Source organism: Sphingomonas corticis (genome assembly GCF_012035195.1).
In the GTDB taxonomy this organism is placed as follows: Bacteria; Pseudomonadota; Alphaproteobacteria; order Sphingomonadales; family Sphingomonadaceae; genus Sphingomonas; species Sphingomonas corticis.
Window position 1 is genome coordinate 55008 of sequence record NZ_JAAVJH010000001.1, and the last position, 54757, is coordinate 109764.

The 54757-nt window shown below is 70.4% G+C and carries 60 protein-coding genes (2 of these 60 only partly in view); 25 read left to right on the top strand and 35 right to left on the bottom strand.

Going from position 1 to position 54757, the window contains the following annotated elements:
• The 6 genes from HBH26_RS00300 to HBH26_RS00325 form a co-directional block, all read right to left on the bottom strand.
• Positions 1-49 carry the 5' portion of a F0F1 ATP synthase subunit C gene (locus HBH26_RS00300; protein WP_168132568.1) on the bottom strand. 179 nt of this gene lie to the left of the window's left edge, so 49 of the gene's 228 nt are visible here — the first part of the coding sequence; it begins with the start codon at positions 47-49; its stop codon lies off the left edge, out of view.
• A gap of 40 nt (positions 50-89) precedes the next feature.
• Complete coding sequence (locus HBH26_RS00305) at positions 90-872, bottom strand: F0F1 ATP synthase subunit A (protein WP_338057192.1); 783 nt, start codon at positions 870-872, stop codon at positions 90-92.
• A 34-nt stretch (positions 873-906) separates the two neighbouring features.
• Positions 907-1221, bottom strand: coding sequence for an AtpZ/AtpI family protein (locus HBH26_RS00310; RefSeq protein ID WP_168132569.1), 315 nt, complete (start codon positions 1219-1221; stop codon positions 907-909).
• Positions 1222-1403: 182 nt separating this feature from the next.
• Positions 1404-1775 carry a YdbL family probable chaperone protein gene (locus HBH26_RS00315; RefSeq protein WP_168132570.1) on the bottom strand — a complete coding sequence of 124 codons (372 nt, stop codon included), beginning with the start codon at positions 1773-1775 and terminating at the stop codon, positions 1404-1406.
• A gap of 2 nt (positions 1776-1777) precedes the next feature.
• Positions 1778-1984: a YnbE family lipoprotein gene (locus HBH26_RS00320; RefSeq protein ID WP_168132571.1), complete on the bottom strand. Its 207-nt coding sequence runs from the start codon at positions 1982-1984 to the stop codon at positions 1778-1780.
• Positions 1981-5094, bottom strand: coding sequence for an intermembrane phospholipid transport YdbH family protein (locus tag HBH26_RS00325; RefSeq protein WP_168132572.1), 3114 nt, complete (start codon positions 5092-5094; stop codon positions 1981-1983). Before HBH26_RS00325 ends, HBH26_RS00320 begins: the two co-directional genes overlap by 4 nt.
• A 76-nt stretch (positions 5095-5170) precedes the next feature.
• Between HBH26_RS00325 and radC the strand changes: the two genes are divergently transcribed.
• Positions 5171-5851 carry a RadC family protein gene (gene radC / locus HBH26_RS00330; RefSeq protein ID WP_168132573.1) on the top strand — a complete coding sequence of 227 codons (681 nt, stop codon included), beginning with the start codon at positions 5171-5173 and terminating at the stop codon, positions 5849-5851.
• A gap of 66 nt (positions 5852-5917) precedes the next feature.
• Here the strand turns inward: radC and HBH26_RS00335 are convergent, their stop codons facing one another.
• The gene (locus tag HBH26_RS00335; RefSeq protein WP_209308246.1) at positions 5918-6589 is read right to left on the bottom strand and encodes an EF-hand domain-containing protein; all 672 of its coding nucleotides are present in this window, start codon (positions 6587-6589) and stop codon (positions 5918-5920) included.
• A gap of 218 nt (positions 6590-6807) precedes the next feature.
• Between HBH26_RS00335 and purB the strand changes: the two genes are divergently transcribed.
• The 6 genes from purB to HBH26_RS00365 all read left to right on the top strand — a co-directional run bounded on the left by purB (position 6808) and on the right by HBH26_RS00365 (position 12820).
• Positions 6808-8121: an adenylosuccinate lyase gene (gene purB, locus HBH26_RS00340; RefSeq protein ID WP_168132574.1), complete on the top strand. Its 1314-nt coding sequence runs from the start codon at positions 6808-6810 to the stop codon at positions 8119-8121.
• Between the two features lie 270 nt (positions 8122-8391).
• The gene (gene mobA / locus HBH26_RS00345) at positions 8392-8946 is read left to right on the top strand and encodes a molybdenum cofactor guanylyltransferase (RefSeq protein WP_168132575.1); all 555 of its coding nucleotides are present in this window, start codon (positions 8392-8394) and stop codon (positions 8944-8946) included.
• A 112-nt stretch (positions 8947-9058) separates the two neighbouring features.
• A complete protein-coding gene (locus tag HBH26_RS00350; protein ID WP_168132576.1) occupies positions 9059-9328 on the top strand; it encodes a DUF6894 family protein in 270 nt (89 codons plus the stop codon).
• Complete coding sequence (locus HBH26_RS00355) at positions 9325-9549, top strand: DUF6894 family protein (RefSeq protein ID WP_168132577.1); 225 nt, start codon at positions 9325-9327, stop codon at positions 9547-9549. The genes HBH26_RS00350 and HBH26_RS00355 overlap by 4 nt, the downstream gene beginning before the upstream one ends.
• Positions 9550-9633: 84 nt before the next feature.
• A complete protein-coding gene (locus HBH26_RS00360; RefSeq protein WP_168132578.1) occupies positions 9634-11406 on the top strand; it encodes an ABC transporter transmembrane domain-containing protein in 1773 nt (590 codons plus the stop codon).
• 256 nt (positions 11407-11662) lie between these two features.
• Positions 11663-12820 (top strand): saccharopine dehydrogenase family protein, encoded by a 1158-nt coding sequence (locus tag HBH26_RS00365; protein ID WP_168132579.1) that lies wholly within the window; start codon positions 11663-11665, stop codon positions 12818-12820.
• A 136-nt stretch (positions 12821-12956) separates the two neighbouring features.
• Here HBH26_RS00365 and HBH26_RS00370 read toward each other — a convergent pair whose 3' ends face one another.
• Positions 12957-13262, bottom strand: coding sequence for a hypothetical protein (locus HBH26_RS00370; protein WP_168132580.1), 306 nt, complete (start codon positions 13260-13262; stop codon positions 12957-12959).
• Positions 13259-15556: a ribonuclease R family protein gene (locus HBH26_RS00375; RefSeq protein ID WP_209308247.1), complete on the bottom strand. Its 2298-nt coding sequence runs from the start codon at positions 15554-15556 to the stop codon at positions 13259-13261. Before HBH26_RS00375 ends, HBH26_RS00370 begins: the two co-directional genes overlap by 4 nt.
• A 32-nt stretch (positions 15557-15588) precedes the next feature.
• Here HBH26_RS00375 and HBH26_RS00380 point away from each other — a divergent pair, with 32 nt between their 5' ends.
• Entirely contained in the window at positions 15589-16596 is a 1008-nt protein-coding gene (locus HBH26_RS00380; protein ID WP_168132582.1) for an amidohydrolase family protein, read from the top strand.
• A gap of 1 nt (position 16597) precedes the next feature.
• Here HBH26_RS00380 and HBH26_RS00385 read toward each other — a convergent pair whose 3' ends face one another.
• Genes HBH26_RS00385 through HBH26_RS00395 form a run of 3 tightly spaced genes read right to left on the bottom strand, consistent with a single transcriptional unit; the run spans position 16598 to position 18863 of the window.
• Positions 16598-17224 (bottom strand): phosphatase PAP2 family protein, encoded by a 627-nt coding sequence (locus tag HBH26_RS00385; protein ID WP_168132583.1) that lies wholly within the window; start codon positions 17222-17224, stop codon positions 16598-16600.
• Complete coding sequence (locus tag HBH26_RS00390; RefSeq protein ID WP_168132584.1) at positions 17221-18033, bottom strand: formate/nitrite transporter family protein; 813 nt, start codon at positions 18031-18033, stop codon at positions 17221-17223. Before HBH26_RS00390 ends, HBH26_RS00385 begins: the two co-directional genes overlap by 4 nt.
• A 35-nt stretch (positions 18034-18068) precedes the next feature.
• Positions 18069-18863 (bottom strand): hypothetical protein, encoded by a 795-nt coding sequence (locus HBH26_RS00395; RefSeq protein WP_168132585.1) that lies wholly within the window; start codon positions 18861-18863, stop codon positions 18069-18071.
• Between the two features lie 51 nt (positions 18864-18914).
• On the opposite strand from HBH26_RS00395, the gene trmB reads away from it, so the two are divergent.
• On the top strand, positions 18915-19595 hold the full coding sequence (gene trmB / locus HBH26_RS00400; protein ID WP_168132586.1) for a tRNA (guanosine(46)-N7)-methyltransferase TrmB: 681 nt from the start codon (positions 18915-18917) through the stop codon (positions 19593-19595).
• A gap of 62 nt (positions 19596-19657) precedes the next feature.
• Positions 19658-20482, top strand: a complete 825-nt coding sequence (locus tag HBH26_RS00405) for an alpha/beta fold hydrolase (protein ID WP_168132587.1) — start codon at positions 19658-19660, stop codon at positions 20480-20482.
• 128 nt (positions 20483-20610) lie between these two features.
• Here the strand turns inward: HBH26_RS00405 and HBH26_RS00410 are convergent, their stop codons facing one another.
• Positions 20611-20853, bottom strand: a complete 243-nt coding sequence (locus HBH26_RS00410; protein WP_168133028.1) for an FtsB family cell division protein — start codon at positions 20851-20853, stop codon at positions 20611-20613.
• A 120-nt stretch (positions 20854-20973) separates the two neighbouring features.
• Positions 20974-22254: a phosphopyruvate hydratase gene (eno, locus tag HBH26_RS00415; RefSeq protein WP_168132588.1), complete on the bottom strand. Its 1281-nt coding sequence runs from the start codon at positions 22252-22254 to the stop codon at positions 20974-20976.
• Between the two features lie 129 nt (positions 22255-22383).
• Here eno and HBH26_RS00420 point away from each other — a divergent pair, with 129 nt between their 5' ends.
• Genes HBH26_RS00420 through HBH26_RS00440 form a run of 5 tightly spaced genes read left to right on the top strand, consistent with a single transcriptional unit; the run spans position 22384 to position 24231 of the window.
• Positions 22384-22905, top strand: a complete 522-nt coding sequence (locus tag HBH26_RS00420; RefSeq protein WP_168132589.1) for a hypothetical protein — start codon at positions 22384-22386, stop codon at positions 22903-22905.
• Positions 22906-22909: 4 nt separating this feature from the next.
• Positions 22910-23263 (top strand): phage holin family protein, encoded by a 354-nt coding sequence (locus HBH26_RS00425; protein ID WP_168132590.1) that lies wholly within the window; start codon positions 22910-22912, stop codon positions 23261-23263.
• Positions 23260-23559: a DUF3618 domain-containing protein gene (locus HBH26_RS00430; protein WP_168132591.1), complete on the top strand. Its 300-nt coding sequence runs from the start codon at positions 23260-23262 to the stop codon at positions 23557-23559. Before HBH26_RS00425 ends, HBH26_RS00430 begins: the two co-directional genes overlap by 4 nt.
• The gene (locus tag HBH26_RS00435) at positions 23534-23947 is read left to right on the top strand and encodes a hypothetical protein (RefSeq protein ID WP_168132592.1); all 414 of its coding nucleotides are present in this window, start codon (positions 23534-23536) and stop codon (positions 23945-23947) included. Before HBH26_RS00430 ends, HBH26_RS00435 begins: the two co-directional genes overlap by 26 nt.
• 50 nt (positions 23948-23997) lie before the next feature.
• Complete coding sequence (locus tag HBH26_RS00440; protein ID WP_168132593.1) at positions 23998-24231, top strand: DUF4170 domain-containing protein; 234 nt, start codon at positions 23998-24000, stop codon at positions 24229-24231.
• Between the two features lie 358 nt (positions 24232-24589).
• Here the strand turns inward: HBH26_RS00440 and greA are convergent, their stop codons facing one another.
• From greA to carA, 4 genes are all read right to left on the bottom strand, one after another.
• Positions 24590-25066 (bottom strand): transcription elongation factor GreA, encoded by a 477-nt coding sequence (greA, locus tag HBH26_RS00445; protein ID WP_168132594.1) that lies wholly within the window; start codon positions 25064-25066, stop codon positions 24590-24592.
• Between the two features lie 81 nt (positions 25067-25147).
• Positions 25148-28480 carry a carbamoyl-phosphate synthase large subunit gene (carB, locus tag HBH26_RS00450; RefSeq protein ID WP_168132595.1) on the bottom strand — a complete coding sequence of 1111 codons (3333 nt, stop codon included), beginning with the start codon at positions 28478-28480 and terminating at the stop codon, positions 25148-25150.
• Positions 28480-28749, bottom strand: a complete 270-nt coding sequence (locus HBH26_RS00455) for a hypothetical protein (RefSeq protein WP_168132596.1) — start codon at positions 28747-28749, stop codon at positions 28480-28482. The genes carB and HBH26_RS00455 overlap by 1 nt, the downstream gene beginning before the upstream one ends.
• Entirely contained in the window at positions 28746-29915 is a 1170-nt protein-coding gene (gene carA / locus HBH26_RS00460; RefSeq protein WP_168132597.1) for a glutamine-hydrolyzing carbamoyl-phosphate synthase small subunit, read from the bottom strand. The genes HBH26_RS00455 and carA overlap by 4 nt, the downstream gene beginning before the upstream one ends.
• A 97-nt stretch (positions 29916-30012) precedes the next feature.
• Here carA and HBH26_RS00465 point away from each other — a divergent pair, with 97 nt between their 5' ends.
• From HBH26_RS00465 to rpoD, 4 genes are read left to right on the top strand one after another with little or no spacing between them, the layout of a single operon-like run.
• On the top strand, positions 30013-30483 hold the full coding sequence (locus tag HBH26_RS00465) for a GatB/YqeY domain-containing protein (protein WP_168132598.1): 471 nt from the start codon (positions 30013-30015) through the stop codon (positions 30481-30483).
• Positions 30484-30528: 45 nt separating this feature from the next.
• Positions 30529-30942: a GIY-YIG nuclease family protein gene (locus tag HBH26_RS00470; protein ID WP_239024488.1), complete on the top strand. Its 414-nt coding sequence runs from the start codon at positions 30529-30531 to the stop codon at positions 30940-30942.
• Positions 30939-32795 carry a DNA primase gene (gene dnaG / locus HBH26_RS00475; RefSeq protein ID WP_168132599.1) on the top strand — a complete coding sequence of 619 codons (1857 nt, stop codon included), beginning with the start codon at positions 30939-30941 and terminating at the stop codon, positions 32793-32795. Before HBH26_RS00470 ends, dnaG begins: the two co-directional genes overlap by 4 nt.
• Before the next feature lie 17 nt (positions 32796-32812).
• Positions 32813-34843 carry an RNA polymerase sigma factor RpoD gene (gene rpoD / locus HBH26_RS00480; protein WP_168132600.1) on the top strand — a complete coding sequence of 677 codons (2031 nt, stop codon included), beginning with the start codon at positions 32813-32815 and terminating at the stop codon, positions 34841-34843.
• A 39-nt stretch (positions 34844-34882) separates the two neighbouring features.
• On the opposite strand, the gene HBH26_RS00485 is transcribed toward rpoD, so the two are convergent.
• Positions 34883-36559: a M28 family peptidase gene (locus tag HBH26_RS00485; protein WP_168132601.1), complete on the bottom strand. Its 1677-nt coding sequence runs from the start codon at positions 36557-36559 to the stop codon at positions 34883-34885.
• Positions 36560-36684: 125 nt separating this feature from the next.
• Here HBH26_RS00485 and HBH26_RS00490 point away from each other — a divergent pair, with 125 nt between their 5' ends.
• The 5 genes from HBH26_RS00490 to HBH26_RS00510 all read left to right on the top strand — a co-directional run bounded on the left by HBH26_RS00490 (position 36685) and on the right by HBH26_RS00510 (position 41061).
• Positions 36685-37341, top strand: coding sequence for a DUF6975 family protein (locus tag HBH26_RS00490; RefSeq protein WP_168132602.1), 657 nt, complete (start codon positions 36685-36687; stop codon positions 37339-37341).
• A 65-nt stretch (positions 37342-37406) separates the two neighbouring features.
• Positions 37407-38261 carry an AAA family ATPase gene (locus HBH26_RS00495; RefSeq protein ID WP_168132603.1) on the top strand — a complete coding sequence of 285 codons (855 nt, stop codon included), beginning with the start codon at positions 37407-37409 and terminating at the stop codon, positions 38259-38261.
• An 80-nt stretch (positions 38262-38341) separates the two neighbouring features.
• Positions 38342-39271, top strand: coding sequence for an AraC family transcriptional regulator (locus tag HBH26_RS00500; protein WP_168132604.1), 930 nt, complete (start codon positions 38342-38344; stop codon positions 39269-39271).
• A gap of 10 nt (positions 39272-39281) precedes the next feature.
• On the top strand, positions 39282-39821 hold the full coding sequence (locus HBH26_RS00505) for a CHAP domain-containing protein (RefSeq protein WP_168132605.1): 540 nt from the start codon (positions 39282-39284) through the stop codon (positions 39819-39821).
• Between the two features lie 61 nt (positions 39822-39882).
• Positions 39883-41061 carry a vWA domain-containing protein gene (locus tag HBH26_RS00510; RefSeq protein ID WP_168132606.1) on the top strand — a complete coding sequence of 393 codons (1179 nt, stop codon included), beginning with the start codon at positions 39883-39885 and terminating at the stop codon, positions 41059-41061.
• Between the two features lie 3 nt (positions 41062-41064).
• Here the strand turns inward: HBH26_RS00510 and HBH26_RS00515 are convergent, their stop codons facing one another.
• Genes HBH26_RS00515 through HBH26_RS00530 form a run of 4 tightly spaced genes read right to left on the bottom strand, consistent with a single transcriptional unit; the run spans position 41065 to position 43575 of the window.
• Entirely contained in the window at positions 41065-41799 is a 735-nt protein-coding gene (locus tag HBH26_RS00515) for a ribonuclease T2 family protein (protein WP_338057194.1), read from the bottom strand.
• On the bottom strand, positions 41796-42242 hold the full coding sequence (locus tag HBH26_RS00520; RefSeq protein ID WP_168132607.1) for a hypothetical protein: 447 nt from the start codon (positions 42240-42242) through the stop codon (positions 41796-41798). Before HBH26_RS00520 ends, HBH26_RS00515 begins: the two co-directional genes overlap by 4 nt.
• Positions 42239-43096 carry a carboxylating nicotinate-nucleotide diphosphorylase gene (gene nadC, locus HBH26_RS00525; protein WP_209308248.1) on the bottom strand — a complete coding sequence of 286 codons (858 nt, stop codon included), beginning with the start codon at positions 43094-43096 and terminating at the stop codon, positions 42239-42241. The genes HBH26_RS00520 and nadC overlap by 4 nt, the downstream gene beginning before the upstream one ends.
• On the bottom strand, positions 43093-43575 hold the full coding sequence (locus HBH26_RS00530; protein WP_338057195.1) for an SH3 domain-containing protein: 483 nt from the start codon (positions 43573-43575) through the stop codon (positions 43093-43095). The genes nadC and HBH26_RS00530 overlap by 4 nt, the downstream gene beginning before the upstream one ends.
• 97 nt (positions 43576-43672) lie before the next feature.
• Here HBH26_RS00530 and HBH26_RS00535 point away from each other — a divergent pair, with 97 nt between their 5' ends.
• The gene (locus HBH26_RS00535) at positions 43673-44668 is read left to right on the top strand and encodes a 2-hydroxyacid dehydrogenase (protein WP_168132609.1); all 996 of its coding nucleotides are present in this window, start codon (positions 43673-43675) and stop codon (positions 44666-44668) included.
• A 6-nt stretch (positions 44669-44674) separates the two neighbouring features.
• Here the strand turns inward: HBH26_RS00535 and HBH26_RS00540 are convergent, their stop codons facing one another.
• From HBH26_RS00540 to HBH26_RS00595, 12 genes are all read right to left on the bottom strand, one after another.
• On the bottom strand, positions 44675-45256 hold the full coding sequence (locus HBH26_RS00540) for a PilZ domain-containing protein (RefSeq protein WP_168132610.1): 582 nt from the start codon (positions 45254-45256) through the stop codon (positions 44675-44677).
• A gap of 34 nt (positions 45257-45290) precedes the next feature.
• Positions 45291-45554, bottom strand: coding sequence for a hypothetical protein (locus tag HBH26_RS00545; protein WP_168132611.1), 264 nt, complete (start codon positions 45552-45554; stop codon positions 45291-45293).
• A gap of 13 nt (positions 45555-45567) precedes the next feature.
• The gene (locus tag HBH26_RS00550; RefSeq protein ID WP_168132612.1) at positions 45568-46590 is read right to left on the bottom strand and encodes a chemotaxis protein CheB; all 1023 of its coding nucleotides are present in this window, start codon (positions 46588-46590) and stop codon (positions 45568-45570) included.
• A 28-nt stretch (positions 46591-46618) separates the two neighbouring features.
• Entirely contained in the window at positions 46619-47053 is a 435-nt protein-coding gene (locus tag HBH26_RS00555; protein WP_168132613.1) for a chemotaxis protein CheW, read from the bottom strand.
• Between the two features lie 20 nt (positions 47054-47073).
• Positions 47074-47451, bottom strand: coding sequence for a response regulator (locus tag HBH26_RS00560; protein ID WP_168132614.1), 378 nt, complete (start codon positions 47449-47451; stop codon positions 47074-47076).
• 11 nt (positions 47452-47462) lie between these two features.
• Positions 47463-48053, bottom strand: coding sequence for a chemotaxis protein CheD (locus tag HBH26_RS00565; protein ID WP_168132615.1), 591 nt, complete (start codon positions 48051-48053; stop codon positions 47463-47465).
• Positions 48050-49075, bottom strand: a complete 1026-nt coding sequence (locus HBH26_RS00570; protein WP_168132616.1) for a protein-glutamate methylesterase/protein-glutamine glutaminase — start codon at positions 49073-49075, stop codon at positions 48050-48052. The genes HBH26_RS00565 and HBH26_RS00570 overlap by 4 nt, the downstream gene beginning before the upstream one ends.
• Positions 49072-49920, bottom strand: a complete 849-nt coding sequence (locus HBH26_RS00575) for a CheR family methyltransferase (RefSeq protein WP_168132617.1) — start codon at positions 49918-49920, stop codon at positions 49072-49074. Before HBH26_RS00575 ends, HBH26_RS00570 begins: the two co-directional genes overlap by 4 nt.
• Complete coding sequence (locus tag HBH26_RS00580; RefSeq protein ID WP_168132618.1) at positions 49917-52013, bottom strand: chemotaxis protein CheA; 2097 nt, start codon at positions 52011-52013, stop codon at positions 49917-49919. Before HBH26_RS00580 ends, HBH26_RS00575 begins: the two co-directional genes overlap by 4 nt.
• 10 nt (positions 52014-52023) lie before the next feature.
• The gene (locus HBH26_RS00585; protein ID WP_168132619.1) at positions 52024-52287 is read right to left on the bottom strand and encodes an STAS domain-containing protein; all 264 of its coding nucleotides are present in this window, start codon (positions 52285-52287) and stop codon (positions 52024-52026) included.
• 68 nt (positions 52288-52355) lie between these two features.
• On the bottom strand, positions 52356-53774 hold the full coding sequence (locus HBH26_RS00590; RefSeq protein WP_168132620.1) for a methyl-accepting chemotaxis protein: 1419 nt from the start codon (positions 53772-53774) through the stop codon (positions 52356-52358).
• A 453-nt stretch (positions 53775-54227) separates the two neighbouring features.
• A protein-coding gene (locus HBH26_RS00595; RefSeq protein WP_168132621.1) for a helix-turn-helix domain-containing protein crosses the window boundary here: on the bottom strand, positions 54228-54757 show its 3' portion. 331 nt of this gene lie beyond the right edge of the window; only the last 530 of its 861 coding nucleotides appear in the window; its start codon lies off the right edge, out of view — the gene reads right to left on this strand; the stop codon is at positions 54228-54230.

The window sequence follows — 54757 nt, forward strand, 5'->3', positions numbered from 1 at the left end:
CGATGGCAGCGAGACCGGCACCGACGAGCTTGGCGGCGGTAGGATCCATAACAAACACTCCAATCAAGTAACGATGGTTGAACGAAAACTCAGTGCAGGTTGACCGCGTCGTTGATGTACAGCGAGGTCAAGAGCGCGAACACATAGGCCTGGATGCCCGCGACCAGCAGCTCCAGCGCGGAAATGCCGATCATGAGGAGGAAGCTGGGCCCGCCCACCAGCACGCCGGTGGCGATCCCCGCGTTGCCGGCGTTGATGACGAAGCCCGCCAGCACCTTCAGCAGCACGTGCCCCGCGGTCATCGCGACGAACAGCCGCAGGCCCAGCGAGAACGGGCGCACCATGAACGAGACCAGCTCGATCACCGGGATCAGCCACATCAGCCACAAGGGCGTGCCGTGCGGCACGAACAGGCTGAAGAAGTGGAGGCCGTGGCGCCAGAAGCCGACGATCAGCACGATCGAGAAGCTCATGATCGCCAGCACGCCGGTGATGGTGAAGTGGCTGGTGAAGGTGAAGGGATGGATGCCGACGACGCCCAGCGGCAGCAGGCCGAGGATGTTGGCGAACAGGATGAACATGAACAGCGAGAAGACGTAGGGAACGTAGCGCTTGCCCTCCGGCCCGACGTTCGCCGACAGCATGTTGTCGATGAAGCGCGTCGCGCTCTCGACCATCATCTGCCCGCGCGCGGGTACCAGCGCGCCCTTCAGCCCCATCGACATGAAGGCGACCAGGGCGACCACGGCCAGCACCATCCAGGCGGCCGAGTTGGTGAAGGCGATCTGGTGCCCGCCCAACGCGAAGCCGTCCCAAATCGTCTGCACCTCGAACTGGTGCATCGGGTCGATCTTGCCGCCGCCTGCCGCCACTTGCTCGCGTCCCTCTAGAACGAAGCCTCCCAAGTCACTTGGGAGGCTGGGAAATCCGGATAATATTCCTGAACGCGACGATGATCCCGAGGAACAGCATCACGAGCAGGCCCCAGGGCGACGTGCCCGCGAACCGGTCGATCACCCAACCGATCAGCGCGCCGCCGATCATTCCCCCCAGCAGCTCGGCCAGGACGCGGTTGCCGAGCCGGTAGCCGGCATCGGTTCCCGCCTTTCCCGCGCCGGTGCGCTGCGCCTCGTCGTGCTGCGCGTCGCGAAGCCGCTGGTCGAGCGACTGGAGACGCGCATCCTCGCCGAGGGGGTCTGGTCCGGGTTCGTTCCCTGCCACGTCCGCGCGTCTCCCCGTCGTTTTCGGGCAGGCGTTCGTCAGGCCAGGTGGCGAGCCCGCCAAGGCGCCGCCCGGTTAGCCGGGGGGTGGGGGGGTGTCAACCGTAGCGAACCGGGGCAGCCCGCTTCCCCCCACCCGGCTGCGCCGGGCAGGCCGCTCGCTCTCCCGCCGCGACAGGAAGGTCAGACGCAGCGCGAGTCGCGCGTCGGCGCGCCGGCGCCGCGGGTCTGCCAGCTGCCGTCGGGCGTGCGATACTTCTCGCCCGCCCGGGTCTGCTGGATCAGGTTGCAGCCGGTGGTGAAGGCGAACTGGTCGATGGCCACCCCCTGCGCCTGCGCGGAGCGGGTGTAGGCGGCCTTGCGCTGGATGTTGATCGCGTTGACCAGCGCGCGCACGTCCGCCCCGCCCGACACGACGCCGAGATACCCGTCGGGCTGTTCGCCCACCTGCCCCGCGGCGCGCGCGGCGGCATAGGCCGGGTCGCGCTGCGCGAGCGCGGGCGCCGCGACGAGCAGCGCGGCGAGCGAGACTGATGCGGCAATCCTGGCAGTCATGTTCAGAAGATCCCCGGGTTCTGCTTGATGAGCGATTTCGCCTCGCCATCCAGCCGATAGACCACTTCCTGCGTCACGTTGATGTTCAACTGGATCACGATCGGCTTGTCCGGTGCCGAGATGTTCACGCACCCCCCCGCCTGCAAGAGGGCAGCGGCGCCGAGCGCGATCATGATCCTTCGTCCCTTCGACACGTCCGTTTCGCTCATGGCACGTTCTCGCTTGCTTTTGGCTGAATGGCGGTGCGGCGCTCCTGCTCCTCCAGCAACTGCTGGAGGTTGCGCTCCACCAGCCGCTGGGGATCGTAGAAGCTGGCGGCCGAATCGATCAGGCCGCGGAACGGCGCGCGGATGCGGATGTCGAAGCGGATCGGCAGCCGCGTCAGCCGGCGCAGGATGATGTTGCTCTTCGCCCCCTGCCCCTGTCGCACGCCGGCGATGCCGACCTCCGTCACCATCTCGCCCGCCAGCGGGCCGTTCATGCTGACGTCGAGGCTGCGATAGCTGAGCGAGCGCAGCGCCTGGAACGCGAAATCGCCCCAGAAGCCGAGCTGCTTTTCCGTGAGCTCGCCGAGGTAGGCGACGCTGCCCCCGCCCGCGCGCGCGACCAGCCGCCCGCCCTCCACGCGGCCGCCGGCCTGGTCGAACACCATCGGCAGCACGCCGTCGAAGGTGCCGGTGGCGTTCAGATTGTCGAAGTCGAACTGCTGCAGGAACTGCCCGGCCTGCATCCCGTCGACGCGGAAGGTGAGCCGCCGCGCGCTGTCCTGCGCGAAGTCCAGCGTGGTCGGATCCAGCGTCAGCGTGCCGCCGGCGAACGGCCAGCGCCCGCTCTCCACCTTCACGCGCGGGCCGGGCAGCACCTGATAGACGATGCGCCCGTCGGTCACCTCCACCCCGGTGTTGATCGAGGCGACGGTGGCGACCTGCCCCGGTGCGCTCTCCAGCGCGAGCAGGTCGGTGAAGCGGATCGTGCCCGACAGGCCGGTGACGGGGCCGAAGGCGGCGGCGAGGTCGGTGCCCTCCGTCGCGAACGTGCCGGTGGAGGTGACGCCGCGCGCGTCCCACTCGATCCGCCCCTCCCCCGTCACCTCGCCCTTCACGTCGGCGATGACGCCGAAGGTAAGCGGGGTGAGCCGGTCGGGCTGGAGCGCGTCGCCGAAGACGAGGCCAGGAACGGCGATGGTCGCCCCGCCGCTGCCGCTCGCCAGCCGGTGGCCGATCGCGACGCGGGCGACGTCGATGCCGCTCACCGGCTCCACCAGCCGCGCGGTCGCGCCGATCCGACCGTCGGCGAGGCCGACGACCGCGTCGCGCGCGGAGAGCGGGTTGAAGCGCGGCTGCGCCGCCGCGTCGGTGACGGTCAGGTCGCCGAGCAGCGCGAGCCTGCCGCCGGCGAACTCCCACCGGCCGGTCGCGTCCGACAGCAGCAGCGGCACGTTGCCGATCTGCCCCGCGCCGCCCGTGATCGTGCCGGCGAGCCCCTCCGCCGTCACCGCGCCGTCGAGGCGCGCGAGATCGAGCCGGGTGACCGCGCCGGGCCGGCCGAGGCGCGCCTGAAGGTCCGCGACGGTGAAGCCGCGCCCCGCCAGCGCGACGGTGGCGCCGCTCGCCGCCAGCGTCACCGGCGTGTCGCCGAGCCGCCCCGACAATCGCGGCGCCGCGATGCGGGCGCCGCCGCGCACGCCGTCGCCGATCTCGACCAGCGCGGCACCGGTGGGACAGGCGGTCAGCCGCGCCGAGTCGAGCGACAGGCCGGACAGCGAGAGCGAGCGGAAGGCAATCGGCGTGCAGGCGGGATTGGCGGCGATCCGTCCGCCCTGCCCGCGCACGTCCAGCGGCACGACGAGCCGGTCTATCCGCCCGCCCGCCAACGGACCGGTGAGCGTCGCCACGGTGTCGACGCGCCACCCGCGGTCGCGCGCGGTGATCTCGACCGGCGCCAGCGCGAGCGCGGCGCCTTCGGCGGCATAGGGGGCGACGCGCGCCGTTGCCCGCAGCGGGCTGTCGAACGCCGGCCGGGACAGGTCGATGGCCGCGCTCGGCAGTCCGCCCCCGGCGATCGACACGCGGCCCGCACCGGCGACACCGGCCGCGCTCGCCATCATGATCGTCCCGCGCAGCGTGGCGCGCGCACCGCTGCGCGCGGCAAGCGTCGCGTCGGCGGCGGCGACGCGCCAGCCGTCCCGCGCGACATCGGCATCGACGTCGGCGCGGCCGGACAAGTTCGCCGCGGCGCGCCTCAGCGCGGTCGACGCGCGGCGGACGAGCGGATCGACCGGGCTGCCCGCCGCCGCATCTTCCCACCGTGGCAGCAGCGCGCGCACGTCCGCCCCGGCGGCCGCGACGCTGCCGGCGTAGCGGATGCCGGCTTCGCCGCGAGTCAGCCGTCCGTCGAGAGTCGCGCTCCCGGCGCTCGCCCCCGCCACGGTCGCTTCTCGCGCGGTGAGGCGCAGCGTCGCCGCTCGCGGATCGGCGATCGCGACCATCCCTTCCACCGCGGTCGCTCGAAGCCCGGCATAGGCGACGGCACCGGTCGACACGCGCGTGCGCAGCGTCGATGCCGGCCAGCGGCCGAGCGCCAGCCGCGCGCTGGCATCGAGCCGAGGAGCAGCCACGCGCGTGCCGGCGCAGGCGAGCGTCGCCGCGCGGAGCGGGCCGTCGAAGGCGAGGCCGTAGCCCCCTTTCCCGTCCGCGCCGATGGAGCGCAGCGCGCCCGACGCGGCGATGCGCGACGCGGCACAGTCGCGCGTGCCCAGCCGCTCCGCCGCGAGCGCGACCGATCCGGCAAACCCGCGGTCGAGCCGCCCTGCTCCGGCCAGGCTGACCCCGGCCACGCCGTAGGGTGTCTCCACGCGCAGCCGAGCGTCGGCAAGCGAGAGGTCTATGGCGGGCAAGGTGAAGCCGCCGCCCGTGGAGGCGGGCAGCAGGCGGTCGATCGCACCGAGCCGCAGGCGCCCGTCACGCCAGCGCGCCCGCGCGCGCACCGATCCGGCGCGCACCGCGACGAGGCGGGGACCGTCGAGGCCGAAGTCGGTCACTGTCTCCACCCAGTCGGCGACGAGATCCGGATCGCGCGGATCGCCCAGCACCACGCCCGTCAGCCGCTGGCGACCGAAGCCGAGGTCGGCGATGCGGTAGCGCGCGGGAACGCCGCGCCTCGCCAGCTCGCGATCGATGACTCCGGTGGCGATCGGCACGCGCGAGAGCCAGGCGACGCCGCCCGCGGCCAGTGCCAGCACCGAGACCGACACGGCGACGCGGCGGGCGGGGCGGCGGCGCGGCTTTCCCGCGTGATCGTCTGCGCTGGCGCCGCTCATTCCGGCACGGTCATAGGCGGCAGGGGGCGCGGGAGGCAATTGCGTCTCGCGGGCCGCAGGCGATAGCCTGTGCGCGATGGCCGACACCGACCCCACCGATCCCGCCGGGCACCGCGCCCGGCTGCGCACCCGCCTGCTCGGCGACGCGGCGGGGCTGCACGACCACGAACTGGTCGAGTATCTGCTGACGCTGTCGATCCGGCGGCAGGACACGAAGGCGCTGGCCAAGACGCTCCTGCACCGCTTCGGCGGGCTGCCCGCGCTGCTGACCGCGGACCCGGCGCTGCTGGCGCAGGCGGGACTGGGCGAGACAACGGTGGCGGCGATCAAGATTGCGCATGCCGCCGCGATCCGGCTGGTCGCGACGCAGGCGCGCGAAGCGCCGGTGCTGGGCAACTGGCAGGCGCTGGCCGACTATCTCCACGCCACGCTGGCGCACGAGCCGGTGGAGGAGTTCCACGTCCTGCACCTCAACACGCGCAACATGCTGGTGCGCGACGAGCGGATGAGCCGCGGCACGATCGACGAGGCGGCGGTGCACGTGCGCGAAGTGGTGCGCCGCGCGCTCGACCTCGGCTCCGCCGCGCTGATCCTGGTGCACAACCACCCGTCCGGCGACCCGACCCCCAGCCGCGCCGACATCGACATCACGCGGGCGATCGTCGCCGCGGGCAAGCCGCTGAACATCAGCGTGCACGACCATGTCATCGTCGGGCGCGCCGGCCAGGTCAGCCTGCGTGCCAAGGGGCTGCTGTAAGGCGCACGACGAAACGGCCGCCGGATCGCTCCGGCGGCCGTCCCTGTCGATCACGACGCGGCGCGCTTACGACGCGGCGCTCGAGCTCCCACCGAGGAACCCCGCAAGTTCCTCCTTGGTGACGCTCTTCGAGCTGTCCTTGTCGGCCTGCTTGAAGGCGGCGTCGTTCCACTTGGCATCCGGCTTCGCCGCCGGATCGGCCTTGGTCTTCAGCGCGTCCATCCACGACGCGAACTCGGTCTTGTTCAGCGAACCCGACTTGTCCTTGTCGTAGCCCGGAAACTCGCTGTCGAGGATCGCGGCGACCTGCGTGCCCTGGTCGGTGGCCGGCGCGGGCTGCGCGGCGGCGGCCGCGTCCGCCTGCGGCGCAGCGGGAGCCGCAGCCTGCGACGGATCGGCGACCGGCGCGGCGGGCGACGGCGCAGCCTGCAGCGCGGCAGTCTGCGGCGGCGTGGTGCTGGCCGGCGGGGTGGTCACCGCCGGATCGGCGGTCGGTGTGGTCGGCTGCGTCGAGGCGTCGGGTGCCGGAACGCCCGTGCTGCCCGTCGTCGCCGACGGATCGGCCGTCGCGTCGACACTGCCCGAATCGTTGGTCATCGTCGTGCTGCCCGTCGTCGCCGTGGAGGACGGCTGCGCAGTGCGATCCTTCTTTGACTTCTTTGCCTTGGTCGAAGTCGGCTGATCCGTCGTGGGCGCCTGGGACATATCCTGCGCAAGCACCGGGGTAGCCAGCGTCATCGCCGAGGCGAGAAGAACATACTTCATCATTTCGTCTCTCCAACCTTGTCGTTATCGAAACACATGAAACGTGACGTGACTGAACTTGATGCCACGTCCCGAAAGGCAGGATATAAATAGGCGCCGGCACCGTAATGTTCCAGACTTTGTGGCGAATTGATGGCTCGGCTCACCCCTGCTAACGCCCGGCCCGTCCCGTCATCCATCAGCAGGCCGCCATGATCCCCCGCTATTCCCGTCCCGACATGTCCGCGATCTGGACGCCCGAATCGCGCTACCGCATCTGGTTCGAGATCGAGGCGCACGCGACCGAGGCCCTGGCGGAACTGGGCGTGGTGCCGAAGAGCGCGGCCGAGGCGCTGTGGCGCTGGTGGGCGACCGACCCGGCGATCGACGTCGCCGCGATCGACGCGATCGAGGCCGTGACCAAGCACGACGTGATCGCCTTCCTCACCTGGGTCGCGGAGCAGGTGGGCGACGAAGCGCGTTTCATGCACCAGGGCATGACCTCCTCCGACGTGCTCGACACCACCCTTTCGGTGCAACTGGCGCGCGCCTCCGACATCCTGCTCGCCGACATCGACGCACTGCTGGCGGTGTTGGAACGGCGCGCGAAGGAGCACAGGCTGACGCCGACGATCGGGCGCAGCCACGGCATCCATGCCGAGCCCGTCACCTTCGGCCTGAAGCTGGCGGAGGCGCACGCGGAGTTCGCGCGGCACCGCAAGCGGCTGGTCGCCGCGCGCGAGGACATCGCCACCTGCGCCATCTCCGGCGCGGTCGGCACCTTCGCCAACGTCGATCCGCGCGTGGAGGCGCATGTCGCCGCGAAGCTGGGGCTGGCTGTCGAACCGGTCTCCACCCAGGTGATCGCGCGCGACCGGCACGCGATGTTCTTCGCCACGCTGGGCGTTATCGCCGGATCGATCGAGCGCGTCGCGACCGAGGTGCGCCACCTGCAGCGCACCGAGGTGCTGGAGGCGGAGGAATATTTCTCGCCCGGGCAGAAGGGATCGTCGGCGATGCCGCACAAGCGCAACCCGGTGCTGACGGAGAACCTGACCGGGCTGGCGCGGATGGTGCGCGGCTACGTCACCCCGGCGCTGGAGAATGTGGCGCTGTGGCACGAGCGCGACATCTCGCACTCGTCGGTGGAGCGCTACATCGGGCCCGACGCCACCATCACGCTCGACTTCGCGCTGGCGCGGCTGACCGGTGTGGTCGACAAGCTGCTGGTCTATCCCGCGCGGATGCAGAAGAACCTGGATCGGATGGGCGGCCTCGTCCACTCGCAGCGCGTGCTGCTCGCGCTGACGCAGGCGGGGGTGAGCCGCGAGGATTCCTACCGGCTGGTTCAGCGTAATGCGATGAAGGTGTGGGAATCGGACGGCGAGCTGTCGCTGCTGGAGCTGCTGAAGGCCGACCCGGAAGTGGGCGCCGCGCTGTCCGCCGCGGAGATCGAGGACAAGTTCGATCTGGGCTACCACTTCAAGCACGTCGACACCATTTTCGAGCGGGTGTTCGAACGTTAACTTCTCGCGAACGATTGCATCGCACGCAAGCAAGATTGTTACGCACGGTTGTTGCGGTGCAACACGGGTGTGGCCATATCGCCACTGCCGGGATGACCCGGCAGGAGACCACACCATGCGCATGTTCGAAGCCGCCGCCAGCACCATGCTGGCCATCGCGGCCCAGGCGCTGGTGGTCGGCGCGGTCGTGACCGCGCTCTGATCCATCGGCGCTCCGCCCTCCCCTCGCGGAGGGCGGTCAGCCGCCCGGATCCATGCTATCTTCCGTCGATGACGAAGATCCTCGGTGCCGTGCTGGCGGGCGGGCGCGCGACCCGCTTCGGCTCGGACAAGGCGCTGGCGCTGCTCGACGGCGCGACGCTGCTCCACCACGCGCTCGCCAGCCTGGCGCCGCACTGTGCCGCGCTCGTCGTATGTGGCCGCGATGCCGCACCGGTGCCGACCATCGCCGATCGGCCCGCGCCGGGGCTGGGCCCGCTCGGCGGACTGGCGGGAGCGCTGCTCCATGCCGAGGCGCACGGCTTCGACGCCGTGCTGACCACCGCGTGCGACACGCCGTTCCTCCCTGCCGACCTGCTCGCCGCGCTGCTGGCGCGCGACGGCGCCTTCGCGGCGGAGGCGCCCACCGTGGGCCGCTGGCCGGCGCGGCTCGCGAGCGGGCTGATCGCGCATCTCGCGGACGGAGGCGATCGCTCGATCCGGCGATGGGCCCGATCGGCCGGGCTGCACGCGGTGATGCCGGGGGTGACGGTGCCCAACGTCAACACGGCGGAGGACCTGACACGCCTGTCGCGTCGGAGCGGAAACGCCGGGACGCCGATCTAGATCAGGAACCTCGACCTTTCGGCCAACATGGCTGACTGATACGCGTCAATGATCGCGAAAGGGGACGCTTGCCCGGGTGGGCGCGGCACATCCATCCCGGCAGAAGGGTCCCATGCCTCGTTACTTCTTCCATGTCATGGACGGGCAGGACTTCCCGGATCACGAGGGCGTCGAGCTTGCCGACCTGCCCGATGCGCGCCGCCACGCGATCCGGGTGGCGGGCAACCTGCTGCTCGACATCTCCGACACTTTCTGGTCGACGGGCGAGTGGACCATTCGCGTCGCCGACGAGCGCGACCTGACGCAGTTCCAGCTGACCTTCTTCGCCACCGAAGCGCCCGTCACGCAGGCGCATGGCCCCAAGCCGAGGATCGATCATTGAGCGACCTTTACTACCTCAACCTGCGCGGCGGTGGGCGGGAGCGGGTGGAAATCCGCGCCGCCGGCGTGGACGAGGCGCGCAACATGGCCGTCCGCTACCTCGGCCAGTATCTCACCGAGCATCCCGCCTTCGCCGACGAAGGGCATTGGCGCCTGTCGGTCGAGGACGTCGCCGGATCGGTGCTGACGACGGTGATCGTCGCCACGGTGACGCCGCGCTGAAACGACGGGGACCGGCCGCGCGCGCACGGGCCTGGACCCCGCGCGGCATTGCCACCCGCCCACGCCCCGCCTAACCCGCCGCGCATGGCCAGCATTCCGGACGTCGCCCCCTCCCGCAGGATCGGCAATCTCGCGATCGTGTGGCGCCACGCGAAGCGCTATCCCGGCCGCATCGCCATCGCCTGGGCCGCGCTGGCGGTGACGTCCGCGGCGACCATCGCCATCCCCTACAGCTTCAAGCGCGTGGTCGACCGCGGCTTCGCCGGCGGCGGCAGCGAGGCGGCGGTGGCTGGCGCGTTCCACTACATGCTGATGATCGTCGTCGTGCTGGCGATCGGCACGGCGGTACGCTTCTACTACGTCTCCTGGCTGGGGGAGCGCGTGGTCGCCGACATCCGCGAGGCGGTGCAGCGCCACCTGCTGGGGCTGGCGCCGCGCTTCTACGAGGAGAACCGACCCTCGGAGATCGCGAGCCGGCTGACCGCGGATACGGCGCAGATCGAGACGGTGGTCGGCTCCACGGTGTCGATCGCGCTGCGCAACGCCTTCACCGCGGTCGGCGGCCTCGTCTACCTCTTCGCCATCTCTCCCAAGCTGGCGGGGATGCTGCTGGTCGGGATCCCGCTCATCATCGCGCCGATCGCGCTCTTGGGCCGCAAGGTGCGCGACTATTCGCGCACGTCGCAGGACCGCATCGCGGACGTCGGATCGATGGTGACGGAGACGCTGGGCGCGATGAAGATCGTGCAGGCGTTCGGGCAGGAACGGCGCGAGGCGTCGCGCTTCGCGCAGGCGGTGGAGGCGACCATGGCGGCGGCGCAGAAGCGCATCGCCCTGCGCGCCGCGATGACCGCCATCGTCATCGGGCTGGTCTTCGGGTCGATCACGATGGTGCTGTGGGAAGGCGCGGAGGACGTGGCCAGCGGCGCGCTGTCCGGCGGCGCCATCGCCGCCTTCGTGCTGACGGGCGGGATCGTCGCCGGCGCGTTCGGCGCGCTGACCGAGGTCTACGGCGACCTGCTGCGCGGTGCGGGCGCGGCCGGGCGCCTGTCCGAACTGCTGGAGGAGCGGGCGGAGATCGCGGCGCCGGCGGCTCCGCTCCCCCTGCCCGAGCCGCCGCAGGGGCGCCTCGCGTTCGAGCACGTCGCCTTCCGTTACCCCACCAGGCCGGAGGTAGCGGCGCTGCAGGACTTCTCGCTCGCCATCGCACCGGGCGAGACGGTGGCGGTGGTCGGCCCGTCGGGTGCGGGCAAGTCGACGCTGTTCCAGCTCCTCCAGCGCTTCTACGACCCCGCCGAGGGGCGGGTGACGATCGACGGCGTCGACCTGACCGCGGCCGACCCCACCGCCGTGCGCGCGCGGCTGGCGATGGTGCCGCAGGAAACGGTGATCTTCGGCACCAGCGCGCGCGACAACCTGCGCTACGGCGCGTGGGAGGCGGACGATGCGGCGATCTGGCGCGCGGCGGAGGCGGCGAACGCGGCGGACTTCCTGCGCGCGCTGCCCGAGGGGCTCGACACGTTCCTGGGCGAGGGCGGCGCTCGCCTGTCGGGCGGGCAGCGGCAGCGCGTCGCCATCGCCCGCGCGCTGCTGCGCGACGCGCCCGTGCTGCTGCTGGACGAGGCGACCAGCGCGCTGGACGCGGAGAGCGAGCGCCTGGTGCAGGACGCGCTGGAGCGGCTGATGGCGAACCGCACCACCATCGTCATCGCGCACCGGCTGGCGACGGTGCGCGCCGCGGATCGCATCGTCGTGATGGACGCCGGGCGCATCGTCGAGGAGGGCACGCATACGACGCTGTCGGCGCGGGGCGGGCTGTATGCGCGGCTGGCGAGCCTGCAGTTTCACGACGCATGATCGAGGTTCGCGCGAAGGCGAGAAGGCGCGAAGAGGAAGTTGCTTCGCGCGGAAGCGCGGAGACGCGGAGAAGAAGATCTCGGCGAAGCCGAGCCTCCCGCCACCTCAGGCTTTGAAGGAGCCGCCGATGGCGGCTCGGCGGATCACCACGAGCGGATCACCTCCGCGTCTCCGCGCCAACCAGCCGTCTTCGCGTCTTCGCGTCTTCGCGAGAACCCTCTACACTCCCGCGCGACACAGGAGAGGAGCCAGCGACATGGCGCAGGATTTCGACATCATCGTCTACGGCGCCACCGGCTTCACCGGGCGGCTGGTGGCGGAGCATCTCGCGAGCGCGCACCCCGGTCGCGGGCGGTGGGCGATGGCGGGGCGGTCGCTCAGCAAGCTGGAGGCGCTGCGCGCCGAGATGGGGATCGGCAACGACGTGCCGCTGCTGACCGCCAATGCCGACGATCCCGCCTCGCTGCGCGCGATGTGCCAGCGCACGAAGGTGGTGATCTCCACTGTCGGTCCGTACCAGCTCTACGGCAGCGACCTGGTCGCCGCCTGCGCCGCGACCGGTACCGCTTATGTCGACCTGTGCGGCGAGCCCGCCTGGATGCGCGAGATGATCGACGCGCACGAGGCGGAGGCGAAGCGGACGGGCGCGCGGATCGTCTTCTCCTGCGGGTTCGATTCGATCCCGTTCGACCTGGGCGTGCTGACGCTGCAGGAAGCGGCGGCGCGGCGCTTCGGCGCGCCGGTGCGGCGCGTGAAAGGGCGCGTGCGGCAGATGAAGGGGGGCTTCTCCGGCGGCACCGCGGCCAGCCTGAAGGCGACGCTGGCGGCGGCGGCGCGCCAGCCGATGCTGGTCAAGCTGCTGGCCGATCCCTTCGCGCTGACCCCGGGGCACAAGGGCCCGGCGCAGCCCAGCGGCCTGATCCCGGAATTCGATCCCACGCTGAACGCCTGGGTCGCGCCGTTCATCATGGCGCCCATCAACACGAAGAACGTCCACCGCACCAATTTCCTGCTGGGCCAGCCGTGGGGCGACATCGTCTACGACGAGATGGTCGTCGCCGGGCTGGGCGATATCGGCAAGGCCGCGGCGGAGGCGCTGGCGAAGCTGAACCCGCTGGCGAGCGACAAGGGACCGAAGCCCGGCGAGGGACCGTCGAGGGAGGAGCGCGAGGCCGGGCATTTCGACGTGCTGTTCGTTGGCCTGACCGAGGACGGCGGCCGCTGCGAGGCGGTGGTGACGGGGAACCGGGATCCCGGCTACGGGTGCACGTCCAAGATGCTGGGCGAGAGCGCGCTGTGCCTGGTCGAGGACGTGGCCGGGGCGGGCGGGATCTGGACCCCCGGCGCGCTGATGGGCGCGGCGCTGCGCACGCGGCTGGAGCGGCACGCGGGGATGAGCTTCACCGCGGCGTGAAGCCGACCGTGCCCAAGGCGCCGGCCGCTCCCCGTTCGTGCTGAGCGAAGTCGAAGCACATGCGTCAGGCACTAGCGCCCTGGGCATGTCCTTCCGACAAGCTCGTGACAAACGGTCGCGAGCCGCGATCGGCCCCTCATCCCGTTGCGGCGAGCGCGCCCGCGGCAGCGAAGCCGGCGAGCGCGACGTAGCCGAGCACGCTCGCCAGCCCTTCCTTGCGGAAATCGAGGAAGCGGCGCTCGTCCAGCCAGTGGCGGCCCTCCGGCGTCTCCTTCACCGCGCCGAAGGCGACCATGCGGTCGAGCAGCTTCGCATCCTCCGCCGGGGCGATCTCGATCGCGGTGTCGCGCGTGATCGCGCCCCGCCGGCGCAGCTCGAGCGCCACCTTGTTGCGCGTGCGCGTGGCCCGGTCGAGCACGCGGTCTTTCAGATCGGGCTTCATCGACGCTTTCCCTGGTGACGGATGTTGGCGGGACGGCCCCGCCGCTTGAGGACGCGCTTCGGATCCCGCCCGCGATCCTCGCGCGGCGCGGCGAAGCGGCCCTCGGGCAGTTCGAAGCGCAGCGCGCCGGAGACCGGATTGGCCTCCGCCAGCCGCAGCTTCAGCCGCTGTCCCGAGGCGTAGACGTCGCCGCTGGCGTCGCCGACCAGCCGCCGCGCGCCTTCGTCGAAGCGGAAATATTCGCCGCCGAGATCGCGCACCGGCATCAAGCCGTCGCCGCCGACCCCCTCCACCGTGGCGAAGAAGCCGAAGTTGGTGACTCCGGTGATCCGCGCCTCCACCACCTCGCCGACGCGTTCGGACAGATAGGCCGCGACGTAGCGGTCGAGCGTGTCGCGCTCCGCCTCCATCGCGCGGCGCTCCAGCGCGCTGATCGCCTCGCCCGCGCGCTCGAAATCCTCGTTGCCGGCCAGACCGCCGGGACCAAGCGCATAGGCGGAAACGAGCGCGCGATGGACCATCAGGTCGGCGTAACGGCGGATCGGCGAGGTGAAGTGGGCGTAGCTGCCGAGCGACAGGCCGAAATGGCCGAGGTTGCCCGGCCCGTAATAGGCCTGGGTCTGCGTGCGCAGCACCTGCTCCATCACCTGCGGGCGGAACTCGGCGTCGCCCACGCGCTCGATGATGCGGTTGAAGGTGGCGGGCTTCACCACCTGGCCGAGCGCGAAGGCGACGTCGTAGGTGGCGAGATAGTCCTTTAGCGCGACGAGCTTCTCCCGACTGGGCGGTTCGTGGATGCGGTACATGACCGGCGCCTTCTTCGCCTCCAGCGCCTTTGCGGCGGCGACGTTGGCGGCGATCATGAAGTCCTCGACCAGCCGGTGCGCATCCAGCCGCTCGCGCGGGGCGACGGAGAGGAGGCGGCCCTTCTCGTCCAGCACGACGCGGCGCTCGGGCAGGTCGAGGTCTAGCGGCTCGCGCCGGTCCCGCGCCGCGGCGAGCGCGCGCCAGCAGGACCAGAGATCGCGCAGCGTCTCGCCCTCGTCGCCGCGGTCGACCGCTGCCTGCGCGTCCTCGTAGGCGATGTTCGCCGCGATGCGCACGACCGCGCGAGAGAAGCGCCACGCCTTCAGCGTGCCGTCCTTCGCGATCGTGAGGTGGCAGGCGAGCGCCGCGCGATCCTCGCCGTGCTTCAGCGAGCAGACGTCGGCAGACAGCACCTCCGGCAGCATCGGCACGACGCGGTCGGGAAAGTAGACCGAATTGCCCCGCGCGCGCGCCTCGCGGTCCAGCGCGCTGCCCGGGCGGACGTAGAAGCTGACGTCGGCGATGGCCACCACCGCCGTCCAGCCGTCGGCATTGGCGGGATCGTCGTCGGGCGCGGCCCAGATCGCGTCGTCGTGGTCGCGCGCATCCGCCGGGTCGATCGCGACGATCGGCAGGTGAGTGAGGTCCTCGCGGCCTTCACCCAGGGGCTGACGCGCCACCCGCTCGGCCTCGTCGAGCGTTTCCTCGGCGAAGCGGTCGGGAATGCCGAACTGGTGGATGGCGATCAGCGAGAAGCTCTTCGGCGCGAAGGGATCGCCCAGTCGCTGCACGACGCGCGCGGTGACGCGCGGGGGGCGGCCCGCCTTCTCGGCCAGCACCAGATCGCCCGCCTGCGCGCCGCCTGCGTCGGACACTGCGTATTCGCGCTTCTCCTTCTTCTCGACGCCCTGCAACCACAGGCGGTCTCCCTCACCGCGCAGCACCCCGATCATCTGCTCCGACGCGGCCTGGAGCGTCTTCATCGGATGCGCGATCCAGCCGCTGCCAAGTGCCGGTGAAGCCGTCCCCCGGACGGCTTCAGATCGTCCGGGGGACGATCGGGCCGGCACTTCTTCCGTCCGCGCCAGGATGCGCTGGCCGACGCCCAGCGCGCCGCGCTTGCGCTCGCGCACGCGGACGCGCGGCGGCGGCGTCTCCGCCTCCCACCGCTCGGGCACCGCCCACACATTGCCGCCCTCGTCCACGTCGGCGACGCGCAGCACCGTCACCTTCGGCAAGCCGCCCATCTTGTGGAAGGCGCGGCCCGGAGCCGAGTCGATCAGCCCCTCGTCGGCCATGTCCTTCAGCAGGGCCTTCAGCGCGATCTTCTCCTGCGCGGTCAGCGCGAAGGCGCGCGCGATCTCGCGCTTGCCCGCGGGCTCGTCGCTGGACGTGATGAAGGACAGGATCTGCTCGCGCGTGGGCAAGCCGGCTGGAGGTCTTTTCGGCACGGCGATGCAGATAGGGACTTGCGGCGGCCGCGTCATCGGTCACGCTCCCGACTCGGGGGGCAAAAACGATGCGATGGATCCTTTTCCTGCTGGCGGCGGCGATGGCCGGGGCCGCCGCGGCACGCGAGCCGGTGATCGACATGCACCTGCACGCCATGAGCGCGGACGATCAGGGGCCGCCACCCCTGTCCGTTTGCACCCCGCTGGATCCGATGCCGCGCTGGGACGGGCACGAGCCGTGGGCGGACGCGCTGGTCGATTATTTCCGCCATCCGCCCTGCCGCGATCCGGTCACTTCCCCGGTGACCGATGACGCGGTGCGCGACAGGACGCTGGCGGAAATGCGGCGCTACAACGTGATCGGCGTGGTGAGCGGACCCACCGATCGATTGCGAGCCTGGAGGGCATTGGCGCCTGGACGGATCCTGTTCGGCATCGACCCGCCCGTAAAGACGCTGGCCGACGCTGCCGCGCTGCGCCGCTTCGCCGAACCGTTGCGGCGCACCGGGGATGCGACCGTGATTGGCGAGATCCCGGCGCAATATCTCGGCATCGGTCCCGACGATCCGCGGCTGGAGGGACTGTGGACGACCGCGGAGGCGCTGGATCTGCCCGTGGCGCTGCACGTCGGACCGGGCCCGCCCGGCGCCGCCTATCTCCCCGGCATGGCGTTCCAGGCGCGGCTATCCGATCCGTTGCTGCTCGAAAGCGTGCTGCTGCGGCATCCCAGGCTGCGGATCTACGTCATGCACGCGGGCTATCCGATGCTCGAACGCATGCTGGCGCTGATGTACGTCCACCCGCAGGTGTACGTCGACACCGGCGTCATCGTCTGGTCGCAACCTCGCGCGGCCTTCTACCGATATCTGAAGGGGATGGTGGACGGCGGCTTCAGCGACCGGATCATGTTCGGCTCCGACCAGATGGTATGGCCCGAGACGATCGGCCGGTCGATCCGCGTGATCGAGGAGGCGCCGTTCCTGACACGCCGGCAGAAACGCGCCATCCTGTACGACAATGCCGCCCGGTTCCTGCGCCTGGACGAAGCCACGATCCGCCGCCACCACGCCAAGTAAATCAGCTGGGATGCGCCGCCGCTTCCTCCTCGGCGCGACGGTCGAGCAGGCGCATGCGCCCGCGGTCGGCCGCCTTCAGCGCGACACCGGCGATCCGTTCGGACAGCCAGCCGACCGCCGCGCCGGCGATCACGTCGGACAGGTAGTGGGCGCCGCGCGGCACCTGCAGCGCGCCCGCGGTGCCGGCGAGCGCGCGCGCCGCCGGGGCGGCGCCGGGCACCTCGTGCGCCACCGCCTGCGCGACCGCGACCGCACCGGCGGTGTGGCCGGAGGGAAAGGCGTTCTTGCTCTTGTCCTTGGTCCCCGTGCCCTTCTTCACGCTGGGACGGTCGCCGGCCGCGTGCGGGCGGGTGCGGTCCACCGCGGCCTTCAGCAGCGTCTTCGCGCCGGTCGCGACCAGGTGGCTCGCCACCATCCGCGCGCCGGTGCGGATCATTGTCGGGCGGCGCAGCAGCGTTCCCGCCGCCAGCGTGCCAAGCGCCAGCAGCATCAGCGGCGGCTCGTCGCTCGCCTTTGCCAGCGGCTCCAGCGCCTTCACCGCCCGGCTGTCGCGCAGCGCGACCAGCGGCGCCAGCGCCCGGTGCTCGGCGTGCGCGGCCTTCTTCGCGCTGCTCTTCTTCTTGCTCATGCCCGATCGCCCTCCGGCTCGCCCTGCACCTGCCCGTGGGCCAGCAGCGTGAACAACCCGGCGCCGCCGATCAGGTTGCCCGCCACCGCCGGCATGATCTCGCCGAACAGCGCGCCGGGCCAGGACAGCAGCCCTTCCCATGCCAGCACCCACGCCTTCGCGGAGCCCGCGACCGAGTGCGCGAAGTCCGCCGCGCCGACGACCCAGGTGATGGCGAAGATGACGAGGAACGCCTGCTCGCGCCCGTTGGGAAGCAGCCAGGCGATGCCCGCGATCAGGAAGCCCGCCGGGATGCCGACCAGGAAGGTGTGCATCGGATCGTGCGCCAGCATCGATTCCGCCACGCCGGTCATGCCCGCCCGCACCTCCGGCGCGACGAGGCCGAGGTGGACCAGCGCGCCGGTGGTCAGCAGCGTGCCCGCCAGGTTCGCCACCAGCACCAGCGACCACAGCCGCACCGTCCGCCGCGCGCCGTCCAGCGACGGCCGGTGCGCGAACGGCAGCATCGCGGTGATCGTGCTCTCCGTGAAGAACTGCATCCGGCCGAGCACGACGATGATGAAGCCGATGGGGTAGCCGAGCGCGACGAGGAGCGGCTTGGCCGGCCCCTCGGGCAGCGCGGCGTGGAGGATCGCCATCGCCACCAGCGAGGCGTTGATGGCGATGCCCGCGGCGAGGCCCGACCACAGCAGCGAGGGCGCGGAGCGGCGCAGTTCGGCCTCGCCCTCCTCGCGCACGGCGCGGTGGACGTCCTTCGCGTCCGCCGCCTTCAGTTCCTCGATATCGTCGTCGGCGGCGCGCTCTTCCATCACCGCCGAACGGACGGGCTCTCGTTTCGCTCCCGCTACGGCTGGAGCGCGGCGGTGTAGGCGCCGAACGGCTCGGCCAGCACGCGTCGGCCGGCCTGCCACACCTCCACCCCGCCGCCCGGCGTGGCAGCGTCGGTGGAGGCGAGGACGCGGTAGACGAAGCCGGCGCGGCGGAACTCGTACACGCGCCGGTCGCCGCTCTGCTCGACCAGCCGGCCGCCGTCGATCGTCGTGGACGCGCGCGTGTCGCGGCCGCCCCACGGCTGCGACAGCGCGGGCAGGTTCGTGTCGTAATCGTAGCTACGATAGCGATAGCCGCTACGCTCGGTCCGCGTCACCTGGATCGAGCGCTTCGCAGTGGCGCCCAGCACGCGCGTCTGCGGCGCGAAGCGGCAGGTGGCGGTGTCGTCGTTCAGCGTCAGCGACGTGACCGTCGGCGTGGTGGCGCCCGGCTCCACCACGCCGGGGCTGACCGAGTGGATGGTCCCGACCTGCGCGCCGGCGGCGTCGAGCAGGGGCATCCACATCTGCGACATGCCCGCCTCCCCCTCGCCAATGCGCAGCTGCGCCGCACGCGCCGGCGCCAGCCCCGGCTTCTCCAGCGCCGTCAGCGTGACGCGGCGCCGCGCGTCCGGTGCGGACATCACCAGCACGCGGTCGCGATCGATCGCATCGCACACGAACAGCGCGGGCGACCAGGCGCCGCCGGTCCGCATCCCCGCGCGCACCATCGACACCGACTGCGGCGGCTGCTGCGCTCCGGCTCCGGCCCCCGCCCCCGTCACTGCCGACCCCGCCAACAGCACGGCACCGATCACCCACGCGCGCATCGCACCAACCTTCCATTCCGTTTCGCGGGCGAAGCCGGTAATCCGCGCGACATGAACGATCCCACAACGATCCGCCGCCTCTACGGCCGGCGCCAGGGCCACGCGCTGCGCGCCGGCCAGGCCGCGCTGGTGGAGGACCTGCTGCCCCGCCTGTCGCTGCCCGAGGAAGGCCCGCTCGACGCCGCGCGGCTGTTCGGCGACGACCGGCCGCTCCAGCTGGAGATCGGCTTCGGCGCGGGCGAGCATCTCGCCGCACAGGCGGCGGCGGCGCCGGGGACGGGGTTCATCGGGTGCGAGCCGTTCCTGAACGGCGTCGTCGGCGCGCTGGGCCACGTGCGCGACCGCGCGCTGACCAACGTCCGCCTGCACATGGGCGACGCGCTGGAGGTGGTGGAGCGGCTGCCCGACGCCTCGCTCGAGCGGGTCTACCTCCTCCATCCCGATCCCTGGCCCAAGGCGCGCCATGCCAAGCGGCGGATGATGAACCACGGCCCGCTCGACCTGATCGCGCGCAAGCTGAAGCCCGGCGGCGAGTTTCGCCTGGGCACCGACGACCCGACGTACTGCCGCTGGTCGATGATGGTGATGGACGCGCGCCGCGACTTCGCGTGGCAGGCCGCCACCCCGGCCGATTTCCTCACCCGACCCGACGACTGGCCGGAGACGCGCTACGAGCGCAAGGCGCGGCGGCAGGGGCACGAAGTCTGGTATTTCCGCTACCTGCGTCGTTGATCCAGGTGGGGAACGGGGCGGATGTCCGCTCGTTGGCCGGGTTCCAATTCACGGAGGCTCCCATGCCCTACATCAAGACGCGCGACGGCACCGACATCTACGTGAAGGACTGGGGCTCGGGCCGGCCGGTCGTTCTGGTCCACGGCTGGCCGCTGTCCGCCGACAGCTGGGACCCGCAAGCGCTGGCGCTGGCGGAGGCGGGGTTCCGCGTCATCGCCTACGATCGGCGCGGCTTCGGCCGGTCGGGCCAGCCGTGGTCGGGATATGACTACGACACGCTGACCGACGACCTGTCCGACGTTATGACGGCGGCGGGCGCGGACCGGGACGCCACGATCATCGGCTTCTCGATGGGCGGCGGCGAGGTGGCGCGGTACATGAGCCGGCACGACGGCAAGGGCCTGGTCTCGGCCGGGCTGATCGGGTCGGTGGTGCCGTATATGCTGAAGACCGACGACAATCCCGATGGCGTGCCGGAGGAGCAGCTCCAGCAGATCGCCGCCGGCATCAAGAAGGACCGCGCGAAGTTCTTCGCCGATTTCTTCAAGGACTTCTTCGGCGTGGGCTACGTCACCAGCCCGGTCAGCCAGGAGACGCTGGACTGGGCGTGGCGGCTGGCGATGCAGGCCGGGCTGAAGCCGACGCTGGCCTGCGCGGAGAGCTTCGGCCACACCGACTTCCGCGGCGACCTGCCCGCATTCCGCGTGCCGACGCTGGTGCTGCACGGGACGGAGGACAAGACCGTGCCGATCGACGCCTCCGGCCGCGCCGCGGCTGCGGGGATCGCGAACGCGCAGCTGGTGGAATATGACGGCGCGCCGCACGGGCTGTTCGCGACGGAGAGCGACCGGCTGACGCGCGACCTGCTGGCGTTCCTGGGGCGGTAGGAACCGCGCCGGAACGACAGACCAGCATCCGTTCGCCCTGTGCGAAGTCGAAGGCACGCGCCGATGGCCGTGCTTCGACTTCGCTCAGCACGGACGGCACTCTTCATCGCATTCGCGAGCCCACCACGTCACTTCAGCGGGACGATCACCTCGTCCGGATGCGCGACGTTCAGTTCCTTGCGCACCAGCTCGTCCACCATGTCCGGATTGGCGTGGCGCGGGTCGAGCAGCGCGACGCGGTTCTTCAAGGTCTCGCGCCGGTGCGACAGCGTGGCGAGCTGCTTGTTGCGGGCCGCGATCTGCCGCTTGTAGTCGCCGAGCGCGAGGATGCCGTTCGAGCCGAGCACCGCATAGGCGCCGAAGAACAGCATGACGCCCACCGCCGCCGCGGGCACGAGCGCGCGGCGGAGCTGGGTGCGGATGCGATGGGGCGGGCGTCGCTTGCTCACGTCGTCGATTCTCGCCCGGCCCCTGCGAAAACGCAAGCGCGATCAGCGCGTGCGCAGTACGTCGCGGCCAGCGTAGCGCGCCACGTCGCCCAGCTCCTCCTCGATGCGGATCAGCTGGTTGTACTTGGCCAGCCGGTCCGAGCGCGCGAGGCTGCCGGTCTTGATCTGTCCGCAGTTCGTCGCGACGGCCAGGTCGGCGATCGTCGCATCCTCCGTCTCGCCCGACCGGTGCGACATGACCGCGGTGTAGCCCGCGCGCTCCGCGACGCGGATCGCCTCCAGCGTCTCCGTCAGCGTGCCGATCTGGTTGACCTTCACCAGCAGCGAGTTGGCGAGGCCGCGCGCGATGCCGTCGCGCAACCGCTTCGGATTGGTGACGAACAGGTCGTCGCCGACCAGCTGCACCTTGCCGCCGACCGCGTCGGTCAGCGCCTTCCACCCGTCGAAATCGTCCTCCGCCATGCCGTCCTCGATCGACAGGATCGGGTAACGCGCGACGAGGTCGGCGAGATAGTCGGCCATCGCGCCGGGATCGAGCGTCAGCCCCTCGCCCGAGATCACGTACTTGCCGTCCTTGAAGAACTCGGTGGCCGCGCAGTCCAGCGCCAGCATGACGTCGTCGCCCGGCGTGTAGCCCGCCTGCTCGATCGAGCGCATGATGAAGTCGAGCGCGTCGGTGGTGCTGGCGAGGTTGGGCGCGAAGCCGCCCTCGTCGCCGACGGCGGTGGCAAGCCCCTGCTCGTGGAGCGCCTTCTTCAGCGTGTGAAAGATCTCCGACCCGCAGCGCACCGCGTCCGCCAGCGTCGGGGCGCCGACGGGCATCACCATGAATTCCTGAAAATCGATCGGATTGTCAGCATGTTCGCCGCCGTTGATGATGTTCATCATCGGCACGGGCAGGACGTGCGCGGCGACACCGCCGACGTAGCGGTAGAGGGGCAGGCCGCGCGCGTCCGCCGCCGCCTTCGCGATCGCCAGGCTGGCGCCGAGGATGGCGTTGGCGCCCAGCCGCCCCTTGTTCTCCGTCCCGTCCAGCGCGATCATGGCACGGTCGATCTCGATCTGGTCTTCGGCATCAAGGCCGACCAGCGCCTCCGCGATCTCGCCGTTGACCGCGTCGACCGCGGTGTCGACGCCCTTCCCACCCCATTTCGCCTTGTCGCCGTCGCGCTTCTCCACCGCCTCGTGCGCGCCGGTCGACGCGCCGCTGGGCACCGCGGCGCGGCCGAAGCTGCCGTCCTCCAGCAGGACGTCGACCTCCACGGTGGGATTGCCCCGGCTGTCGATGATGCGGCGGCCATGAAGGTCGATGATTGCGGTCACGTAACGTTCCCCTTATCGCAGGTAAAGGTAGCGGATCGGCCGCGCCTTACCCTGCGTGCGTCGCTGCTGCAACGCGAGGGAACCGCTGCACGCACCCGCGGTTAGTGGCGCTGACCAAGGAGGACCGACATGGCCGATCAGGATCGAGACTATCCGACGCCGCTGACCGACGGGGACATCACCCCGCCGCCGGCGAACGCCGACTTCCAGCCCGCCGCGCCGCTGAAGGACGCGGGCGTCGAATTCGTGGCGGAGGGCGACGCGCCGGGCGGCATCGCCGGCGCCAAGCAGACGGTATTGGAGAAGACCTCCGACGCGCGCAGCCAGGCGACCGACAAGGCGCGCCTCTACGCCGAGGACGGCAAGGCGAAGGCCACCAGCGCGCTGGTGCAGCTGTCGCAGATGCTGACCGACGCCGCGGGCCAGGTGGACGAGAAGCTGGGCGAGCAATACGGCCAGTACGCCCGCGCCGCCGCCGACCGGGTGAGCGGCTATTCCACCGCGCTGGACGGCAAGAGCGTGGACGAGCTGGTCGAGGACGCGCGCGAGCTGGTGAAGAAGAGCCCCGCGGTCGCGATCGGCGCCGCGGCGGCGATCGGCTTCGTCATCGCGCGGGTGCTGACCGCCGGCGTCGACCAGCGCAACGCCTGACGCGATGGACCTGCACGATCCTGTCCTGCACCCGCGCGTCGAGGACGACAGCATTCCGGCGCTCGTCGCCCGCCTGACCGGCGACGCGCGGGAGATGGTCTCGGCCGAGGTGGCATTGGCCAAGGCGAAGGTCGCCGATGCGACCGGGCGCTACAAGTCCGCCGCCGTCTTCTTCGGCGCGGCGGGCGTGCTGGCGCTGGCGGCGCTCGTCGCGCTGCTGGTCGGCCTCATCCTGTCGCTGGCGACCGTGATCGGACCGGGACTGGCGACGCTGGCGGTGGTGGGCGTGGTGCTCGCCGTCGCGCTCGTCCTCGCGCTGGTCGGCCGCTCGCGGCTGGCCGGAAAGGTGTCGGCATGACCGAGCTGAACCGCGCGGAAGCGCGCGCGCAGGCGGCGCGCGAGCGGCTGGGGCAGACCGTCGACACGTTGCAGGCGCAGCTCGATCCGCAAGTGCTGGTGCAGAAGGCGAAGCATCACGTCGCCGACGGCGGCGGGCGCGCCGCCCGCGCGTCGGTGGAGGCCGCCAGGCGCAATCCCGCCACCGTCGCCGGCGGCGTGGCGCTGCTCGCCGCCTTCTTCGGACGGCGCCGCATCGCCGCCGTCTTCAGGAAAACCGAAAGGAAGAACGATGACCACTCCGCAGCACAGCAATGACGAACACGGCCGGGTCCGCGACGGCGTGGACAACGTGAAGGAGAAGGCGCGCGAGGCGGCGCGGCAGGCGTCGAGCGCGGTGGAGACGAACCCGCTGGGCGTCCTGATCGGCGGTGCGGCCGTCGGTGCCATCGTCGGCGCGGTGCTGCCGCGATCGCAGAAGGAGAAGGACCTGCTCGCCCCCCTGGGCAAGCGCGTCGGCGCGACCGCCGCCGCCGCCTTCGCCGCGGCGAAGGAGACGGGGCGCAGCGAGCTCGACAACCTCGGCCTCAGCAAGGGCGCGGCGAAGGACCAGGCCAGGTCGCTGCTGTCGAACGTCGCCAAGGCGGCGGGCAATGCCGGCAAGGCCGCGGTGAACGCCGGCCGCGAGCAGGCGAAGGGCCAATAAGCGTTCCGCGGGCGGTTCAACCCGCCCGCGAAACCCGCTAGAGCGCAGGCATGAGCAAGCTTCACCTCGTCTTCGGCGGGCGCGTCAGCGACCCGCGAACTCTCGACTTCGCCGATCTCAAGTCGATCGACATCGTCGGCGTCTTTCCAGATTACGCCAGTGCCGAAAAGGCCTGGCGGGCGGCGGCGCAGCGCACGGTGGACGATGCGGAGATGAAGTACGTGGTGGTGCACCTGCACCGCCTGCTGGAACCGGACGTGCTGGCGCGAAGCGCGGGAGCGTAACGCGGCCAGGCGTGCCGGCGCCTTGGACGTCGGGGCCGCACTATCCTAGTACGGCTGGTCGGCGCGGGCGAAACCGGGTGTCGTCCGCGACGGTGGCGGTGTTTCGACTTGGCTCAGCACGAATGGATGGCATCGCAGGCTCGATCCTCTGCGACCAGCCGCGCGAATGCCTGGCATCGGCCGGAAGATCGTAGCCGCCCCTCCGTTCGGCCCGAGCGACGTCGAAGGCCCTGCGGACACCGGTCGTGCGTAGACCCCTGGCACGACATCGGCCGGAACACCTGGAGGAGCCGAACGACGAAAGGGCCGCCCGGCATCCCAGGCGGCCCTTCACGCATCGACCCGCGGTCCGATCGACTCAGATGAATTCCACCTTCGAGACGACGTAGTAGCGCTCGCCCGCGGGCACCGACACCTCGACCTCGTCGTCGACGTTGCGGCCGATCAGCGCGCGGCCCAGGGGGGAATTGTAGCTGATCCGGCCGGTCTTCGCGTCCGCCTCGGTCTGACCGACGATCTGGTAGCGGACCGGCTTGTCGTCCTCGTCCAGCAGCGTGACCGTCGCACCGAAGACCACCTTGTCGCCCGACAATTCCGTCGGATCGATGATCTGCGCGCGGCTCAGCTTGTCCTCGATGTCCGCGATCGACGCCTCGATCTGACCCTGCCGCTCCTTGGCGGCATGATATTCGGCGTTCTCGCTGAGGTCGCCGTGCGCGCGCGCTTCCTCGATCGCGTCGACGATCTGCGGGCGTTCGGCCTTCAGGCGCTTCAGGTCCGCAGTCAGCTTGTCATGGCCTTCCTGCAGCATCGGCATCTTCTCGACCGTCGCCATCGCGCACTTCCTTCAAAAAAAGCTTTCCCCCGAGCGACCCCGCCGGGGCCGCCCGCACCACCGTTCGAACAATCTCGGAGGTCAGTTGTGCGGCTGCGAATAATAGGACTGCAACGGACGCACTTCAAGGTTGCGCAGGGCATCGGCGCGGATCGCCCTGGCCGCCTCCACGCTGGCGGAGGCGGTGGTGAAATACGGGATCTTGCCGTTCACCGCGCTGGCGCGGATCGGCTGCGAATCCTTCAGCGACTGCCAGCCTTCCGTCGTGTTGAAGATCAAGGCGATGCCACCGTCCTTGATGCGGTCGACGATGTGCGGCCGGCCCTGCGCCACCTTGTTCACCGTCTCCACCGGCACGCCCGCGCGCGCCAGATAGTCCGCCGTGCCGCCGGTCGCGACGATGGCGAAACCCGCCGCCACCAGGTCGCGCACCGCGGGCAGGATCGCGGGCTTGTCCCCGTCCTTCACGCTGACGAACACCGCGCCCGATGCGGGCAGCAGCGTGCCGGCGCCGAGCTGCGACTTGGCAAAGGCGGTGGTAAAATCACGATCGATTCCCATCACCTCGCCCGTGCTCTTCATCTCCGGCGACAGCACCGGATCGATCCCGGGGAAGCGGTTGAAGGGAAACACCGCCTCCTTCACGGCGAAATAGTCGATGTCACGGTCGATCGCGGGCAGGTCGCGCAGCTTCTCCCCCGCCATCACGCGCGCGGCGATCTTCGCGATCGGTGCGCCGATCGCCTTGGCGACGAACGGCACGGTGCGGGACGCGCGCGGGTTCACCTCGATGAGGTAGACGCTGCCGTCCTTCACCGCGAACTGGATGTTCATCAGACCCTTCACGTCGAGCCCGCGGGCGAGCAGCTCGGTCTGCCGCTCGATCTCCGCGATCGTCTCCGGCGACAGCGAATAGGGCGGGATCGAGCAGGCGCTATCGCCCGAATGGACGCCGGCCTCCTCGATATGCTGGAGCACGCCGGCGACCACCACATCGTCCCCGTCGCAGATCGCGTCGACGTCCACCTCGGTCGCGTCGCGCAGATACTGGTCGATCAGCACAGGGGCGTCCCCCGACACCTGCACCGCCGTCTGGATGTAATCCTCCAGCTGCTGGTCGCTGTCGACGATCTCCATCGCGCGGCCGCCCAGCACGTAGCTGGGGCGCATCAGCACCGGATAGCCGATGCGGTTGGCGACGTTCAGCGCCTCCTCGCGGCTGCGCGCGATGCCGTTGGCGGGCTGGAGCAGCTTCAGGCGGTTGACGAGCGCCGCGAACCGCTCGCGATCCTCGGCCAGGTCGATCGCGTCGGGCGAGGTGCCGAGGATCGGGATTCCCGCCTTTTCCAGCGCGCGCGCCAGGTTCAGCGGCGTCTGCCCGCCGAATTGGACAATGACGCCGACCAGCTCGCCCGCCTGGCTCTCGACGTGCAGGATCTCCAGCACGTCCTCAGCGGTCAGCGGCTCGAAGTACAGCCGGTCGGACGTGTCGTAATCGGTGCTGACCGTCTCCGGATTGCAATTGACCATGATCGTCTCGAACCCGGCATCGGCCAGCGCGAAGCAGGCGTGGCAGCAGCAGTAATCGAACTCGATCCCCTGCCCGATCCGGTTCGGCCCGCCGCCCAGGATGACGATCTTGCGACGATCGGACGGCTGCGCCTCGTTCTCCGGCTCGCCGAAGGACGGAGCCTCGTAGGTCGAGTACATGTACGGAGTCTTCGCATCGAACTCGGCGGCGCAGGTGTCGATCCGCTTGAAGACGGGGCGGACGCCCAGCTTGCACCGATGCTCGCGCACCTCCTCCTCCGTGACACCGCCGGTCATCGCCTTCACGGCCTCGTGGATCAGGCCGCTGCCGCGCGCGATGCCGCGGCTCATGCCGCGCAGGTTGGCGGATTGCAGCGCGAGCCAGGCGAGGCGCTTGTCGCTGAAGCCCATCGCCTTCAGCCGGCGCATGCCGGCCGCCTCGATCGGCAGCCCGTCCTTCATCACCTCGGCCTCGGCGGCGACGATCTCCGCGATCCGCTCGATGAACCAGGGATCGAACTTTGCAATCGCGTTCACCTCCGCGACGGTGAAGCCCTCGCGCAATGCCTGTGCCGCGACGAGCAGCCGGTCGGGCGTGGGCGAGGCGAGCGCCGCCTCGATCTCCGCGCGCGGCGCGCCGGCGAGGCGATCGACCTGGTTGAAGCCGGACAGGCCGGTCTCCAGCCCGCGCAACGCCTTCTGCAACGATTCGTGAATGTTGCGGCCGATCGCCATGACCTCGCCCACCGACTTCATCGCGGTGCCCAGCGTCGCCTGCGCCCCCTTGAACTTTTCGAAGGCGAAGCGCGGGATCTTCGTGACGACATAGTCGATCGTCGGCTCGAAGGACGCGGGGGTAGCGCCGGTGATGTCGTTCTCGATCTCGTCCAGCGTGTAGCCGACCGCCAGCTTCGCAGCGACCTTCGCGATCGGAAAGCCGGTGGCCTTCGACGCCAAGGCCGAGGAGCGCGATACGCGCGGGTTCATCTCGATCACGATCAGGCGGCCGTCCTTCGGATTGACCGCGAACTGGACGTTCGAACCCCCTGTTTCCACACCGATTTCGCGCAGCACCGCGATGCTGGCGTTCCGCATGATCTGATATTCCTTATCGGTCAGCGTCAGCGCTGGCGCGACGGTGATGGAATCGCCAGTGTGGACGCCCATCGGATCGATGTTTTCGATCGAACAGATGATGATGCAATTGTCCGCACGGTCGCGGACGACCTCCATCTCATATTCCTTCCAGCCGAGCAGCGATTCCTCGATCAGCACCTCGGTCGTGGGCGAGGCGTCCAGCCCCTTGCGGACGATCTCCAGGAACTCCTCGCGGTTGTAGGCGACGCCGCCGCCGGTGCCGCCCAGCGTGAAACTGGGCCGGATGATCGCGGGCAGGCCGACCTTCTCCAGCCCCGCCAGCGCCTCCGCCTCGGTATGCGCGATGTGCGAGCGCGCGGATTCCAGGCCGATCCTGTCCATCGCGTTGCGGAACTTCAGCCGGTCTTCCGCCTTGTCGATCGCTTCCGCATCGGCGCCGATCATCTGCACGCCGAACTTGGCCAGCGTGCCGTCGTGGAACAGCGCCAGCGCCGTGTTGAGCGCGGTTTGCCCGCCCATCGTCGGCAAAACCGCGTCCGGTCGCTCCTTCTCGATGATCTTCGCGACCACCTCCGGCGTGATCGGCTCCACGTACGTGGCGTCCGCCCCTTCGGGATCGGTCATGATCGTCGCCGGATTGGAGTTCACGAGGACGATGCGATAGCCTTCCTCGCGCAGCGCCTTGATCGCCTGCGTGCCCGAATAATCGAACTCGCACGCCTGCCCGATGACGATCGGCCCCGCGCCGATGACGAGGATGGAGGAGATGTCGGTGCGTTTGGGCATTAGTTCTCTTCCGAAGCTGGTGCATTGCCGATGAAGGAGGTTCTGTTCATCGACACGACGGCGCTGACTTTTCTGAGCACGCACTCAGTCTGAGTGAAATCAACATTCGGGCCGCCGCGAAACACCACCTCACTGCCATTCATGACGACCGCTTCGTGCGGGACATGACATGCGTCTGCCATTGCGTGCAGGTCAGCCTGGGTCACTTCACGGCGACGCTGGGCCGGTTGCGCCGCAACCTGCATGGCAAGTGCGACCAATACGCTCATTTACCTAGCGCCCCCACGAACCGCTCGAACAGATACAAACTGTCCTGCGGCCCCGGGCTCGCCTCCGGGTGATATTGCACGCTGAACGCCCGCCCCCCGTCCAGCTCCAGCCCCGCGTTCGAGCCGTCGAACAGCGATACGTGCGTCTCGCGCGCGTTCGCGGGCAGGCTCTCGCGCTCCACGGCGAAACCGTGGTTCATGCTGGTGATCTCGACCGCGCCGTCGCTGAGGCGCTTGACCGGGTGGTTGGCGCCGCGGTGGCCCTGGAACATCTTGGTGGTGCGCGCGCCGACCGCCAGCGCGAGCAGCTGGTGGCCCAGGCAGATGCCGAACAGCGGCTTGTCCGTGTCGAGCAGCTGACGGATCACCGGCACGGCGTACTCGCCGGTCGCGGCGGGGTCACCGGGACCGTTCGACAGGAAGATGCCGTCCGGCGACAATGCCATGATCTCGTCGAAGGTCGCGGTAGCGGGCACCACCGATACCTTCGCACCCGCCTTCACGATGTTGCGAAAGATATTGAATTTGCTGCCGTAATCGATCGCGACGACATGGGGACGCTCGCCCTCTCCCGCGGCCTCGTAACCGAAGCCCAGCCGCCACACGCCGCCCTCCCACGACCCGTGCGTCTCGCGCGTCACGCTCTTGGCGAGGTCCATGCCCTCCAGCCCGGGCCAGCCCTTCGCCATGGCCAGCAGGACGTCGAGATCGAACTCGCCGGTCGGCGAGTGCGCCACCACGCCGTTGGGCGCGCCTCCTGCGCGGATGCGGCGGGTGAGCGCGCGGGTGTCGATGCCGGCAAGCCCGATGCGCGCGTGCCGCTTCATCCAGCCGTCAAGGTTCTCCATTGCCCGGAAATTCGACGGCGCGGTCGGATCCTCGCGCACGATCATGCCCAGTGCGTGCGGCGCATCTGCCTCCACGTCGTCCGCATTGGCGCCGACGTTGCCGATATGCGGGAAGGTGAAGGTGATGATCTGCCCCGCGAAGGACGGGTCGGTCATGATCTCCTGATAGCCGGTCATCGCGGTGTGGAAGCACACCTCGCCCACCGCCTCGCCTTCCGCGCCAAAGCCCCTGCCCCACGCGACCTCGCCATTGGCGAGGACGAGGACCCCCGTCGCTCCTTCCGGTTTGGACGCAGGCGTGATGGTCGGCTCGGCCATGATCGGCGGGCACTCCTTGAGCTTGTCGGCGATGTCGCTAAGCCCCGCCCGCTAGAGACGCGGCACCGGCGCGTCAACGCATAAGGGACGAGACGACATGATACGCGACGACATCAAGGCCGCGCAGATCGCCGCCATGAAGGCGGGCGACAAGGAGACGCGCGCCGCGATCTCGCTGATCCAGGCGGCGGTGAAGAACCGCGACATCGAGGCGCGCGCCCCTCAATCAAGAGCTGGCAAGGCGCCGGAGGACGACGACGCGCTGGTCGTGGAGGTGCTGCAGAAGATGGTGAAGCAGCGCCGCGAATCGATCGAGATGTACCGCAAGGGCGGACGCGAGGAACTGGCTGCTTCCGAGGAGGCGGAGGTCGCGGTGATCGAGCGCTTCCTGCCCGCGCAGCTGGACGAGGCCGCGACAAAGGCGGCGATCGAGGCGATCAAGGCGGAGATCGGTGCGAGCGGGATGAAGGACATGGGCCGGGTGATGGCGGAACTGAAGGCCCGGCACGGCACGCAGTTGGACATGAGCAAGGCGAGCGGATGGGTGAAGGGGGCTTTGGCCGGCTGATGGTCCGTTCGTCCTGAGCCTGTCGAAGGACGTGTGGCGCACGAAATGCTCGACCGAATCATCCCGCTGTGGCACGCGCGAACGATGGCGTTCTGGGTGTATCTTCTCCGCTGCGGAGACGGCAGCTTCTACGCCGGCCATACAGACGCACTCGACGCTCGCATCGCTGCGCACCTGAACGGCAAAGGAAGCGACCACACGGCACGGCGGCAGCCGGTCACCTTCGCATGGGCACAGGGTTTCCCTAGCAGGATCGAGGCTCTCGAAAGCGAGCGCCGGATCAAGGGCTGGTCGCGTGCCAAGAAGGAGGCGATGATCGTCGGCGATTGGGAGCGCGTATCTCGATTGGCATGTTCGAACGGCGCACGTCCTTCGACAAGCTCAGGACGAACGGTGGACCCGGGAGCCGTTCGTGCTGAGCCTGTCGAAGCACGTGCGTTAGGCGCGGCCAGCCGATGAGTCTCACCCCCGCCTTCCTCGACGAGCTTCGCGCACGCACGTCGCTGTCCGCGCTCGTCGGCAAGACGGTGAAGCTGACCAAGGCGGGGCGCGAGCACAAGGGCTGCTGCCCCTTTCACAACGAGAAGACGCCGTCGTTCTACGTCAACGACGACAAGGGCTTCTATCACTGCTTCGGCTGCTCGGCGCACGGCGACGCGATCCGCTGGATGACCGACCAGCGCGGGCTGCCGTTCATCGACGCGGTGAAGGAACTGGCCGCCGCCGCGGGGCTGGAGATGCCGGCGCAGGACAAGCGTGCGGTGCAGAAGGCGGAGCGGGCGAAGTCGCTGCACGACGTGATGCAGGCGGCGGCGGAGTGGTTCGAGACGCAATTGGGCGGGCTGGACGGCGCGGAGGCGCGCGCATTGCTGGAACGGCGGGGGATCGCCGAGGCGACCCGGCGCGCGTTCGGCATCGGCTATGCGCCCGACAGCCGCTCCAAGCTGCGCACCGCGCTGCGCGACTTCGGCGACGCGATGCTGATCGAGGCGGGGCTGCTGATCCAGGTGGACGGCCCAACTGGACCTCGGGAGCCGTACGACCGCTTCCGCGGGCGGTTGATGATTCCGATCAGGGACGCGCGCGGCAAGGTGATCGCCTTCGGCGGGCGGATCATCGGAGAGGGCGAGCCCAAGTATCTGAACTCGCCCGACACCCCGCTCTTCGACAAGGGGCGCACGCTCTACAACCTCGACCGGGCGTCCGCCGCCGCGCGCAAGGCCGACCGCGTGTTCGTGGTCGAGGGGTATATGGACGCGATCGCGCTGGCGCAGGGCGGCATCGCGGAGGCGGTGGCGCCGCTGGGCACCGCGCTGACCGAGCATCAGATCGAGCGGCTGTGGCGGATGGTCGACGTGCCGACGCTCTGTCTCGACGGCGATGGCGCCGGGCAGAAGGCGGCGGTCCGCGCCGCGCATCGCGCGCTGCCGCTGCTGCAACCGGGAAAGAGCCTGTCGTTCGTCACGCTGCCCGACGGGCAGGACCCGGACGACGTGATGAAGAAGGGCGGCGCCTCCGCTTTCGAGGAGCTGGCGCGCCAGCCCGAGGCGCTGGTCGACCGGTTGTGGAAGCACGAGCTGGCGGCCGAACCGCTGGTCACGCCGGAGCAGCGCGCGGGCCTGCGCGCCCGGCTGCGGGAGCTGGCCAACACGATCGCGGACAAGGAGGTGCGGCTGGAATATGTCGCGGCCTTCAACACCCGGTTGTGGGACTTCTCGCATCCCGAGCGACCGAGCCAGTCGTTCCGCACCTTCGACAACGGCAAGCGCGGCAAGGCGCCGTACCAGCCGGTGTCCGAGCGCGTGCTGGCGATCTCCAAGGCCGGGATCGACCAGGTCACGATCGTCCCGGCGCTGTTCCGCGGGCTGATCCTCTATCCCGACATGATCCGCCCGCTGTCCGAAACGCTGGTGCGCATCCCCGTCAACGCCATCCGGCTGCGGCAGGTGCGCGAGCGGCTGCTGGACGCCGCGCTGCACGAGGACGCCCTTGATTCCGCGCGGGTGCTGACCATCTTGCGGCAGGATGCCCTCGAACCCGTGGTGAAGAAGCTTGGGGAGGTGACGCTTGCGTTTTCCTTCCTCGCTCATAAAGCCGAGCCTGAACAGGCGCGGCGCGACCTCGCGCTCGTGGCGGAGAAACTGGACGTCGGTCCCGCGATCGAGACGGAGATCGCCGAGGCGCGGACACGCTACTCGGACGGCTGGAACGAACGCGATTACGAGGAATATGTCCGGCTGCTGAAGGCGAAGCAGCGGATGGACGAGGTGTTCATGGACGCGCTGCTGCCGGACGAGGCACCGGCAGCGTGAGCGATTGAAGGACGATTATGGCGAAGACGAACGGTGGCGGGATGGAAGACGGCGCGGACGTGGCCGACGCCCCGTTGATCGACCTCAACGATGCGAACGTCAAGAAGCTGATCGCCCGCGCGAAGAAGCGCGGCTACATCACCTACGATCAGCTGAACGAGGCGCTGCCGCAGGATCAGATGACGTCGGATCAGCTGGAGGACGTGATGTCCGCGCTGAACGAGATGGGCGTCAACATCGTCGAGAACGAGGAGCAGGGCGAGGACGGCGAGACCGAGGAGCGCGCCGACGACGACGAGGCGGAGGCGGTCGACACCGAATCCGACGGCTCCGCGCCGGTCATCGAGAAGAAGAAGGAGACGGTCGATCGCACCGACGATCCCGTCCGCATGTACCTGCGCGAGATGGGGGCGGTGGAGCTGCTGTCGCGCGAGGGCGAGATCGCGATCGCCAAGCGCATCGAGGCCGGCCGCGACACGATGATCCTGGGCCTGTGCGAATCGCCGATCACCTTCAACGCCATCATCGACTGGTCCACCGCGCTGAACGAAGGGACGATGCAGCTGCGCGAAATCGTCGATCTCGACGCGATGCTGAACAAGGGTCCGTCGGCCGAGCAGGTCGAAGGCGCGGACGAAGACGACAACGGCGAGATCAGCGAGAAGACCGCGGGCGCCAGCATCAAGGAAGAGGAAGAGCCCGAGGAAGCCGCCGCCGACGAGGAGGATGAGCTGACCGAGCGTCGCGCGCCGCGCCCCAGCGACGACGACGACGAGGACAACACGCTGTCGCTGGCGCAGATGGAGGAGACGCTCAAGCCGCAGGCGCTGGAGAAGTTCGCCAACATCACCGCCATCTACAAGAAGTTCGGCAAGATGCAGGAGAGCCGGCTGGGCTCGATGGCGTCCGGCGGCGAGCTGTCGGCGGCGGAGGAGCGCAAGTACCAGAAGCTGCGCGAGGAGCTGACCGCCGAGGTGGAGAGCGTCCAGTTCCACCAGACCAAGATCGAGTATCTGGTCGACCAGCTCTACAGCTACAACCGGCGCCTGACCGCGCTGGGCGGCCAGATGCTGCGGCTGGCCGAGCGGCACAAGGTGAACCGGAAGGATTTCCTCGACCGCTACATGGGTCATGAGCTGGACGAGAGCTTCCTCGCCAACGTCAACGGCCTGGACAAGAAGTGGACCGCCTTCGCCACCAACGAGGCGGGCGCGGTGGACCGCATCCGCACCGAGATCAGCGAGATCAGCCAGCAGACCGGCATGGCGCTGGCCGAGTTCCGCCGCATCGTGAACATGGTGCAGAAGGGCGAGCGCGAGGCGCGGATCGCGAAGAAGGAGATGGTGGAGGCGAACCTGCGCCTCGTGATCTCCATCGCGAAGAAGTACACCAACCGCGGGCTGCAGTTCCTGGACCTGATCCAGGAAGGCAACATCGGCCTGATGAAGGCGGTGGACAAGTTCGAGTATCGCCGCGGCTACAAGTTCTCGACCTATGCCACGTGGTGGATCCGCCAGGCGATCACGCGATCGATCGCCGACCAGGCGCGCACGATCCGCATCCCGGTGCACATGATCGAGACGATCAACAAGCTGGTGCGCACCAGCCGCCAGTTCCTGCACGAGCAGGGCCGCGAGCCGACCCCGGAAGAGATGGCGGAGCGCCTCTCCATGCCGCTGGAGAAGGTGCGCAAGGTGATGAAGATCGCCAAGGAGCCGATCAGCCTCGAAACGCCGATCGGCGACGAGGAGGACAGCCACCTGGGCGATTTCATCGAGGACAAGAACGCCGTCATCCCCGTCGACGCCGCGATCCAGGCGAACCTGAAGGAGACGGTGACGCGGGTCCTCGCCTCGCTCACCCCGCGCGAGGAGCGCGTGCTGCGGATGCGGTTCGGCATCGGGATGAACACCGATCACACGCTGGAGGAGGTCGGCCAGCAGTTCAGCGTGACCCGCGAGCGCATCCGGCAGATCGAGGCGAAGGCGCTGCGCAAGCTGAAGCACCCGAGCCGCAGCCGCAAGATGCGGTCGTTCCTCGACCAATAGGCTCGTGTGCCCCGGCCCGGTCCTGACCGGGACGGGGCACTATTTGTCGTTGCTGTACACCGCCACGCTCGGCGCCATCGCATCCAGCCGCACCGACAGCGCCACGCCCGCTGCGGCGACGAGCAGCATCGCGGCAAGCGTCAGCGCGATACGACGGCGCACCGGGCCGGCGAGCGGCAGCAGCGCCGAGGCCGCGATCGCCAGCGGCAGCAGCGCCGCCTGCGGCGTCGTCGGCCCGACCGCCTGCATCAGGAAGAAGCCGAAGCCGAGCACGTAGCCGACGACCAGCGCGGCGACCGCCGGCGACAGCCATCGCCACCCGGCGCCGGCGGCCAGCCCGCCGAGCATCAGCGGGATCGCCAGCGGGTAGCTCGCCGTCGGCGCGGCCGCCTGGGCGAGGAGGCCGAGCAGCGCGAGCGGCAGCGCCGCCCCGGCGACGATGCCCGGCGTGGCAGGGCGGCGCAGCACGAACGCCGCGACGCACGCCAGCGCCGCGCCGCACGCCACCAACGCCTGCGCCTGCAACCGCGGGACGGCGGCGAGCCGGTCGTAGTAGTTCACCGGCCCGTCCGCACCCGACAGCAGGTTCAGCAGCGTCAGCGCCGCCGCCGCGAGGACGACCAGCGCGACCATCGCCCCCGCCCCCCGCGGTACCGCGGCGAGGTCCCGCCGCGCCGCGACCGCGTAGCCGGCGATGCCGATCGCGAGCCACAGCCAGCCGAGCGCCGCGGGATAGCCGACGAGGAACAGGCCATAGGCGTCGAAGAAGGTCCGGTCGGGCGCGGCGCGCGGCAGCGTGGGGGCGGCGAGCAGCGCGCGCGTCAGGTCCAGCACCTGCCCGCCCATGTCCTGCACCGCCCCGGTGTCGACGATCGCAGGCGTGGAGAGCGGCGAGTGGTAATAACCCGCGCGGCCGATGAAGGCGAAATTCCAGCCCTGCCAGCCGCCCTTCTTCGCCGGCGTGAAGTCGGTGCTGTTGGGCAGCCGCTCGTAGATGAAGGCGGACAGCGAAGTGGCGACCGGGCCGCCGACCGCCCGTGCGAACAGGCGCATCCCCTCGCCGTTGCCGCGCCCGGTCTCGAACATGGCGGCACGCCCGCCGCCGCCGCGCGACTCCAGGTTGATGACGCTGCCGACGCGGGTGCGCGCCGGGTCGGCCGAGAAGAAGGCGCGGGCGCCCTCCAGCCCCAGTTCCTCGCCGTCGGTCAGCAGCAGCATCAGGTCGCGCCGCGGCGGGCCGGCGGTTCGTACTGCGCGCGCGACCTCCAGCGCGGCGGCGACCCCGCTCGCATCGTCGGCCGCGCCGGGCGAGCCCCACACGCTGTCGAAGTGCGCCATCAGCAGCACCGCGGGCAGGCGCCGGTCGCGGCCGCGCATCGTCGCCACCAGGCTGACCACCGCGGGCGCTGGCGCGGGCCGTCCGCGCCACCGGTCCAGCTTCCTGCGGCCGCTCGCACTCAGCGTCGAGCGCAGCGGCCGCACCTCCATGCCCAGCGCCTGCAATCGTCGCGTCAGATAGGCGCGCACGCGGGCATTCTCCGCGCTGCCCGTCGGGTGCGGCGCACGGGCGATGGCGCGCACGTCGCGCATCGCCCGGCCGGCGGAGAACTCGCGCGCAGGCGCATCGGACGGCGCGGCGCGCGGCGGCGTGGTGGCGAGGACCGCCAGCAGCGCGGCCCCCGCCAGCGCGATCACCATCGCGAACCAATTGCGCATCGCGCCCTCCCCGTTCGTCTTTTTCTCGCAGGATGCCAGCGGCTCGGCGGCGGTCAAGCCACGTAAACCCCGCCTTTACGCTGTGCGCGATATCGCCGCCCCGTCCGGTTTGAGTGGAGATGGGCATGGAAGCGGCGAATCTGGCCAGCAGCGGTCCATCCGCGACGATCCTGGCGCTGGTGGCGGCGGACGGCACGGCCGCGGCCGACCACGCCGCCGCCCTCAGCCGTCCCGGCGCCGCGCTGCGCGACGTCGCCGACGCCATCCACACCCTGTGCATCCTGCACGGCAGCCTGCCCGGCATCGTCGATCACGTGAAGGACGGCTGCACCGACCCGACCGCCCGCGCCTGGCTGGACATCGCCGCCACCGCGGTGACGGCGGAGCGCGGCGCGCTGGCGCGGCTCGCCTCCGCGGTGGGGCCGCAGCCGTCCACTCCGGGCCAGGCCGCCTCCGAAGGGGCCGTCACCGGGCAGCGCCACGCGCTGGACATGCTGGCGCGGTCCGATCGCGCGGGCTGCGCGCTCGGCACCGCGCTCGCCTTCGTGCTCGATTGGGCGGCGGTGCGCGGGGTGCTGGATGCCGGAGCGGCGCGGTGCGGCGTGGCGCCTCTGCCGCCGTTCGGGCCGCTGGTCGCGGAGACTCGCCACTTCCTCGCCGGGCTGGAGCCCGGCTTTTCGACGCAGCGCGCCATGGTGTTCGGGGCGCAGCAGATGCTCGCGCAGCATCGCGGGCTGTGGCACCTGCTGGAGGCGCGCGCCTCCGCCCGCGCGGCACGGTAGCTTGCGCCCCGCGCGCGATTGACGCTATCGCCGTACCCGGTTTTGGAACGGGACGGGATGGGTCGATGGAGCGGTTCGAGGGCACGCAGGATTATGTCGCCACCGACGACCTGAAGGTCGCCGTCAACGCCGCCGTCACGCTGCGCCGGCCGCTGCTGGTGAAGGGCGAGCCCGGCACCGGCAAGACCGTCCTCGCTCACGAGATCGCCAAGGCGACCGGCGCGCCGCTGATCGAGTGGAACGTCAAATCGACGACGAAGGCGCAGCAGGGCCTGTACGAGTATGACGCGGTCGCCCGACTGCGCGACGGCCAGCTGGGCGACGAGCGCGTCCACGACATCGCCAACTACATCCGCCGTGGCAAGTTGTGGGAGGCGTTCACCGCGCCGCAGGTGCCCGTCCTGCTGATCGACGAGATCGACAAGGCGGACATCGAGTTCCCCAACGACCTGCTGCAGGAACTCGACCGCATGGAGTTCCACGTCTACGAGACGAAGGAGACCGTGCGTGCCGCGGAGCGGCCGATCGTGGTCATCACATCGAACAACGAGAAGGAGCTGCCCGACGCCTTCCTGCGCCGCTGCTTCTTCCACTACATCAAGTTTCCCGATCGCGACACGATGCAGGCGATCGTCGACGTCCACTTCCCGGGCATCCAGCGGATGCTGGTGAGCAAGGCGATGGACATCTTCTACGAGGTGCGCGACGTGCCGGGCCTGAAGAAGAAGCCGTCGACCAGCGAGCTGCTCGACTGGCTGAAGCTGATCCTGCACGAGGACATGCCGCTGGAGGTTCTGCAGAACCGCGACCCGACCAAGGCGATCCCGCCGCTCCACGGCGCCCTGCTGAAGAACGAGGCCGACGTGATGCTGTTCGAGCGTCTGGCCTTTATGGCGAGGAGACAGACTAACAAGGGTTAAGCTTTCGTTCGATCCCGTCTTTCGTCCGCTTTGTCGCATGTTAAACTGTAACAAAACGGGTAAACCGACTTGGGGGGCGGATGATCGAGAGCGGGACGCACACCGTGGGTGTGCGAGTGGAGGATTTCGGCCTGCCGCCGGGGACGGCGCTGCGTGTCGACCTGCCGGCGCCGGCATTGCGGCCGTTCCTGACGCACTATCACGTGCTCGATTCCGATCCCGGCCTCCACGACGGCGTGGTCAGCTGGGCGCTGCCGGGATGGCCGCTGATCCGCCTGATCCTGACCGACGCGCCGATGACGCTGCGGATCGGCAACCGCCTGTACGATCCGATCCCGCCGGCCGCCCTCTACGGCTTCGCCAGCCGCGCGCGCCAGATGACCACGCACGGCGGGGTGACGGTGGGCATCGGCCTGACCCCGCTCGGCTGGGCGCGGATGATCGCCGCTCCCGCCGATCGCCTGCGCGACCAGGTGGTGCCGCTGGAGGACCACCTGCCCGCCACGCGCATCGCGGCGCTGCGGCGCGACCTGCGCGACAGCGACGGCAGTCGGGAAGTGGCGGCGCTGCTGGACGCGTTCTTCGCGCCGCTGCTGGCCGTACCCAACCGGGCGGAAGCGGGCATTGAGATGCTGATGCGGCTGGTGGCGGACGACCGCGTCCACGACATCGCGACCGCGAGCGAGGCGGCGGGCATGAGTCAGACGACGCTGCGGCGCCTGGCCACGCGATACTTCGGCTTTCCGCCCAAGACGCTGCTGGTGCAGCAGCGCTTCCTGCGTTCGCTGCGCCGGATGCTGATGGCGGGCAACAAGCCGGATTACTCGCAGATCGCACCGACCTATTTCGACAAGTCGCATTTCCTGCGGGATGCCGACCGCTTCCTCGGCATGACGCCGCGGCGCTTCATGCTGCTCGACAACCGCTATATGCTGGCCGTCATGCGCGCGCGCACGCTGGTGACGGAAGCGGACCGGGCGGGCGACGATGCGTTAACCATGGCGCGATAGGATGCGGCGGATGCGCTCCCCTCTCCTCGCGCTCGCCCTGGCGGCGCTACCGGCGGCACCGGCCTCCGGCGCCTCGCTGCTGGATTATGTCGGCCAGTGCGTTCCGTTCGCGCGGGCGGCGTCGGGCATCGCGATCTACGGCGACGCCTGGACGTGGTGGGAACAGGCGGCGGGCCGCTATCGCCGCGGCTCGACGCCGCGGGTCGGCGCGGTGATCGTGTTCGAGCGGTCGGCGCAGCTGCGCCTCGGTCACGTCGCCGTCGTCAGCCGGGTGGTGGAGGCGCGCACGGTGATGCTGACCCACGCCAACTGGTCGCGGCAGAACGGCGCGCGCGGCCATGCGGAGCAGGACGTGACGCTGCACGACGTGTCGCCCGGCAACGACTGGAGCCGCGTGCGGGTATGGTACCGCGACACGGGCGGATTGGGCGGCACGGTCTATCCGGTGGCGGGTTTCATCTACGGCGACGCCGCGCCCGCAGCGGAGCTGACCGGCGCGGCGCCGGACGACGTCGGGGCGCTGATCGACGCCTATGTGACGGCACGCTGAGCAGACCCGTTCTTCGAAACCCGGCTGGACAGCCGCGTCCGCCCGCGCCACGGTGGCGCCCATGTTCCTCCACTTCCTCGACGAGCTCCGCGCCGCGGGCATCCCGGCCAGCCTGAAGGAGCATCTGATCCTGCTCGAAGCGCTCGATCGCGACGTGATCGACCGCTCGCCGGAGGAATTCTACTATCTGAGCCGCGCGGTCTACGTGAAGGACGAGGGGCTGCTCGACCGCTTCGACCAGGTGTTCGGCAAGGTCTTCAAGGGGCTGGAGACCAGCTACGCGCCGGCGGGCGCCGAGGTGCCGGAGGACTGGCTGAAGGCGGTGGCCGCCAAGTACCTGACCCCCGAGGAGATGGAGGCGATCAAGTCGCTCGGTTCCTGGGACGAGATCATGGAGACGCTGAAGAAGCGGCTGGAGGAGCAGCAGAAGCGCCACCAGGGCGGCAGCAAGTGGGTCGGCACCGGCGGTACCAGCCCCTACGGCAACAGCGGCTACAATCCCGAGGGCGTGCGGATCGGCGGCGAATCGAAGGAGAAGCGCGCGATCAAGGTGTGGGACCAGCGCGAGTTCAAGAACCTGGACAACACGCGCGAGCTGGGCACCCGCAACATCAAGGTGGCGCTGCGCCGGCTGCGCAAGTTCGCGCGCGAGGGCGCGCAGGACGAACTGGACATCGACGCCACGATCGACGGCACCGCGCGTCAGGGCTGGTTGGACGTCCACATGCGCGCGGAGCGGCGCAATGCGGTGAAGCTGCTGCTGTTCCTCGACGTCGGCGGATCGATGGATCCGTTCGTCAAGCTGGTGGAGGAGCTGTTTAGCGCGGCGACGACCGAGTTCAAGAACCTGGAATTCTTCTACTTCCACAATTGCCCGTACGAGGGCGTGTGGAAGGACAACAGGCGCCGGTTCCAGGAACGCACGCCGATGTGGGATGTGCTGCACAAGTTCGGCCACGACTACAAGCTGGTCTTCGTCGGCGACGCCGCGATGAGCCCGTACGAGATCACGCATCCCGGCGGGTCGGTCGAGCATTTCAACGAGGAAGCGGGCGCGGTGTGGATGCACCGGATGACCACCACCTATCCCGCCGCGGTGTGGCTGAACCCCGTGGCCGAGGCGCAGTGGAACTACTCGCAGTCGACGAAGATCATCAGGGAGCTGATGACCGACCGCATGTATCCGCTGACGCTGGCCGGGCTGGACGACGCGATGCGCGAACTGACGCGCAAGCGGTGACGCTCAGCGCGGGCCGTCCGGACCTCGCCAGATCCGCAGCCGCTCCGACGACGCCGCGCCGCCCTGGTGCGCGGGGCAGGCCCGATAGCGGAAGCGGGTATCGGCGCAGAGCCAGATCTCGTCCAGCCAGCCCTGCCGCGTCGTCGTGACGCGCATCATCGACGCGCGCATCCCGGGGTTGGCGCGCGCGACCTCCTCCGCCAGCGCCCCCACGGTCAGCGCTGGCCGACGCGACAGCGCGTCCATGTCGGGAAAGCGCAAGGCGCGATACATCGCCGTCGATCGCGCGAAATAGCGGTCGGCCGTGCTGCCCGCCATGCAGGTGCCGTGCTTGGCCCATTCGTGCTGCAGCAGCTGCGCAGACGGCGTGGCGCACAGGTTGCGGCGGATCGTGGCGCGGGGGAGGATCGCGGTGGGGCGGCAATATTGCGGCCACTCCTTGCCCACGCCATCGGGCCACAGGCCGTGCAGCGTGAAGCCGAAGCGGCTGCCGCCGCCGCACTGGAAGCGCGACGCCGCGCGGTCTCGCGCGGTGCGGCAATATTCCGGCGACCAGCTGATCGCGAGCGTGTAGCTGCCGATGGGCAGGCGGCGGACCGGCTGGCGATCGTCGGGCAGGTCCGGCGACGGCCGCGGCACCTCGCGCGGTACCGCGCAAGACAGCGCCTGTGCGTGGGCCTGCGCGGGGACTTGAGCGGAGATGGCGCCGGTCAGCGCGGCGGCGAGCGGGAGCCTCACGCCTCCTCCTCCGCCGGCTCAACCGCGGCGTCATCCTCGCCGAACCACTCGCGCGCGTCCTCGCCGAACAGCGGGAAGACCGACGCGACGGTCAGCGCCGAGGTGACGAGCGCCAGCAGCTTGAACGGCATGGTCGCCCCGCCCGGCCGCACCAGCGCGATCACCTCCACCACCAGCAGCACCGCGGACACCGCCGCCGCGGCGATGGCGAGCCACTTGCCCGCCACGCTGCCGCGCCGGGCGGCAAGGTACCAGATGCCGACGTTCGCCGCCGCCATCGCGACGAGGAAGGCCGCGAGCACCCAGCCGTTGCCCCGCCCCGCGGGCTGCGCCTCGAACTGGGCGACGCGGGTGGACCAGGTGAGCGCCTGCTGCGCGATCCACAGCACGAGCGATAGGAGGAACAGCCGCTCGAAAGCGGTGACGGAGCGGGGGCGGATCACGCGGGGGAGCTTTCGGAGGCGAGGTTGAAGTCGAGGCCGATGTCGGCGGCGGGCGCCGACTGCGTCAGGCGGCCGACGCTGACGTAGGTGACGCCGGTCTCGGCGATGGCGCGGATCGTGTCCAGCGTGACGCCTCCCGACGCCTCGGTCGGCACGCGGCCGCCCACCAGCGTCACCGCGCCGCGCAGCACCGGGGGCGGCATGTTGTCGAGCAGCAGGTGCGTGGCCCCCGCGGCGAGCGCGGGTTCGATCTGGTCGATCCGATCGACCTCGACGATGATCCGGGCGATGCCGGCCGCCTTCGCGCGCGCCGCCGCCGCACCGACGCCGCCCGCCACGGCGACGTGGTTGTCCTTGATCATCGCGGCGTCGAACAGCCCCATGCGATGGTTCCGCGCGCCGCCGGTGCGCGTGGCGTATTTCTCCAGTCGGCGCAGGCCGGGGATGGTCTTGCGCGTGTCGAGCAGGGTGGCGCCGGTGCCCGCGATGCGATCGACATAGGCGCGCGTCATCGTGGCGATGCCGGACAGGTGCTGGACGGTGTTGAGCGCGGATCGCTCCGCGGTCAGCAGCGCGCGCGCGCGGCCGGCGACGCGCATCAGCTCGCTGCCCGCGGGCACGCGGTCGCCGTCGGCGACCAGCAGCTCGATCGTGGCCCCGGCATCGAGCCGGCGGAAGAAGGCGGCGGCGATCTCCAGCCCGCACACGGTGATGGCGTCGCGGCTGTCCATCACCGCGTCGAAGCGGGCGTCGGCGGGGATCACCGCGGCGGACGTGACGTCCCCCTCCTCGCCCAGATCCTCGGCGAGGGTCGAGGCGACGAAGGCGTCGAGATCGAAACCGTCGATGGTCAAGGCAACGTCTCCCCCACCTCGACACCCCACAGGTCGCGCTGCTCCACGTAGCCCGCCTGCCCCTTCACGTCGAAGCGGCACCAGCCGCCGCCGCACTCGCTGACGCGGCCGACCACGCCGGGCGCAGCGCGATAGGCGACACGGGTGCCGGCGGGGCGGTCGCGCATCTCGATGGGCTGGGGTGCGGTGACAATCGCGGTCCGCCGCTCGCTGACCAGCGCCTTCAGCATCCAGCCGGTGGTGCCGCCGGGATCCTCCACCTTGCGCCAGTCCTGGAACGCGTCGACGACCCGCACCGGCAGGTCGGGCCGGACGTACAGCCAGCTGGCGGGGAAGTTGCGCCCCGGCCCGGTGCGCATCCGCGCCTTGGCCGCGGCGATCGAGGCGAAATAGGCGGGCTTCTTCGCCGGCGCCTGCTGCGCGGACGCGCCGCTCGCCGCGATCGCACCGGCCACCACCGTCAGAAGAACCCCTCGCACCCGTACACCCCCGCTTCCCTCGTTCCTCCTCCTTGCCGCGCGGCGGCGGCGGCATCAACCGTTGACGCGACCGCGGCGCACGGCCAATCCCGCTTTCATGGTCGAGCGTCGCTGTCCCCACCCGAAAGTGATCGTCACGCGCGAGCTGCCCGACGCGGTGATGACGCGGCTGGAGGACCTGTTCGACGCGACGAACAACCGCGGCGATGCGCCGATGCCGCGCGAGGCGCTGGCCGCGGCGATGCGCGAGGCGGACGTGCTGGTGCCCGCCGTCACCGACACGATCGACGCCGCGCTGATCGCGCAGGCGGGCGAGCGGTTGCGGCTGATCGCGAACTTCGGCGCTGGCGTGAACCATATCGACCTGAAGGCGGCGCGGGCGCGCGGCATCATCGTCACGAACACGCCGGGCGTCTTGTCGGAGGACACCGCCGACATGACGATGGCGCTGATCCTGTCCGTTCCGCGCCGGCTGGCGGAGGGCGAGAAGCTGGTCCGGTCGGGCGAGTGGAAGGGGTGGAGCCCCGGCGGGATGCTGGGCTATCGCATCGGCGGCAAGGCGCTGGGCATCGTCGGCATGGGACGCATCGGGCAGGCGGTGGCGCGGCGCGCGCGCGCGTTCGGCCTGTCGATCCACTATCACAACCGCCACCGCCTGCCCAAGGTGGTGGAGGCCGAGCTGCACGCCGAATGGCACCCGAACCTGGACGAACTGCTGGGCGCGGTGGACATCCTGACGCTGCACACGCCGCTGAACGCCGACAGCCGCGACCTGATCGACCGCCGCCGCATCGCGCTGCTGCGCCCGCACGTCTTCGTCATCAACGCCAGCCGCGGCGGCATCCTGGACGAGGATGCGCTGGTCGAGGCGCTGGAGGCGGGCCGCCTCGCCGGGGCGGGGCTGGACGTGTGGCGGCACGAGCCGGAGATCGACCCGCGGCTGCTGGCGCTCCCCAACGTCGTCATGACGCCCCACATGGGCTCGGCCACCTACGAGGGGCGCGTGGCGTCGGGCGAGCGGGTGATCCAGAACATCCGCATGTGGGCCGACGGGCATCGTCCGCCCGACCAGGTGCTCGAAGGCTGGGCCTGACCCGCCCTATCGGCGCTCGACCTCGTGCAGCCAGGCGGTGACGTCCGCCATGCCGAACGGGCGGTCGAACAGGCAGCCGTAGTGCGTCCGCTGCCGGCGCAGCACGCGCGCGCCGATCGGCGGCAGGCCGGGCAGGTCCAGCCGCACGCGCCCCAGCGCCAGCGGATCGTCACAGGCGAGGCGAAGGCCGTGGGTGGAGATGTCAATCGTCGTGCCCTGCCACGTGCCGGACGCGTCGGTGATCGCGACCGGCTGCGCGATCGTCAGCCGCGGCATCCGCCGGCGCAGCTCCGCCTCGCCGCCGCCGCTGCGGTCCAGCACGTGCGACAGCGGCGTCTTTCGCTCGAATTCAAGCCCCGCCCGCCCGTCGCGCACCCAGCGCACGCGCGCGGGGATACGCACGCCGGTGGCGACGACCAGATCGAGCGCGTCGTCCACCGCCAGCGGCACGATCGTCTCCACCATCGCCCCCTGCGTCGACAGATTGCGGATGATGCCCAGGCCGCGCCCCCGCGCGGCCTCGATCGCGGAGGCGCGATGAAGCGTGATGGTGCGCGTCGCCGCGCGGTTCTCGACGGGACGCGCCACCTCCGCGCCTTGCCCGGAGGCGGCCGGCACCGCGCTAGCCATGCGCCTGCCCCATCCTGGCTCTCAGCGCATCCAGCCGGATCGCCGTCAGCGGATCCTCGCCGGCGACGCGGCGGCGCAGGACGCCGGCGATCTCGCCCAGCACCTGCGTCACCTGGTCGAAGCATTGCAGCGCGGCCATATGCCCGGCGGCGATGGCGGGATCGCTGCACAGCGCCGCCGCCGACGTCTCCAGGCTGACGCCCGCCCGATCGAGCTCGTCCGCCAGCCGCTCGTCGAGCGCTCCCCCGGCGGGCACGGGGTGCCGCGACCTAACCACGGCACAGGCCGAGCACGGTCGTGCGGACCTCGCCGGGCTTGACGGGCTGCGTCGCCATGCCGCGACCGAGCTCCAGTCCCGCGGCGCCGTCCTCTGCGGGCGCAATGGCGAAGCCGCGCGCGGCACGCAGCGCCGCGACCCCCTGCCCGCCGTCCTCCCCATTGGTCAGCAGCACGCCGATCGTCTGGTCCGCCGCGGTCTTCGCGAAGGTGGCGAGCATCAGCGAGATGGAGGGGCGCTGGCCCGCGAACGGCGGCTTGTCGAGCAGGCGGATGCGCCCACCCGGCCATTGATCGACGTAGACGTGCCGGTCGCCGGGCCGCGCGACGACGATCGTCCCGCGCTCCAGCGGCAGGCCGTCGCTCGCCTCCACCACGCGCGGCCCGACTGCCTCCGCCAGCTGCGCGATCATGCTGTCGGCGAGTTCCGGGCGCATGTGCTGGATGACGATGGCGGGCGGGCCGTCGACCGGCCAGCCGGACAGCAGATCGAACAGCGGTTTCGTGCTGGCGACGTCGGCGCCGATCGCGACCAGCTTGCCGTTCCAGGGGAAAGGCTCGCCCGTGGCGGCCTTCGCCACCTTCGCCCCGCCGGAGCCGTCGTGCAGCGCCGCGAAGCGCGCCGGGGCCTCCTTGATCGTCTTCGTCAGCTTGCCGACCACCTTCTGCAATTCGTCCGGTGTCGCGCGGGTGGGCTTGGGATAGCAATCCACCGCGCCGAGCCGCAACGCCTCGATCGAGCTCTCCGCCCCCTTCGCCGTCAGGGTGGAGAACATGATGACGGGCATCGGCGTCTTCTCCATCAGCTCGGCGAGATAGTCGATTCCGCTCATCCCCGGCATCTCGACGTCCAGCGTCATCACCGTAGGCTTGAGGCTGGCGACCATCGCACGCGCCTCCGCCGCGCCGTCGGCGAGGCCGACGACCTCGATGTCCTTGTCCTTCTCCAGCATGCCCGCGACGAGCGCCCGCATGGTGAGCGAATCGTCGACGACCAGAACCCGCGCCTTTGCCATTGTCGTATCCTGTTGAGCGAAATGAAGGTCAGGCCGCCTCGGCGCGCGGCACCGACAGCCGGTCGAGGTCGAGCACGAGGATCATGCGGTCGTCGACGGTCGCCAGCCCCTCCAGCAGGGCGGCGGCCTCCACCGAGCCGACGTCCGGCAGCGGCTGCATGTCCTCCGCGCGGACGGTCACGATGTCGTTCACCGCGTCGACGATCACGCCCTGCAACTGCTCGCCGATGCGCACGACGATGATGACGTGGCGCGTCGTGGGATCGGTGAGGCCCCAGCCCATCCGCATGCGCAGGTCGAGCACGGGCAGCACCACGCCGCGCAGGTTGACGACGCCGCGGATGTGCGGCGGTACGTTGGGCAGCGGCGTGGCGGGGGACCAGGCGCGGATCTCGCGGATGGCCATGATGTCGATGCCGAGCGACTGGTCGCCCAGTTCGAAGGTGATGAGCTGGCGGGTCATTGTCCGTCTCCTTGCGCGGATCAGATGAGGACGCGGCGCACCGCCGCGGAGAGCTTCACCGGATCGAACGGCTTCACGATCCAGCCGGTGGCGCCGGCGCTGCGGGCGCGTGCCTTCTTCTCGTCGGAGAATTCGGTGGAGAGGACGAGGATCGGCACGTTGGCCCAGCGCGCCTGCGCGCGCAGTGCCTCGATCAGGCCGAAGCCGTCCATGCGCGGCATGTTGATGTCGGTGATGACGAGGTCGGGCGTCACCCCATCCTCGTCGTCCTCCAGCCGCTCCAGCGCGTCGACGCCGTCCACGGCGCTGGTCACGGCATAGCCTTCGCCCGCCAGCGCGTTGCGCAGCAGGGCCCGCATGCTGGGCGAATCGTCCACGGTCAGGATCGTTTGCATCATCGGTTGGTCCTTCAGAACAGGTCGAGGTCGCCGCTTCCGGCGGGAACGGGAGGAGGCACGCGGCGGATCGGCGGGGGTGCCGCGTCGGGCACCAGGCGCGAGCGCGAGCGGCCGTGCGCCGGCTGGAACTCCACCCGCCGGGCCGCGCGCCCGCCCAGGTCCTGCTTCAGCACCGGGATATGCTCCTGCTCGAGGAAGCGGATCGCGAAGGCGGCGTTGGCGCTGCCGATCGCGCGCATCCCGGCGTGCAGGTTGGCGCCGCCGTAGAGGTGCGCGCGCAGCCGCTCGCGACGGGCACCATGACGCAGCATCTCGTTGATGAGCAGCTCCATGGCGTGGACGCCGTAGCGATGCTCCGCGGCGGCATCGACGACCTGGCCGGGCTGCGGTTCGCCGAGCAGGAAATGGTTGATGCCGCCGACGCTGGCGCCCGCGTCGAACAGGCACGCGGCGACGCAGCTGCCCAGGATGGTGCTGTACAGCACCTCCGGATCGGCGGAGACGCCGCGCTCCCCCTGCACGATGCCGAGGTGGCGGAACCCGTCCGCGCGCAACGGCGCGACGGTCCGGCGCGGGGCCGGTGCGGGCACGGGAGCGGTCATGCCGCGGCCATCGCGGCTTCGGCGATCCGGCCGAGCGGCAGCTGGCGGCCGACCGCGCCGGTCGCGAAGGCCACCTGCGGCATGCCGTAGACGACGCTGGTCTTCTCGTCCTGGCCGATCGTGCGCGAACCGGCCGAGCGCATGTCGAGCAGCCCCGCCGCGCCGTCCGCGCCCATGCCGGTCAGGATCACGCCGACCGCCGGCAGGCCGAGCCGCGCCACCGAGCGGAACAGCACGTCGACGGACGGGCGGTGGCCGCTGACGGTCGCCCCTTCGAACAGGCGGATGCGCGGGGCGGACGCGCCGATCACCTCCATGTGCTGCGATCCGCCGGGCGCGAGATAGACGTGGCCGCGCTGAAGCATCGTGCCGCTGCGCGCCTCTTCCACCCGCGGCGGGCAGAAGCGGTCCAGCCGCTCGGCGAAGCTGGCGGTGAACATGGCGGGCATATGCTGGACGATGACGGTGGGCGGACAATCCGACGGAAAGTCGCCGATCACCGACAACAACGCCTCCACCCCGCCGGTCGAGGAGCCGATCGCGACCAGACGCGCGTCGCCCCCCGGCACGCCGGTGCGGTGCCGCTCCACCGCACGCTCGCGCCGCGGCGCGTCCGGCCGGCGCACCGGACAGCGCGCGGCCGCGCGGACGAGCCGGGCGAGGCGATCGTCGTCCATCGCCGCGGCGATCGACGTCGGCTTGGCGAAACAGTCGAACGCCCCCGCCTCCAGCGCGCGCAGCGTCACCGCCGCCGCTTTCTGCGTCAGCGAGGACACGATGACGACCGGCATCGGGCGCAGCGCCATGATCTTCTCGAGGAATTCCAGCCCGCTCATCCCCGGCATCTCGATGTCGAGGGTGACGACGTCGGGATTGAGCTCCTTGATCGCGCGGCGGGCCTCCACCGCATCCGCCGCCTCCCCGACGACCTCGATACCGGGATCGTGGCGCAGCATGGAGGAGACGAGGCCGCGCATGGTCGCGGAATCGTCCACCACCAGCACCCGGACGCAGCGGTTCATGCGACCCTCCGATAGATGGTCTGACCGACCGGTTCGAACAGCGGCACCGCGGGGCCGATGACCCGTTCGGAATGGCCGATGTAGAGATAGCTGCCGGGCGCCAGCAGTTCGGCGAAGCGCGCCAGCAGCCGCTCCTTCGTCGGCTCGTCGAAGTAGATCATGACGTTGCGGCAGAAGATGGCATCGAAGGGCCGGCGGATCGGCCAGGGTTCCAGCAGGTTGAGCTGGCGATAGCTGACGATGCGCCTGGCTTCGGGCGCGATCACCATCTCGTCGCGTTCGGCGCGCGTCCAGGCGCGGCGGAAGCGATCGGGAACGTCCTTCGCCATTTCCGCCGGGTAGCGCCCGGCCGTCGCGGTCGCGAGCACGTGTGGCGCGAGATCGGTGGCGAGGATCGCCACGTCGCGCTGCGCCAGCCGCGCGCCGGCGGCCTGGTCCTCCCCCAGCAGCGTCATCGCCAGCGAATAGGGCTCCTCCCCACTGGAACTGGCCGACGACCACAGTCGCACGCGCCCGCCGCGCTCCGCCTGCTCGACGAGGCCGGGGCGCACCACCTTGGAGAAGTGCTTGAAATGATGATCCTCTCGGAAGAAGCGCGTGTGGTTGGTGGTCAGCGCGAAGATCGCCTCGCGCCGCGCGTCGGCATCGTTGCGCAGCAGCTCGACATAGGGGCCGAAGCCCGTCATCCCGCGCCGGCGCACCTGCTTGGCCAGCCGCGAGTAGACCATCTGGCGCTTGCCGTCCGTCAGCATGATGCCGGAATGGGCGTGAGTCATCCGCGCGATCGTGGCGAAGTCGGCGTCCGACAGCGCGAACTCGCCGACATGGGCGCGTGCCGCGGTCATGCCGCCAGCCCCAGCGCGAGGTCGCCGCGCTGACGCTGCACCAGCGTCTCCACATCGAGGATCAGCGCGACCCGACCATCGCCCAGCACCGTGGCGCCGGACAGGCCCGCGACGGGGGCGTAATTCGCCTCCAGGCTCTTCACCACCACCTGGCGCTGGTCCTGGATGCCGTCGACCATCAGGATCGACTGGCCGGCGTCGGTCTCGACGACGATCAGCACCGCCGCCGACGCCTCCGCGCACGACCCCTCCACGCCGAGCAGACGCCCAACCGGCAGGATCGGCAGATAGTCGCCGCGCACGTCCAGCACCGCCGCGTCCGGCCCGAAGCGGCGCACCTCGCCGGCCTGCGGGCGCAGGCTCTCGACCACGTGGGCGAGCGGGATGACATAGGTCTGCGCGCCGACACTGACGACCATCCCGTCGAGGATCGCGAGCGTCAGCGGCAGCGTGAGCGTGAAGGTGGATCCCTTGCCGAACACCGAGGTGATGCCGATCCGTCCGCCCAGCGCCTGCACGTTGCGGCGCACCACGTCCATGCCGACGCCGCGACCGGAGATGTTGGACACGGTGGCGGCGGTGGAGAAGCCCGGGGCGAAGATCAGATTCTCGATTTCCTCGTTCGACAGGTTGGCGTCGGGCGCGATGATGCCGCGCTCCACCGCCTTGGCGCGGACCTTGGCGGTGTCGATGCCGCGGCCGTCGTCGGACACGGAGATGACGATCCGGCCCGAGCGATGCTCCGCCGCGAGGCGGACCGCGCCCTCGGCCGGCTTGCCCGCCGCCACGCGATCCTCGGGCGATTCCAGCCCATGGTCGACCGCGTTGCGGATCATGTGCGTCAGCGGCTCGCCGATGCGCTCGACCACGGTCTTGTCGACCTCGGTCATCTCGCCTTCCACTTCCAGCCGCACGCGCTTGCCGGTGCCCGCCTCCAGCTCGCGGATGATGCGGGGCACGCGGCTGAATACCGACTTCACCGGCTGCGCGCGGATCGACATCGCGCTTTCCTGCAGATCGCGGGTCAGGTGATCGAGATCGGACAGCTCGTCGATCGCGCCGACCCCGTGCAGCGACAGGCGCTGCGCCAGCATCGCCTGCGTGATGACCAGCTCGCCGACCAGGTTGACGAGCCGGTCGAGCTTGTCGAGCTCGACGCGGATCGTTGCCGAACCCGACGCCTTGCCGCCGTCGTCGGGCACCGTGGCGGGCGGGGGAGATGCGGCGGGTGCGGCGGGTGCGACCGGCGCGTCCTTCGACGCGGCGGCGGCGGCGGGGGCGGGCGTGGCGCGCAGCGTGGGCGCCGTCGCTTCCGGCGCCGGATCCACGGTCGCCTCGTGCGTCGCGATCGTCACGACGGCGCCGTCGGGCATGAAGTCGAACAGGGCTTCGAGATCGGCGCGCGCGATGGTGCCGGGAACGGCCAGCGTCCAGCCGAGCATGCACTCGTCGACCGCCAGCGCGTGCAGCCGGGGCAGCGCGTCGAGATCCAGCGACAGCACCGAGGCGCCGATCGCTTCCAGCTCGCGTAGCAGCGGCAGCGGGTCGCCCCCGTTGTCGAACGCGGCGCGCCCCGGGCGGAAGGCGACGTGCCACGGCGCCGGCGCCTCGGCCGGCAGATCGATGTCGGCCATCAGCGCGTCGAGGTCGAAGTCCATCTCCTCCGCCCCGTCCTCCGCCACGGGCACCGCCGACGCGTCGGCCGGCTGCTCCGCGCCGCCGCTCGCGGCCGCTTCCAGCCGGGCGAGGACCGCGGCGTCCGCCGGGGCCGGGCCGCCGCTCTGCGCGCTGGCGACGTGATCGCTCAGGACGTCGAACGCGGCGAACAGCAGCCCGACGAGGTCGGGCGTCGCCGACAGCTCACGCGTGCGCAGCAGGTCGAGCACGGTTTCGAGATGGTGCGAGAAGCATTGCAGCGGCTCGAACCCGAATGCCCCTGCCCCGCCCTTGATCGAGTGGACCGCGCGGAAGATGGTGTTGATCGTCTCGCCATCGCCGGCGCCGTCGCGAACCTCGGCGAGGTTCGTTTCGACCGTGGCGAGCCCTTCCTCGCATTCCTGGAAGAAGATCGCCTGGATCTCGTCGAGCTGCATGGCCAGTCCTTCAAACGTCTGCGGCGAGCAGGAAGCCGGCGCCGGCAGTACGGGCCGCGGCCTGAAGCGCGGCGCTGGGGGTGATGATCGTCAGGCGGTGCCCCGCCTCCGCGGCGGTGGCGCGGGCGCTGAGCAGCAGCTGCAGCCCGGCCGCGCCGACCCGCTCGACGGCGGCACCGTCCACCACGATCGGCCCGCGCACCGCGCGGAAGGTGTCCGCCAGCGCGGTGGCGGCGGTGAGGTCGAACATGGCCGGGAGGGTGACGGGCGTCATCGCATCGATCCTTCGCGAGCAGTAAGGGAGACCGGGTCGCGCCGCGGACGCGCGACCCGCGGGACCGGTCAGAACTGCGACCAGTCGTCCTCGTCGGCCTCCACCGCCAGCGCGAGCGCGCCGTTGGTCTGCGGCCGACGCTTGGCCACCACGCGGGTCGGCGCGGCACGGCGGGCCGGTGCGGCGGCCGGCGCCTGCGGCTCGGCCGCGCGCTCCTCCTCCGCCAGGCGGAACCGGGCGACGTGGCGGGCCAGCTCGTCCGCCTCGCTCGCCAGGCTGCGCGCGGCGGCGGTCGATTCCTCCACCATCGCGGCATTCTGCTGCGTGACGTGGTCCATCTCGCCGACCGCGGTGTTCACCTGCTGGAGGCCCGAGGCCTGCTGCTCGGCGGAGGCGGCGATGGTGGAGACGAGCGCGCTGATCTCGTTGATGCGCGCGACGATCCGCTCCAGCGACTTGCCGGTCTCTCCGACCAGCTCGACGCCGCTCTCGACCTGTTCGGAGCTTGCCATGATCTTGATCTTCACGTCCTTCGCCGCGTCGGCCGAACGCTGCGCCAGCGCGCGCACCTCGGACGCGACCACCGCGAAGCCGCGGCCGGCATCGCCCGCGCGCGCCGCCTCGACGCCCGCGTTCAGGGCCAGCAGGTTGGTCTGGAAGGCGATGCCGTCGATCACGCTGATGATCTCCGAAATCTCCTGGCTCGACTTCTCGATCCCGCCCATCGCGGTCACCGCCTCGCGCACCACGCGGCCGCTCGCCTCGGCGTCGTTCTTCGCCTCGCCGACCACCGCGTTGACGCGCGCGGCGCCCTGCGCCGTCTCGCGGACGGTGGAGGTGATCTCGTCCATCGACGCGGCGGTCTCTTCCAGGCTGGCCGCCTGCTGCTCGGTCCGGTGCGACAGGTCGTCGGACGCCGCGCTGATCTCCGACGAGGCGGTGCGGATCCCGGTGGTCGAGCGGGTGACCGCGACCAGTGCGCCGCTCAGCTCCTCGACCGCGGCGTTGTAATCCTGCCGCAGCCGGTCGTAGTCGGCCGGGAACGGGTCGTCGATCCGCGCGCTGAGATCGCCCCTCGCCAGCCGGCCGAGACCGGTGCCCAGCGCGGCGACGATCTGCTCCTGCGCGGTGCGTGCGACGGCGATCTCGCGGGCATTGTCGCGGAACACCCCCATCGCCCGGGTCATGCGGCCGACGCAGTCGCGGAATTCGGTATAGCCGATCGGCGAATCGAGGTCGCCGCTGGCGAGCCCTTCCATCCGCACGACGGTGTTCACGTAGGGCGTGGTGATGAGCCTGGCGCTGATGACGCCGATCAGCGCGGTGACGCCCAGGGCGCCGCCACCGATCGCGAGCGCCGCTTCGCCGTGGCCGGCATTGGCATAGGCGATGGCGCCCAGCGACACAGCCGACGTACCGGTGTAAGCGATCAGCAGCGTCCGGAATTTCGTACGGATCGGCGCGTTCTTCTCAAACCAGCTAAACATTCCCAAGTCTCCTCACCAGCGCTTGGCGCGCTCCGTCAGAGGAGTGGCGCGCCGTCAGGAATGAGCTGGTGGACGGGCAATGGTTAACCGATTGCGTTCCCGCGTTAGCGATGTCGGCCTGATGCTAAAATTTGCGCTGGCCTGTCCTAATATCGCCCGGAGTTCCTGCGATTCCGCGGCACTCACTGAAGGTCGCGAGCTCTTCGTGAAGAGGCAGGATCGTGACCCTATGTTCGCGTTGCTGCCAGTCTCCAAAAATCTGATCTTCAACGATTTTTGCGCTCGTTCCGCCTTGTTGCTCAACATGCCGGCTTTGTTGACGAAGCGCCCGTCCCGAATACATCGACCGCCCGAGAACTTGCCGCAAGCGTCTGGGATCTCACGTTTTCTCACATAGATCAGGATCAGGTCGCGTGATGCCGACCAGTGGTCGCGACATCGGAAGGGCGACGGCTAGCCGATTCGCTCGTCGGAAGGCCGACCGGCGGCCGTCTTCCGGAACTGAGCGGGCGTGACGCCGACGTTCTTGCCAAAGACGCGGGAGAAGTAGCTCTGGTCCTCGAACCCGGCGGCCCGCGCGATGCTGGCGATCTGGCGACCCCGCTCCGCCGGACTGGCGAGCAGCCGGCGGGCGAGCGCCAGTCGCTGGGCCAGGATCGCGCGGGTCGCCGTCGTGCCGGCGGCGGCGAAGAGCGAGGAAAGATGGCGCGGCGACAGCCGCATCGCCGCGGCGAGCGCGGCGGGCGAGAAGGCGGGATCGGCCAGGTTCGCCGCGATCAGCAGCTCCGCCCGCGCGAGCAGTGAGGACGTGTGCGCCGAATAGGCGCCATCCCCGTTTCTGGCGGCCAGACTGCCGGCGAGATCGGCGATGAGCGCCAGCAGGCGTGCGGCCACCATTTCGTCGGCGAGGCCGAGCCGGTGCAAGTCGCTTCCCACGTCCCACTGGCGCCGGATCAGCCCGGCGAGCGGATCCTGCCCGGCCA

Coding starts and splice junctions, on each gene's coding strand:
- HBH26_RS00490 (WP_168132602.1), top strand. CDS start 36,685: ATGGAAGCGGCGAATCTGGCCAGCAGCGGTCCATCCGCGACGATCCTG.
- rpoD (WP_168132600.1), top strand. CDS start 32,813: ATGGCGAAGACGAACGGTGGCGGGATGGAAGACGGCGCGGACGTGGCC.
- HBH26_RS00395 (WP_168132585.1), bottom strand. CDS start 18,863: ATGCGCGCGTGGGTGATCGGTGCCGTGCTGTTGGCGGGGTCGGCAGTG.
- HBH26_RS00465 (WP_168132598.1), top strand. CDS start 30,013: ATGATACGCGACGACATCAAGGCCGCGCAGATCGCCGCCATGAAGGCG.
- HBH26_RS00575 (WP_168132617.1), bottom strand. CDS start 49,920: ATGACCGCGGCACGCGCCCATGTCGGCGAGTTCGCGCTGTCGGACGCC.
- mobA (WP_168132575.1), top strand. CDS start 8,392: ATGACGAAGATCCTCGGTGCCGTGCTGGCGGGCGGGCGCGCGACCCGC.
- HBH26_RS00435 (WP_168132592.1), top strand. CDS start 23,534: ATGACCACTCCGCAGCACAGCAATGACGAACACGGCCGGGTCCGCGAC.
- HBH26_RS00495 (WP_168132603.1), top strand. CDS start 37,407: ATGGAGCGGTTCGAGGGCACGCAGGATTATGTCGCCACCGACGACCTG.
- HBH26_RS00510 (WP_168132606.1), top strand. CDS start 39,883: ATGTTCCTCCACTTCCTCGACGAGCTCCGCGCCGCGGGCATCCCGGCC.
- HBH26_RS00420 (WP_168132589.1), top strand. CDS start 22,384: ATGGCCGATCAGGATCGAGACTATCCGACGCCGCTGACCGACGGGGAC.
- HBH26_RS00405 (WP_168132587.1), top strand. CDS start 19,658: ATGCCCTACATCAAGACGCGCGACGGCACCGACATCTACGTGAAGGAC.
- HBH26_RS00365 (WP_168132579.1), top strand. CDS start 11,663: ATGGCGCAGGATTTCGACATCATCGTCTACGGCGCCACCGGCTTCACC.
- HBH26_RS00390 (WP_168132584.1), bottom strand. CDS start 18,033: ATGGAAGAGCGCGCCGCCGACGACGATATCGAGGAACTGAAGGCGGCG.
- HBH26_RS00430 (WP_168132591.1), top strand. CDS start 23,260: ATGACCGAGCTGAACCGCGCGGAAGCGCGCGCGCAGGCGGCGCGCGAG.
- HBH26_RS00485 (WP_168132601.1), bottom strand. CDS start 36,559: ATGCGCAATTGGTTCGCGATGGTGATCGCGCTGGCGGGGGCCGCGCTG.
- HBH26_RS00585 (WP_168132619.1), bottom strand. CDS start 52,287: ATGACGCCCGTCACCCTCCCGGCCATGTTCGACCTCACCGCCGCCACC.
- HBH26_RS00360 (WP_168132578.1), top strand. CDS start 9,634: ATGGCCAGCATTCCGGACGTCGCCCCCTCCCGCAGGATCGGCAATCTC.
- HBH26_RS00550 (WP_168132612.1), bottom strand. CDS start 46,590: ATGGCAAAGGCGCGGGTTCTGGTCGTCGACGATTCGCTCACCATGCGG.
- HBH26_RS00350 (WP_168132576.1), top strand. CDS start 9,059: ATGCCTCGTTACTTCTTCCATGTCATGGACGGGCAGGACTTCCCGGAT.
- HBH26_RS00535 (WP_168132609.1), top strand. CDS start 43,673: ATGGTCGAGCGTCGCTGTCCCCACCCGAAAGTGATCGTCACGCGCGAG.
- HBH26_RS00320 (WP_168132571.1), bottom strand. CDS start 1,984: ATGAGCGAAACGGACGTGTCGAAGGGACGAAGGATCATGATCGCGCTC.
- HBH26_RS00440 (WP_168132593.1), top strand. CDS start 23,998: ATGAGCAAGCTTCACCTCGTCTTCGGCGGGCGCGTCAGCGACCCGCGA.
- HBH26_RS00470 (WP_239024488.1), top strand. CDS start 30,529: ATGCTCGACCGAATCATCCCGCTGTGGCACGCGCGAACGATGGCGTTC.
- HBH26_RS00410 (WP_168133028.1), bottom strand. CDS start 20,853: ATGCTGTTCTTCGGCGCCTATGCGGTGCTCGGCTCGAACGGCATCCTC.
- HBH26_RS00335 (WP_209308246.1), bottom strand. CDS start 6,589: ATGACGCTGGCTACCCCGGTGCTTGCGCAGGATATGTCCCAGGCGCCC.
- greA (WP_168132594.1), bottom strand. CDS start 25,066: ATGGCGACGGTCGAGAAGATGCCGATGCTGCAGGAAGGCCATGACAAG.
- HBH26_RS00370 (WP_168132580.1), bottom strand. CDS start 13,262: ATGAAGCCCGATCTGAAAGACCGCGTGCTCGACCGGGCCACGCGCACG.
- trmB (WP_168132586.1), top strand. CDS start 18,915: ATGAACGATCCCACAACGATCCGCCGCCTCTACGGCCGGCGCCAGGGC.
- HBH26_RS00455 (WP_168132596.1), bottom strand. CDS start 28,749: ATGAGCGTATTGGTCGCACTTGCCATGCAGGTTGCGGCGCAACCGGCC.
- carA (WP_168132597.1), bottom strand. CDS start 29,915: ATGGCCGAGCCGACCATCACGCCTGCGTCCAAACCGGAAGGAGCGACG.
- purB (WP_168132574.1), top strand. CDS start 6,808: ATGATCCCCCGCTATTCCCGTCCCGACATGTCCGCGATCTGGACGCCC.
- HBH26_RS00590 (WP_168132620.1), bottom strand. CDS start 53,774: ATGTTTAGCTGGTTTGAGAAGAACGCGCCGATCCGTACGAAATTCCGG.
- HBH26_RS00325 (WP_168132572.1), bottom strand. CDS start 5,094: ATGAGCGGCGCCAGCGCAGACGATCACGCGGGAAAGCCGCGCCGCCGC.
- HBH26_RS00425 (WP_168132590.1), top strand. CDS start 22,910: ATGGACCTGCACGATCCTGTCCTGCACCCGCGCGTCGAGGACGACAGC.
- HBH26_RS00375 (WP_209308247.1), bottom strand. CDS start 15,556: ATGACGCGGCCGCCGCAAGTCCCTATCTGCATCGCCGTGCCGAAAAGA.
- HBH26_RS00570 (WP_168132616.1), bottom strand. CDS start 49,075: ATGAACCGCTGCGTCCGGGTGCTGGTGGTGGACGATTCCGCGACCATG.
- radC (WP_168132573.1), top strand. CDS start 5,171: ATGGCCGACACCGACCCCACCGATCCCGCCGGGCACCGCGCCCGGCTG.
- carB (WP_168132595.1), bottom strand. CDS start 28,480: ATGCCCAAACGCACCGACATCTCCTCCATCCTCGTCATCGGCGCGGGG.
- HBH26_RS00380 (WP_168132582.1), top strand. CDS start 15,589: ATGCGATGGATCCTTTTCCTGCTGGCGGCGGCGATGGCCGGGGCCGCC.
- HBH26_RS00315 (WP_168132570.1), bottom strand. CDS start 1,775: ATGACTGCCAGGATTGCCGCATCAGTCTCGCTCGCCGCGCTGCTCGTC.
- HBH26_RS00565 (WP_168132615.1), bottom strand. CDS start 48,053: ATGACCGCTCCCGTGCCCGCACCGGCCCCGCGCCGGACCGTCGCGCCG.
- HBH26_RS00505 (WP_168132605.1), top strand. CDS start 39,282: ATGCGCTCCCCTCTCCTCGCGCTCGCCCTGGCGGCGCTACCGGCGGCA.
- HBH26_RS00580 (WP_168132618.1), bottom strand. CDS start 52,013: ATGCAGCTCGACGAGATCCAGGCGATCTTCTTCCAGGAATGCGAGGAA.
- dnaG (WP_168132599.1), top strand. CDS start 30,939: ATGAGTCTCACCCCCGCCTTCCTCGACGAGCTTCGCGCACGCACGTCG.
- HBH26_RS00555 (WP_168132613.1), bottom strand. CDS start 47,053: ATGACCCGCCAGCTCATCACCTTCGAACTGGGCGACCAGTCGCTCGGC.
- HBH26_RS00385 (WP_168132583.1), bottom strand. CDS start 17,224: ATGAGCAAGAAGAAGAGCAGCGCGAAGAAGGCCGCGCACGCCGAGCAC.
- HBH26_RS00560 (WP_168132614.1), bottom strand. CDS start 47,451: ATGATGCAAACGATCCTGACCGTGGACGATTCGCCCAGCATGCGGGCC.
- HBH26_RS00500 (WP_168132604.1), top strand. CDS start 38,342: ATGATCGAGAGCGGGACGCACACCGTGGGTGTGCGAGTGGAGGATTTC.